The organism is Paenibacillus plantarum, assembly GCF_013141695.1.
In the GTDB taxonomy this organism is placed as follows: domain Bacteria; phylum Bacillota; class Bacilli; order Paenibacillales; family NBRC-103111; genus Paenibacillus_E; species Paenibacillus_E plantarum.
Genome location: NZ_WHNY01000004.1, coordinates 57672 through 115342, shown reverse-complemented (window position 1 = coordinate 115342; position 57671 = coordinate 57672). Strand labels below are relative to the sequence as shown.

At 44.4% G+C, this 57671-nt stretch carries 42 protein-coding genes (2 of these 42 cut by a window edge); 38 read left to right on the top strand and 4 right to left on the bottom strand.

Features of this window, described 5'->3' with window-relative positions; all coding sequences use genetic code 11:
* From GC096_RS00405 to GC096_RS00365, 9 genes are all read left to right on the top strand, one after another.
* On the top strand, positions 1-1540 hold the 3' portion of the coding sequence (locus GC096_RS00405; RefSeq protein WP_171628326.1) for an ABC transporter substrate-binding protein. It extends 14 nt beyond the left edge of the window; the window shows 1540 of its 1554 coding nt (coding positions 15-1554); its start codon lies off the left edge, out of view; it ends in the stop codon at positions 1538-1540.
* Positions 1541-1616: 76 nt separating this feature from the next.
* On the top strand, positions 1617-3995 hold the full coding sequence (galA, locus tag GC096_RS00400; RefSeq protein ID WP_171628325.1) for a beta-galactosidase GalA: 2379 nt from the start codon (positions 1617-1619) through the stop codon (positions 3993-3995).
* A gap of 172 nt (positions 3996-4167) precedes the next feature.
* On the top strand, positions 4168-5481 hold the full coding sequence (locus GC096_RS00395; protein WP_171628324.1) for a response regulator: 1314 nt from the start codon (positions 4168-4170) through the stop codon (positions 5479-5481).
* Between the two features lie 146 nt (positions 5482-5627).
* Entirely contained in the window at positions 5628-6953 is a 1326-nt protein-coding gene (locus tag GC096_RS00390; protein ID WP_171628323.1) for an ABC transporter substrate-binding protein, read from the top strand.
* A 7-nt stretch (positions 6954-6960) separates the two neighbouring features.
* Positions 6961-7851 (top strand): carbohydrate ABC transporter permease, encoded by an 891-nt coding sequence (locus GC096_RS00385; protein WP_171628322.1) that lies wholly within the window; start codon positions 6961-6963, stop codon positions 7849-7851.
* 19 nt (positions 7852-7870) lie between these two features.
* Positions 7871-8701 (top strand): carbohydrate ABC transporter permease, encoded by an 831-nt coding sequence (locus GC096_RS00380; RefSeq protein ID WP_171628321.1) that lies wholly within the window; start codon positions 7871-7873, stop codon positions 8699-8701.
* Between the two features lie 9 nt (positions 8702-8710).
* Complete coding sequence (locus GC096_RS00375) at positions 8711-10243, top strand: sulfatase family protein (protein ID WP_171628320.1); 1533 nt, start codon at positions 8711-8713, stop codon at positions 10241-10243.
* A 101-nt stretch (positions 10244-10344) separates the two neighbouring features.
* Positions 10345-11730: an extracellular solute-binding protein gene (locus tag GC096_RS00370; protein WP_171628319.1), complete on the top strand. Its 1386-nt coding sequence runs from the start codon at positions 10345-10347 to the stop codon at positions 11728-11730.
* Positions 11731-11759: 29 nt separating this feature from the next.
* Positions 11760-14396 carry a sensor histidine kinase gene (locus GC096_RS00365; RefSeq protein ID WP_171628318.1) on the top strand — a complete coding sequence of 879 codons (2637 nt, stop codon included), beginning with the start codon at positions 11760-11762 and terminating at the stop codon, positions 14394-14396.
* Between the two features lie 44 nt (positions 14397-14440).
* Here GC096_RS00365 and GC096_RS00360 read toward each other — a convergent pair whose 3' ends face one another.
* A complete protein-coding gene (locus GC096_RS00360; protein WP_171628317.1) occupies positions 14441-15157 on the bottom strand; it encodes a FadR/GntR family transcriptional regulator in 717 nt (238 codons plus the stop codon).
* A gap of 277 nt (positions 15158-15434) precedes the next feature.
* On the opposite strand from GC096_RS00360, the gene GC096_RS00355 reads away from it, so the two are divergent.
* From GC096_RS00355 to GC096_RS00340, 4 genes are all read left to right on the top strand, one after another.
* A complete protein-coding gene (locus tag GC096_RS00355; RefSeq protein ID WP_171628316.1) occupies positions 15435-16595 on the top strand; it encodes a mandelate racemase/muconate lactonizing enzyme family protein in 1161 nt (386 codons plus the stop codon).
* Between the two features lie 42 nt (positions 16596-16637).
* Entirely contained in the window at positions 16638-17282 is a 645-nt protein-coding gene (locus tag GC096_RS00350) for a bifunctional 4-hydroxy-2-oxoglutarate aldolase/2-dehydro-3-deoxy-phosphogluconate aldolase (protein WP_171628315.1), read from the top strand.
* Complete coding sequence (locus tag GC096_RS00345) at positions 17279-18202, top strand: dihydrodipicolinate synthase family protein (RefSeq protein WP_171628314.1); 924 nt, start codon at positions 17279-17281, stop codon at positions 18200-18202. Before GC096_RS00350 ends, GC096_RS00345 begins: the two co-directional genes overlap by 4 nt.
* A 194-nt stretch (positions 18203-18396) precedes the next feature.
* Complete coding sequence (locus GC096_RS00340) at positions 18397-19179, top strand: SDR family NAD(P)-dependent oxidoreductase (protein WP_171628313.1); 783 nt, start codon at positions 18397-18399, stop codon at positions 19177-19179.
* Positions 19180-19295: 116 nt separating this feature from the next.
* Here the strand turns inward: GC096_RS00340 and GC096_RS00335 are convergent, their stop codons facing one another.
* Together GC096_RS00335 and GC096_RS00330 are read right to left on the bottom strand one after the other, a co-directional pair.
* The gene (locus GC096_RS00335) at positions 19296-20084 is read right to left on the bottom strand and encodes a response regulator (RefSeq protein ID WP_171628312.1); all 789 of its coding nucleotides are present in this window, start codon (positions 20082-20084) and stop codon (positions 19296-19298) included.
* Entirely contained in the window at positions 20081-21928 is a 1848-nt protein-coding gene (locus GC096_RS00330) for a cache domain-containing sensor histidine kinase (RefSeq protein WP_171628311.1), read from the bottom strand. The genes GC096_RS00335 and GC096_RS00330 overlap by 4 nt, the downstream gene beginning before the upstream one ends.
* A gap of 205 nt (positions 21929-22133) precedes the next feature.
* Here GC096_RS00330 and GC096_RS00325 point away from each other — a divergent pair, with 205 nt between their 5' ends.
* From GC096_RS00325 to GC096_RS00270, 12 genes are all read left to right on the top strand, one after another.
* Positions 22134-23435: an ABC transporter substrate-binding protein gene (locus GC096_RS00325; RefSeq protein WP_171628310.1), complete on the top strand. Its 1302-nt coding sequence runs from the start codon at positions 22134-22136 to the stop codon at positions 23433-23435.
* A 73-nt stretch (positions 23436-23508) separates the two neighbouring features.
* Positions 23509-24390: a carbohydrate ABC transporter permease gene (locus tag GC096_RS00320; protein ID WP_171628309.1), complete on the top strand. Its 882-nt coding sequence runs from the start codon at positions 23509-23511 to the stop codon at positions 24388-24390.
* 8 nt (positions 24391-24398) lie between these two features.
* Positions 24399-25214, top strand: a complete 816-nt coding sequence (locus GC096_RS00315) for a carbohydrate ABC transporter permease (protein ID WP_171628308.1) — start codon at positions 24399-24401, stop codon at positions 25212-25214.
* Between the two features lie 126 nt (positions 25215-25340).
* Positions 25341-28991: a glycoside hydrolase family 2 TIM barrel-domain containing protein gene (locus GC096_RS00310; RefSeq protein ID WP_171628307.1), complete on the top strand. Its 3651-nt coding sequence runs from the start codon at positions 25341-25343 to the stop codon at positions 28989-28991.
* Between the two features lie 413 nt (positions 28992-29404).
* On the top strand, positions 29405-32035 hold the full coding sequence (locus GC096_RS00305; protein ID WP_171628306.1) for a sensor histidine kinase: 2631 nt from the start codon (positions 29405-29407) through the stop codon (positions 32033-32035).
* A 17-nt stretch (positions 32036-32052) separates the two neighbouring features.
* Positions 32053-33585: a response regulator gene (locus tag GC096_RS00300; protein ID WP_171628305.1), complete on the top strand. Its 1533-nt coding sequence runs from the start codon at positions 32053-32055 to the stop codon at positions 33583-33585.
* Positions 33586-33685: 100 nt separating this feature from the next.
* Positions 33686-34603, top strand: a complete 918-nt coding sequence (locus tag GC096_RS00295; protein ID WP_246302490.1) for an ABC transporter permease — start codon at positions 33686-33688, stop codon at positions 34601-34603.
* Positions 34603-35481: a carbohydrate ABC transporter permease gene (locus GC096_RS00290; protein ID WP_171628304.1), complete on the top strand. Its 879-nt coding sequence runs from the start codon at positions 34603-34605 to the stop codon at positions 35479-35481. The genes GC096_RS00295 and GC096_RS00290 overlap by 1 nt, the downstream gene beginning before the upstream one ends.
* Before the next feature lie 37 nt (positions 35482-35518).
* Positions 35519-37045: an extracellular solute-binding protein gene (locus tag GC096_RS00285; protein ID WP_171628303.1), complete on the top strand. Its 1527-nt coding sequence runs from the start codon at positions 35519-35521 to the stop codon at positions 37043-37045.
* Positions 37046-37050: 5 nt separating this feature from the next.
* Positions 37051-38499: a sulfatase family protein gene (locus GC096_RS00280; protein ID WP_171628302.1), complete on the top strand. Its 1449-nt coding sequence runs from the start codon at positions 37051-37053 to the stop codon at positions 38497-38499.
* Positions 38496-39941 carry a sulfatase family protein gene (locus tag GC096_RS00275; RefSeq protein WP_171628301.1) on the top strand — a complete coding sequence of 482 codons (1446 nt, stop codon included), beginning with the start codon at positions 38496-38498 and terminating at the stop codon, positions 39939-39941. Before GC096_RS00280 ends, GC096_RS00275 begins: the two co-directional genes overlap by 4 nt.
* 52 nt (positions 39942-39993) lie before the next feature.
* Positions 39994-41190 carry a GNAT family N-acetyltransferase gene (locus GC096_RS00270; protein WP_171628300.1) on the top strand — a complete coding sequence of 399 codons (1197 nt, stop codon included), beginning with the start codon at positions 39994-39996 and terminating at the stop codon, positions 41188-41190.
* 108 nt (positions 41191-41298) lie between these two features.
* On the opposite strand, the gene GC096_RS00265 is transcribed toward GC096_RS00270, so the two are convergent.
* The gene (locus tag GC096_RS00265; RefSeq protein WP_171628299.1) at positions 41299-42504 is read right to left on the bottom strand and encodes an ROK family transcriptional regulator; all 1206 of its coding nucleotides are present in this window, start codon (positions 42502-42504) and stop codon (positions 41299-41301) included.
* Between the two features lie 229 nt (positions 42505-42733).
* On the opposite strand from GC096_RS00265, the gene GC096_RS00260 reads away from it, so the two are divergent.
* The 13 genes from GC096_RS00260 to GC096_RS00200 form a co-directional block, all read left to right on the top strand.
* Positions 42734-43672: a sugar phosphate isomerase/epimerase family protein gene (locus GC096_RS00260; RefSeq protein ID WP_171628298.1), complete on the top strand. Its 939-nt coding sequence runs from the start codon at positions 42734-42736 to the stop codon at positions 43670-43672.
* 28 nt (positions 43673-43700) lie between these two features.
* Positions 43701-44501, top strand: coding sequence for a sugar phosphate isomerase/epimerase family protein (locus GC096_RS00255; RefSeq protein ID WP_171628297.1), 801 nt, complete (start codon positions 43701-43703; stop codon positions 44499-44501).
* 115 nt (positions 44502-44616) lie between these two features.
* Entirely contained in the window at positions 44617-45510 is an 894-nt protein-coding gene (locus tag GC096_RS00250) for an ABC transporter permease (RefSeq protein WP_376769464.1), read from the top strand.
* Between the two features lie 24 nt (positions 45511-45534).
* Positions 45535-46416 carry a carbohydrate ABC transporter permease gene (locus GC096_RS00245; RefSeq protein WP_171628296.1) on the top strand — a complete coding sequence of 294 codons (882 nt, stop codon included), beginning with the start codon at positions 45535-45537 and terminating at the stop codon, positions 46414-46416.
* A gap of 30 nt (positions 46417-46446) precedes the next feature.
* Positions 46447-47973: an extracellular solute-binding protein gene (locus tag GC096_RS00240; RefSeq protein WP_171628295.1), complete on the top strand. Its 1527-nt coding sequence runs from the start codon at positions 46447-46449 to the stop codon at positions 47971-47973.
* Positions 47974-47997: 24 nt separating this feature from the next.
* Complete coding sequence (locus tag GC096_RS00235; RefSeq protein WP_171628294.1) at positions 47998-49032, top strand: Gfo/Idh/MocA family protein; 1035 nt, start codon at positions 47998-48000, stop codon at positions 49030-49032.
* 20 nt (positions 49033-49052) lie between these two features.
* Positions 49053-50045, top strand: coding sequence for a hydroxyacid dehydrogenase (locus tag GC096_RS00230; RefSeq protein WP_171628293.1), 993 nt, complete (start codon positions 49053-49055; stop codon positions 50043-50045).
* Between the two features lie 30 nt (positions 50046-50075).
* Complete coding sequence (locus GC096_RS00225; protein WP_171628292.1) at positions 50076-51107, top strand: zinc-dependent alcohol dehydrogenase; 1032 nt, start codon at positions 50076-50078, stop codon at positions 51105-51107.
* 46 nt (positions 51108-51153) lie between these two features.
* Positions 51154-52479 carry a Gfo/Idh/MocA family protein gene (locus GC096_RS00220; protein ID WP_246302489.1) on the top strand — a complete coding sequence of 442 codons (1326 nt, stop codon included), beginning with the start codon at positions 51154-51156 and terminating at the stop codon, positions 52477-52479.
* 208 nt (positions 52480-52687) lie between these two features.
* Positions 52688-54064 carry a hypothetical protein gene (locus GC096_RS00215; protein WP_171628291.1) on the top strand — a complete coding sequence of 459 codons (1377 nt, stop codon included), beginning with the start codon at positions 52688-52690 and terminating at the stop codon, positions 54062-54064.
* The gene (locus tag GC096_RS00210) at positions 54024-54659 is read left to right on the top strand and encodes a helix-turn-helix transcriptional regulator (protein ID WP_171628290.1); all 636 of its coding nucleotides are present in this window, start codon (positions 54024-54026) and stop codon (positions 54657-54659) included. Before GC096_RS00215 ends, GC096_RS00210 begins: the two co-directional genes overlap by 41 nt.
* 393 nt (positions 54660-55052) lie before the next feature.
* Complete coding sequence (locus GC096_RS00205) at positions 55053-56681, top strand: type 2 periplasmic-binding domain-containing protein (protein ID WP_171628289.1); 1629 nt, start codon at positions 55053-55055, stop codon at positions 56679-56681.
* A gap of 129 nt (positions 56682-56810) precedes the next feature.
* Positions 56811-57671: the 5' portion of an ABC transporter permease gene (locus GC096_RS00200; RefSeq protein ID WP_171628288.1), read on the top strand. Its footprint extends 93 nt past the window's final position; only the first 861 of its 954 coding nucleotides appear in the window; the start codon lies at positions 56811-56813; its stop codon lies beyond the right edge, outside the window.

Below are 57671 nucleotides of genomic sequence, written 5' to 3'. Positions count from 1 at the left end.
TGTATTCACAGTCGTAACTCTATCTTCATTGATCGTCATGACGGCGCTCACAGGATGCAGCAAATCTACGGAAGAAGCTAGCAGTAAACCGGTAGCAACTGGTGAGGCTAAGCCCTCAGATAGTGGTAAAAGTGGTGAGAAAGCATTAGAGCCTGTCGAACTAACTTGGTATTATCCAGGAACGGTACAGAAGGATGCTGCCCTCATTCAGGAGGAAATCAATAAAATTACAAAAGCAAAAATTAATGCGACTGTGAAGTTGAGTGTGATCGATTGGGGTGCCTACGATCAGAAAATGAATGTCATCAATGCCACCAATGAGCCGTATGATCTTGCTTTCACGTCGAGCTGGACGAACAATTATTATCAAAATGTAGCCAAAGGCAGCTTTGCTCCGCTGGATGAACTGCTAACCAAATATGCACCTAAGCTGAAATCGAGCATGCCCGCACAGTTCTGGGATGCAACTAAGGTTGATAACAAAATTTACGGTATCATTAACCAACAAATTTTTGCCAAAGCCTATGGGGTATTTATTCGTAAGGATTTAGCTGACAAATATGGTTTGGATATTAAGACAGTTAAGAAGAGCGAGGATTTGGAACCATTCTTTGACCAAGTATTGAAAGGTGAAAAAGGCATCACGCCATTAGCATTAAATAATGAAGTCAACGTCACACTTCCTTATAAGAGTCAATTCGATACGATCGGCGACCAATTCTCACCTGGTGTCGTGATGATCGGGGATAAAGGTCTGAAAGTTGTCAATCAATATGAAACGCCGGAAATGAAAGCACACTTCGAGGATGCGAAGAAGTGGTTCGATAAAGGGTACATTAAGAAAGATGTCACATCGACCAAGAGAGATCAAGCAGATGGTGATATGAAAGCTGGCAAATATGCTGCTTTGATTAACGTGGTGAAGCCTGGAGGCGAGCAGGAGCTTAAGAGTAAGTACGGCTTCGAATTTGTCAGCGCGTATCTAGAGAAGCCGATTGTATCGACAGAAGGCATCATCTCGACATTAAATGCGATCAGTAAGTCGTCCAAAAATCCAGAGCGCGCCATGATGTTCATGGAACTGATGAATACAGACAAGCAATTATACAATTTGATCTCGCACGGGATAGAAAATAAGCACTATGTGAAAGTGGCAGATAACGTCATTGGCATGCCAAGTGGCGTAACTGCGGAGACGAACAGCTATAATCCGAACTCGGATTGGATGTTCGGTAACCAATTTAATGGCTATTATACCGATAAATCGCAAGTGGGCGCTTGGGAAGCAACGCAAAAGCTGAATAATGAAGCTGCCTATTCGGATTTGTTAGGTTTCAGCTTTAATCCGGAGCCTGTAAACAGCAAAATTGCCCAGGTTACGACAGTGCTGAATCAGTATTTGAACGCGCTTCAAACCGGTACATCCGATCCGAACACACTGTTACCTCAGCTAATTCAGAAATTGAAGGCTGCAGGCGGGGATGACATTGTGAAAGAGAAGCAAGCTCAAATCGACAAGTGGAAAGCATCGAAGAAATAACTATATAGTACAAAAAAAGAAAGGGGACTCTTTAAGTAGGTCTCCTTTCTCTATGAACAAAAGGGGATAACAACTTATGGATCTACAAACGGTTCGAACGAAGAACAGCTTTGACGCAGATTGGCTTTTTCATAAAGGGGATATTCCTATTCGTTATGCGGTTAAGGCCGGCATGACCGGAGGCATCACAGACTGTGAAAAGATGGAGGAGGGGGATTGGCTCGACATTGCATTCGTGGACAAAAGCGTCGATGCAGATACTGTTCCGAAAGACTGGGTATCTGTGCATCTACCCCACGACTGGTGCATAGAAGGCGATTACATCAACGATCCGAATTTAGGCAGCAGGCCGGCGAGCAGCGGGTATTTGCCAACAGGTATCGGTATGTATGTGAAAGTTTTCGATATAGCTAGAGATGATCTAGGCAAGAAAATTAATCTTGAATTTGATGGTGTTATGCGGAATTCAACCGTCTGGGTCAATGGCCATCTCATGGGCAGACATACAAGCGGCTACACCAGCTTTATCTATGATCTAAGCGATGTGTTGCGCTATGGGGATGAGGGAAAGAACGTTGTATGTGTCAAAGTGGACGCTACGGAAAGCGAAGGATGGTGGTACGAGGGATGCGGCATCTATCGGCACGTTTGGCTTACGAAGACGGAACGCGTGCATGTGGCGCATTGGGGAACGTATGTGACGACACCGGTTGTAACCGAATCGCATAGCGATGTTCGTATTCAAACAAGCGTAGAGAACACCAATGCAACATCCGCTGCAATTTCGGTTACATCAACGATCATAGATGGACAAACGGGGGAGACAGTTGGGTCTGTTTCATCCGAAGGCTCGATTGAACCTATTACTAACCTGATGTTCGAGCAGACGGTACGTGTTGCTCAGCCGAAACTTTGGTCACCGGATACGCCTCATTTATATCAAGTATTAACGGAAATACGCAATGTAGAAGGAGCAATCGTTGATACTTATGAAACGACATTTGGTATTCGGACGATTGAATTTACGCCAGACCGAGGTTTTTTTCTAAATGGAAAGCCGTTGATTATTAAAGGAACGTGTAATCATCAGGATTTCGCGGGAGTAGGCGTGGCGCTTCCTGACCGAATTATTGCATATAAAATCGAATTACTTAAAGAAATGGGTTCTAATACGTACCGCAGCGCCCATCATCCGGCTACACCAGAGCTGCTTGATGCATGCGACCGCTTGGGTATGATGGTCATTGAAGAGAATCGTAAACTCGACAGCTCGCCGGAAGGTATCGATAATTTGAAGCGCATGCTGTACCGGGGACGCAACCACCCAAGCATCATCATGTGGAGTATGGAAAATGAAGAGATTTTGGAAGGAACGGTTATGGGTGCTCGCATCCTGCAGACGTTATCCGATGTGACCCATACGATTGATCCTACGCGTCCGACGACTGCTGCATTGAATCACGGCTGGAACGGCGGGGGCTATGCGGAAGCCGTAGATATCGTGGGCTACAATTACGGTCAACGTGAAGATCAAGATGTGAATGATCATATCACGTATCCGGATCGGATCATGATCGGCAGCGAGAGCGCCAGTTGCACGACGACACGCGGCATTTATGAGACGGACGAAATACGCGGGTATGTTCCCGCATACGGAACCGTGTATCCTTCCTGGGGATGTACACCGGAGAAAGCTTGGACCGACGTTGTTCAGAATCCTTTTCTGACGGGCATTGTCGTCTGGACTGGATTCGATTATCGCGGCGAACCGACGCCTTATGAATGGCCATGCATCAATTCGCATTTTGGCATCATGGATACGTGTGGGTTTCCCAAAGACAGCTACTATTATTACAAATCTGTTTGGACGAATGAACCGGTGCTTCATATCATGCCGCACTGGAATTGGGAGGGCCGAGAAGGCGAATCCATTCATGTTCAGATTTACAGTAACTGCGATGCGGTAGAACTGCGTTTAAACGACATAAGCCTAGGAAGAAAGATGATGATTCCGAATTCCCATCTAGCATGGGATGTCCCCTATGAGCCTGGTGAACTGACGGCAACAGGATATAAGGACGATGTAGCCATTCTCGTGAAACGTGTTGCGACTGCTGATGCTCCGAATCAAATCAAGCTGATGCCTGATCGTACGACGATTCAAAGGGATGGTACGGATGTCGTTGTCGTAAGAGTTGCAGTGGCGGATGCATGGGGACGTATCGTTCCAACGGCAGATAATGAAATCCTGTTTACAGTAGAGGGCTCGGGTACTATAATCGGCGTCGGTAACGGGAATCCAAGCAGTCATGAATCAGATAAATCGAACCGCCGTAAAGTTTTTAACGGTTATTGCCTTGTACTGGTTCAGTCCAATGGAGCAGCGGGAACGATCAGACTACGGGCTAGTTCAGTAGGCTTAGTGACGGAAGCGATCACGATAGAAACAGTGTAATGGAGAGTATACAACGCCATGACAGATTGCCCAATCATCTCTTGGAGATTCAGTCTGCTTTTGTTCGCCTTGGTAGCCGTAGGAGTAAATAGGGATGGCAATTGTTTATTATTTCGAGTAAAATAATGGCCACTAAGTTGAATTTGCAAGTACGAAAAGGGTGGAGTCAACCTTGCTGAAATTGATGATTGTAGACGATGAAATTGAAATTCGTGAAGGCTTGCTTGCAATGGAATGGGCAGAACTAGGGCTAACCGTTGTCAAAGTATGTGAGAATGGTCTGGAAGCTTATATGTGGATTAGGGATAATCCCGTAGATATTGTACTAACGGACATTCGCATGCCGCATATGGATGGCATGGAGCTGGCTGCGAAGCTTCACGAGCAATTTAGCTACACAAAGGTCGTTGTCCTCTCGGGCTATGACGACTTCCTATATGCTAGAAACTGTATCCGATATGGTGTAGAGGACTACCTCCTGAAGCCGGTTCGTTTAGACCAGTTAAAGGATACGATGCTCAGATGTGTCAACGGCCTCAATCAGGATAAGCAGCAGCAGATGCGAGCGATTATGCTGGAGCGGCGCTCTATGCTGTTAACTAACGTGCTGAGGAAGAAATTCATTCAGCAATGTACGTCCGTACCCGTTAGTCAGGAAGAGTGGGAGGAAGGGTGCTCAGTTGGGGAAATGCTGTTGGACAGTCCACCTTATACAGTCTGTCTGCTTAAATTTGATATCGACCTATCCGCTCCGTGGGAGGTGGACAAGCACCTACTCGCTTTCGCTCTTCACAACATATTGATAGATTTATGGGACGACAAATATGGCTATCATAGTGTGAATGATTCAACCGTGGAAGTGCTTTTTCTTGCACAAGGAGAAGAGGATTGGATGGTCATCATGACAGAGCTCAGAAAACAGCTCTATGGCATTCGGGGACTATTTCCTTCTACCTTCTCGATCAGCATAGGCCAGACGGTTAACTCCATACAAGATCTGCCTCTGTCCAGACTAAGTGCGGATAAAGCCCTCTCTTCAGGGGACGTGGATTGCATTCAAGTGTATGATCATAAGCAATTCGATCCCTCAACCAGGCAGACCGCTGAGCCAGACACCATATTGCTTCAGCAACTCCAGCATGTGGGACCGCTTAATCAGACAGGCATGGATGTGGTTAATCAAGGGAAGGCATATATTCGAGCAAACTATAATCGCTCAATAACGTTATCTGAGGTGGCAGATCATGTTCATGTGAATGCCAGTTATTTAAGCTTTTTGTTCAAAGAAATGTCTGGTGAAAATTATATCGCTTATTTAACTTCATGTCGGATCGAAGCAGCCAAAGAACTGCTCGCTGAGACTCAATACAAAGTATATGAAATTGGAGAAATGGTGGGGTATGAGAACTCGCGATATTTCTCGCAAATTTTTCGCAAAATAACCGAACAGACGCCAAATGATTATCGTATTTCCGTGAGGAATTGATTGCCTTTAGCTCTTATGACACTTCCAGATCCCAAAAAAATCGAACATCCATCCAAAAGTAGCGGCATTGAGACAATGCCGCTATTTCTTTACTATGAAAAGTGTAAAGCAAATAACAGATTTGGATGACGAGGGGATTGATTGAAATGAATTGGAAGCGCTATGCGTTTGGTATGATGTCAACAGTAATGGCAGTCTCGCTTACAGCTTGTACGACTACGAAGGAGGCTGCACCCTCTGCATCAGCTGAGTCGAAAAGCACAACCCCTGCTAAGCCGCAGGAGATGACATTCGTCAGCTGGTCGAGTGAAGAAACGACAGGTAAATCAATTATTCAAGATGGTATGGTAGGCTCTTGGAACAAGAAAGAGACCGCATTCCCGATCAAAACAGTGGGTTATCCATGGGATAAGTCCCTGGAGCAAATTATTCTCAAATCACAGGCCAAACAGGATATGGATATTGCACAAGTCGATATTACTTGGTTTAATACGCTGAATAAAATGGGCGTCATGGTGGATTTAAATACGTTATTAGATCCACAATGGATCAAAGATAACTTCGACGAGGCAGCATTGAAGGCAGGTCAAGTTGATGGCAAACAGTATGCGCTTCCGTGGACAGTTGCTGCTATTTCCATGTTGTACAATCCGGTTATTACTGAAAAAGCTGGTATTACAGGCGTGCCTGCGACACTGCAACAATTCGAAGAAGCGCTAGCCAAGGTGAAAGCGAGCAACCCAGATGTGATTCCTTATGCGGCTATGACGAAGAATGGAGCTAACATTTCCCAGGATTTCCAGACGTGGTTGTGGACCAATGGAGGCAGTGTTTTCGATGCTAGCGGAAATGTAACCATTAACAATGATAAAGGGGTTCAAACCCTGACTTGGTTCAAAGGACTTTTCGATAAAGGTTATATCAAAATGGACATCGACCGCGTCGAAGCGAGAAATCTATTCTCGCAAAATAAGGTAGCTTTCTATGATGATTCGATTGTTGCTCGAGGCTTCCAAGTATCCAAAGGAATCTCCGACGCTGACATGCCGAAGCATCTCGTACCGATGCCGCGCCCTGTAGCCAAAGAAGGCGATAAGCAGCAAGCCAAGCTATGGGGTCATTATTTGATGGTTTCGAAGGATTCGAAGAATCCCAAAAAGGCAGCTGAGTTCATTAAATCCATTTTGACCGATCAAGAGCTTGCGATTAAATACTTCAAATCCGCCTCAACACCACCAGTAATTAAGAAAATTGCCGACCTGCCGGAAGTGAAGAACGACGCGTACACAACGGGTTATCTGAAAATTGCAGCTAGCTCGAAGGCAGGCGAAACAGAAAAGTATGCGCAATCCAAGACAATGGATCAAGTCATTTCCGAAGAGATTCAAGCGGCACTGTTGAACGCCAAAACACCGCAAAAAGCGATGGACGATGCAGCTGCAAGATTAAAAGAAACTTTGAAAAAAGAGTGATGAGCCTATGATTGCTAATGTGAAAAAGAAGGCATCAACAGAAAACCGTATCGGTTTTCTGTTGGTCTTACCTGCTATGCTGGTCTTTACAGCGATTATATTTTATCCGTTCCTTCAGTCTTTGAGCCTTAGTTTTACCGATAAAAGTATGCTCAGTCCTAGCATGAATTTTACTGGAATTACGAATTTCATTAGCTTGTTCAAGGACCCCAATTTCTATGAGATTTTCAAGAATACACTGATCTTTGTAGCCGGGGGCACACTGCTCCCCTTCCTGCTCGCATTTGCCTGGTCCATCGTATTAAATGAAGGCTTTCGCGGTGAGAAGCTCTTGCGAACGTTGACGCTTGTTTGCTGGGTTATCCCGAGCACGTCGATTGGACTCTTATGGATCTGGATGTTTAACGGTAATTACGGGGTAATCAATGCTTTTATGCAGCATTTGGGGCTCATCTCCAAGAACATCACATTCATGGGACGGCCGGATACCGCAATGATTGCGGTTATCATCGCCAAAACTTGGCAAACCTTACCTTGGTTCATGGCGTTTCTCCTCGGAGGACTGCAATCCGCGCCGCAAGATCAGGCAGAAGCTGTTAAGATGGATGGCGGCAACAACTGGACCGTGATGCGCCATGTGATTATGCCCCATATGAAATCGCTGGTATACATCATTTTAATTCTAGGCGTGATCGGTAGTTTTCAACAATTCGATCTCGTATGGGTTATGACGCAAGGGGGACCTGCGCGATCAACGACGACGCTTGCAGTTGAAGTGTATCGGCGCGCTTTTGAGAGTTACGATATTGGAGGGGCTGCTGCTGTAGGAATGGTTTGGGTGCTTCTGCTATCAATATTCGCCGTTATGTACGTACGAAGCATGAAAGATAAATCATAACGGAGGAGGGCATTAGCTTATGTTTGAGAAAACATGGGGGTTTCGGCTCTTTTTCTGGTCGACACTCATTTTGATAGGTTTGTTTATTATGTTCCCCTTATATTGGATGTTGAATACAGCGTTGAAACCAGCGGCTGAAACACTCGTTCCGACACTGGTTCCTAGCCATCCGACGTTAAGTAATTTTTGGAAAGTTATTCAAGACCCGCAGCTTAGACAATATGTGAAAAATAGTTTGTTTACTGCAGGAGTAAGCAGTATTCTTGCGACATTCATTTCCGCTTATGCGGGATTCAGCTTCTCTAAATTTCGCTATCGCGGACGGAAGTCATTCATGAGCGCCATCATGATTTCCAAGATGTTTCCTTACGGCGTTCTTCTGTTGTCCATTTATATCCTGATGCAGAGATATGGACTGTTAGACAGTTATACGTCACTAATTTTGGCCTTTGTAACGTTTACGCTCCCTGTTGGTACATGGACTTTAAAAACATATTTTGATGAAATTCCAGATGAGGTATTGGAATCTGCCAAAATGGATGGAGCAGGTTGGATGTTGATCATCCACCGCATTATTTTTCCGTTGGCACTACCAGGTTTAGTTTCGGTTGCGATATTTGGGTTCGTCTTAAGCTGGAACGACTTACTGTATTCACTGACATTGGTTACGGATCCAGCCAAGCGAACGTTGGCTCCTGGACTTGTTATGAAGTACATCGGAGAGTCAAGTTCTGATTATGGCGGGATGATGGCAGCGTCGATCATGGTTTCTGTTCCCGTGACAATGATTTTCCTCGTGTTACAACGTTTTTTTATCAAGGGACTAACCGCAGGTGCCGTGAAAGGATAGGTGTAACATATGCCAACTACATCAAGAAAGCCAAATGTGATCTTGATCACGACCGATCAGCAGCGGAAGGACAGTTTGGGGTGCTATGGGTCGGATTTCGTCCATACGCCACATCTGGATCAACTGGCTAATGATTCAGCGCTCTTTGAGCGGGCGTATTGCACGAATCCTGTATGCACACCAAGTCGAGCTTCCATTTATAGTGGCAAGTATGTCAGTCATCATGGCGCGTGGAATGTTGGTACTGCGATTTCAGAGGACGAAGTGTTGCTTCCCCATCAATTTGCAGAGTATGGATACCGGACGCACCATATCGGCAAAGCGCATTTTCAGCCATATTTCATTACACCGGATCAGTCGATGGAATCCAAAGAAGAGGGCTGGGAGACTCATGCCGAGCAGTTTCACGGTCCCTACTATGGCTTTCAATCCGTAGAACTGGCGATCGGCCATTCTTTATATGGAATGCGAGGTCATTATGGACTTTGGGTCAAGGAACAATCCGGCAAGACGGCCTTTGATGCGGAGCGCAAAGGAACGATGGCGTTCGGTGGAGAGGCCTATGATTGGGATTTACCCGAGCACCTGCATAACAGCAGATGGACTGCGAATCGCGCTTGCGCTTTCATCCGCGATCAAGCCCAGGAAGAGAAGGAACCCTTCTTCCTGAGCATAGGTTTCCAGGATCCTCATCATCCTCATGCGCTCCCTGTAGAGCGAGCGAAGAAGATAAATACGGATAATATACCTTTGCCTAACTTTGAAAAGGGAGAACTTGACGATAAACCGCCACATTTCGCAGCCGTGCAAACGGGGGAATGGAATGAGGATCACCCTCTTCATGGGAAATATCCAATGGCTGGACAGTCTTCTGATGGGAATGACTATCGTTTGGTAAATGATGAAGACGCTCTTCTTGGCAAAGCCTATTACTATAGCATGGTCGAGATGGTGGATGAGGCGATCGGTGAAATTCTTGCGTCGTTAAGAGAAGCGGGTATCGACCAAGATACAATCATCGTGTTTACTTCAGATCATGGGGAACTGCTGGGGGATCACGGGATATGGATGAAAGGGCCATTTCATTACGAACAGCTTATTAATGTGCCACTGCTCGTTCATTGGCCTGAAGTCATTCCAGCAGCTCGACATGGCGCAATCATCAGCCTGGTGGATATAGCGCCTACGTTGATGTCCTTATGCGGGCTGCTCACTCGCGTGCGCATGGATGGCTTAGATGCAAGTGAGCTTCTCAAGGGCCAGCTGCATTATGTGCGCGAGAGCGCTTTGATCGAATGCATTGATGACCAAGAGAAGCTGCGTCTCAAAACGTTAGTGACCAAGCAGCATAAGTTGACGATTTATTATGGTGCATACGGCATAGATTATGGAGAGTTATATGATCTGGTCATAGACCCGCACGAGCGACGCAATCTTTGGAATCTCGCTGATTATAGGGGCATCCAGTCTGAGCTGCTGCTTAAGTTACTGCATGAGCTAGAGACGATAGAAACAAGACGCGATCGCATTGCGTACGCATAGTAGAAATCCGCCTGTGGTATATCGCATGGGCGGTTTTCCTACTTTTTCCCGTTGTATTCGTTATAATGTAAGAAATATGTCTTACCTACTTGGAGGCTGCGATGATACGGCGTTGGACCGCTTGGACGGCCATACTTGTTATTTTACTAGGATTGATCATCATGTTCGTGCATCAGAAGCGTATTACTTCATCAGAAGAAGTAGATTACTCAGAAGCAAGCGAACCTGAGCGTGTCACCATTACATTTGCGGCACGAGACATTGAGCTAACCCCTTCGATGATCGCTGACTTTGAGAAAGCGCATCCCAAGGTAGCGATCAAACGAATCGATATGGATACGGGGAAGATGGCCCTGCTTAGTAACAGTGCAACTTCTCCCGATATTTTGTTAATTCGCGGTGCTAAAGAATTGCCGTACTACGCTTTACATGGTTTTGCGATGAATGTGGAAAGTCGAATCAGAAACAGTACGATGTTTCCAAGTGATGATTTATTTCCTGTGACGAATATTTATCGTTTTGACGGCAATAACCAAGGGGCTGGTCCTTACTATGGTTTTATGAAAGACTGGTCGCCTGATTATACGATTATGTACAATAAGACCCTCTTCGATCAAGCGGGCGTCCCGTATCCTGACTCGAAGACGCCGATGACGTGGCAGCAATTGATGGATACAGCCCAAAAGCTAACTGTTAATCAGCAGGAGAATTCTACTCAGCCAATAAGGCAGTATGGCTTAGGGATTAATAACCATTTCACAGCACTGAATCAAGATGTGCTATTGCTGCAGCTTGCCCAATTAGATAAATCACCTTGGTATGATCATTATCGAAAGGCTGACTTTACATCTCCCGAGATGAGTCGTATTCACAATCTCTGGAATGAAGCGGTAGATCACGCCGTAGGACCGACTCCAATAAATGCAGAACTGAAAACACCCTCCTCGTTGTTTCTCGATGGCAAGATGGGGATGTTCATGGTCGGTTATTGGTTCTTGAACTCCATCGAGCAGATGGGCATGGGCGGGAAGTCCTTTCCTGTCGGCTTCGCTCCGGCTCCTGTATTTGAGGATGGTAAGCGGCTCTCTCCTGTGCAAGCAGGCGTAGGTGGCATTATCTCGGCCAAAACAGCACATAAAGAAGAGGCATGGGAAGTGTTCGAGTGGTTCTTCGCAGGTCCTCCAGCGGATGAACGGGCCAAGCAAGGCTGGGGTGTACCAGCTTTTCGTTCGAAATTCAAACTCCTGCCCAAAGATACGGAACTGCAGCGCGCAGCTTTCGCGTTCGTTCAAGCTGAGCTGGCATATTGTGATACGTTGCTGGATAACAACCCCTACTTACTGGAAAATTCGCTAACGCAAGCGTTGGATAAAAATATCGTTCCTGTCTATTTTCATCGTAAATCCATGGATCAAGCGTTCTATCAACTAACAGAAGAGATGAACTATAGTATTACGGATAGTATCCTGAACACCCAGATTAAATAAGATCATCTGACGAGGAAGGCGGATTGGGGATGCACCGTAAGGTTGTAAGAAGAGCTGTTGCGCTCATGCTAATATTCCAACTGCTGCTCTACGGCTTGGTCTTTGGCAACTATTTCAAGTTTATTGCGAATAATCAAAGCTCAACGGCGGAGCGCATGCTGCAATATCAAAATGAGAGCATCGTACACTATTTTGGAGAACTAGAAGCTATGCTAGCACTGATCAGCTCGGATGATTGGATCAATTACGCCAAGCTGTATTTGAATATGAAAGATTCACGCGAACAACGGGAATATGGGGAAAAGCTAAGTCAAATGGCAGGCGAGTTGAACTTAGCCGATTCTCTTGTGGAGGATATCTTCATCATTGGTCAGAACGAGAATCAAGCGAATTTTCGGAAAACGATAGGCCAACAAAGCTGGAGTAGTGACAATCTTCCGTCGCTGGACGCTTTGGAGCGAATCGGGATGCTGTGGCGCATTGTTCGCAACAGCGGGAAACCGGATATTTTGAGGAAGGAAGAGTTTCTTAAATTAGCAGAGAATCAGGGGCTGGCCGGATGGACCCCTTCACAAATAAAGAATGCTACCTCTTTCATTGATCTGACGGATCGAAAAATGGTTATCTCCACCTATCGCTCCAATGTGCTAGTGCTTCTAACTCTGCAACCTGACTTCATGCAACATTTTGTCTATTCAGAAGGTGCTCAGGGAAGGTTTATTCTGCGTAACGAAGCTGGGGGGATCATCTGGACTAGCCATGCAGCACAAGAGAGAGGTGAATTGTCCGGTCAGCGTTCCTATAGTACGAAGTTAATTCCATATGAGTACGAGTTACAGTGGATACCGGATCCTGCTTCATTATGGTCATTTAAGTCTTTGCTATTGCTAGGTATTGCCCTGACGGGTGTGATATTGATGTATACGAAGAAAATGTCAGAATCCATTAGTGCGAGTATTTTCGTTCCATTTCGTCGGTTAGCAAGTGTGATACAACGTGAGTCCAATGAATGGCCGAAATCGCCAATTTCTGTTCGTACTTGGAGCAATACGTTAATGAAGTTGCCTTTAAGATGGAAATTATTGTATTTATATAGTGTGTCCGTTATCTTGCCTATACTTCTGTTGGGAATTTTTTACTCCTCGTTTTTTTATTATATGTCCAAATCTGATTTGACGAATGCAACCAAGGTTACAGCTGAACAATTACGTTTATATATTTCAAGGCAATTTCAGAGCTATGAACAGTTAGCAGATTATTTATTCATTTCCGAGAATTTACGGGGACCTCAACGAGCATGGCTGCATCCGAGTATGTCTAATGTCAACTATGCGGTAAGATACAATGCACTGGGCGTCATTGAGCCATTTTATGTACAGATGGTCGGATCCCAGGCAGCGGCTGAACCTCAGATTCTATCAACGCCATTTAATCGGGTACTTTGGGTTCCCGAAACCGCAGATGAATTCGGCCGCTTCGTTCCATCTCTAGCCAGGAAAATTGTGTCCGAAGAAACAACGACAGGGTATCTCGTGCTGCGTTTAAAACAAGGAGCGCTGGAACCATCCATCGCCAAACAGGTACCGGACATTTTGATTACCAAAAAGAATCAAATTATATATCGAAGCGGAGCGCAGTCTGACTTGAAAAAAGCGGACAGATCAGCAGTCAAGGTCGATTTGAAGCTGAATGACATGAAATTGACGATTACTCAAAGTACTGAAATTGTTGTAGCGTTGAATCGTCAGTTATTGCAGCGCTATGCCATTGTCGTGGCCATTCTAATAGCAATTGCGTTCGGTTCCGTGTACTGGCTTTCATCGCGTATTGTCCGCAGGCTTGAACATTTCGACGAAGCGATGGCACGTGCGGGAAGCGGAGAATGGAGTACCGTTATGTTGGAGGGCAATGATGAAGTCAGCGAGCTTTCACGCAGCTACAACAGGATGATCGAACAGATTCAGCAGCTTTTGGAAGCCAAAATCGACAGTGAAGTACGTGAAGAGAGGCTTACTGCCCTGAAATCCAAGGTGGAAATCCAAATGCTTCAGCAGCAGATAAATCCACATTTTCTCTACAATACGCTGCAAGCTATTAGTATGCGAGCCATGAATGGTGACAAATTAGGGGTGAATACGATGGTAGGAGCGCTTGCGGATATGATTAGGTTCGCAGTCGGCAAAGGTCCAATGGAAGTGTCCGTTTCCGAGGAAATCGAGCATGTAACGAATTACGGTATCATCTTGCAGGCGAGGTATCGTGATAAATTAGTTGTAGAGTGGGATATCGCTCCTGAGACTAAGGATGTTCCTGTGCTTAAATTTATCATGCAACCTATTATCGAGAATGCGATTCAGCATGGTATTGCCAAGCTTTCGCGTGTAGGAAAAGTTCATATTAGTGTTTACTTGGAGACTGGGGATCTTCTGCTTGTCGTGGAGGACAATGGTGTGGGGATGGACGAGGAGCAGTTAAGACTGCTGAGTAGTTCACTTTTGCAATCGGAATCCTCTTCAGGCATTGGTTTATCCAATGTGGCACGCAGGCTGGATATTTATTATCAGGGGAAAGCACGGGTCACTATAGAGAGTGCGCTGATGAAGGGGACGAAGGTGTCGCTCCGTATCCCCGTCACTCCTGCGGTTTCTATGGGAAGCCATGAGTAAAAAAGTATTGGGATCATGCGAGTGGTAAACATGGCTGTCCCTTCTTACTGGATAAACATGCGCAACATTTCTCTAATATGCGCTTCCATTAACAACTTGGCTTGTTCGGCATGTCGTTCTTCGATGGCAATAGCAATTAATATGTGATAATTCGATGCTTTTGTGCGCATATTTGGGATGGTATTGGTTTGTTTTCTTGCTTCAACGGAAATGGGGGCAATCATAGACATCATTCTGATCAGGACTGGATTATTGGATCCTTCTGCTATGAGTTGATGAAAAGCCATATCGGTTTCGAAGAAATCCCCTCCTTTTTGCATTTGTACGACCATTTGGTCCGCTAGGTAACGCAACTGTTGAATTTGTGAATCCGTAGCATGCTTAGCACATAGCGATGCGAGTTCTGGCTCAATGAGCAGTCTTGCCTCAAGTAGCGAGACTAATGAAATATTGCCAAGCTGCTCCAGCGTTGTTGTGGGGTCTTCAAGTAATAAAGGATCATTGCGCAAATACATGCCTCGGCCGTGTTCAATGCTGACAATGCGTTGATTTTCTAGAATACGCAAGGCTTCCCGAACCGTAGAAATACCGAGAGAAAGTTCTACTGCTAATTGTTGTACTGTTGGCAGTCGATCTCCAGCCTTCCATTCGCCAGTCTTTATTTTCTCCTTGATTGCTTGTATTGCGGTTTCATAGGCCATTGTTTTCATGAGTTTGAGGACCTTTCTTTGTTCAATTGGCTCAAGATTTCCTTCTAGCATAGCTCAGATCACCTTGAAAAAAAAGAGACATACATAGGATCTTCCCTAAACCGTATCGTTAATAACGATAAGTGCGAAGACTTTAGCAAATCCGGGTGTATAGATATGATGAATTTATCATTCATTATACTCTAAATACATAGAATGTAATCAATTCCAAGTGTTTCATAGGGTTTTTTCCTCAAATAATCAGATCAAAGGATTGACATCTGTCCAAATAGATCATATCATTATTTTATTAAGATATGATCTATTTCATTCTAACGGAGGTTATCCTATGAAAATTACAGACGTGAAAGTATGGCTGGTTGAGGGGATTAAGTACAATTGGACAATGATCAAAATTTATACTGACGAAGGTTATACAGGGGTCGGAGAAGCGACGAATTGGCCAGGAAGTCCTATCGTGGAAGCAGCGGCTAAGCATGTGGGTGAACGGATTATTGGACTCGATCCGATGAGAACCGATTTTATTTGGACGAAATTATATCGGGATTTGAACTGGGTTGGACCTTATGGAGCAAGCATGTGCGCGATCAGCGGGATTGATATGGCCTTGCTTGATTTGAAAGGGAAAGTGTTAGGCGTTCCCTGTTATGAGTTGCTTGGCGGAGCGTTCCGCACGGAAATCCCACTCTATGCCAACTACTGGTTTACTGGCGGTGGTCATAATGCCTTGGATTATGCGGAGCAAGCCCGTAAAGTGAAAGAAGCAGGTTTTGGGGGACTGAAATTCGATCCGTTTGCACATACCAACTATTTGTATGGCGAAGATTTGAACAGCAATTTGTCTCTCACACCTGAATTTCAACAAAGAGCTTACGATGTAACGAAGGCCGTTCGTGATGCGATTGGTTCTGAAATGGATATGATGATTGAAACACATGCGATGCTGAACTTTAAGACAGCGATTACGATGGCGGACAAATTAGCGGAATTAGATATTACTTGGTATGAGGAACCAGTCGGTCCTGAAAGTGCGGATACCTTAAAAGCGGTTCGTGATCGACTGAATCCAAGAGTATCCATTTGTGTGGGAGAGCGTCATTATACCCGATATGGGATTCGTCAGATTCTTGAGAAACAACTGGTCGATATTATTATGCCAGACATCACACGCTGCGGCGGACCGTCTGAAATGAAGCGGATGGCTACAATGGCGGAAGCGTACAATGTACTATTAGCACCGCATAACCCAAATGGACCTCTTTCCACATTGGCAAGTGCTCATGTGTGTGCTTCGGTGCCTAACTTCTTCAGACAAGAATTTATGTTCAACGATGTTCCATGGAGAGATGAAGTGATTGATCATCCAATTGAAGTGAAACAAGGACATCTTGTGTTATCGAAACGTCCGGGGTTAGGTGTCGATTTGGTTGAGGAAGTCATGGAAGCGCACCCGGGAATTCGCGAAGCGAGACCAGGATTCTACGTATAACCGATGTTTGAATGTATCCAGGTAGGAGGCTGCGAAGCGTCAATGAATAAATTGGCTAATGTACAGAAACTCAAAGAGTCAGGAATCGTTGCTGTGATTCGCCGTCCCCGGTCGCAAGATATTCAGCATATCGCGCATGCGTTAGTTGAAGGCGGCGTAGGCGCGTTGGAGATTACTGTAGACACGCCAGGCGTTTTCGACATGATTGCTAGTTTGAAGAGTAGTTTTGGCGGGCGTACGTTGGTAGGAGCTGGCACAGTTTTAGATGCCGAGACGGCGAAAATCGCGATTCAGGCAGGGGCAGATTTTATTTTCGCTCCCATCTTGGAACTAGAAACGATCCGAGTGACGAACGCTTATGGGAAAATATCCATACCTGGTGTCATGACACCAACTGAAATTGTTACCGCTTACCGTGCAGGCGCCGATTTAATCAAAATTTTCCCTGGTAATGCTTTGGGAACTGATTATATGAAGGAGCTTCAAGGACCTTTAGGACATATTCCTATGATGCCAACTGGCGGAGTGACCTTGGATAATGCAGCTCAGTTTATTCGAAATGGGGCTGTTGCTATCGGGATCGGCGGTTCTTTGGTGAAGAAGGATGCCATAGAGGCTGGACGATATGAGGAATTGACACATACCGCAAAGCAGTTCGCGAATCTCATTCAGGGGGCCAGGAAATGAACAATAGCAAGGAGCAGGATCAAGTGGACATCAATGGTGTATATCCAATCATGGCTCCGCCATTCCAGATGGATGGGGAAATCGATTGGGCGGATTTCCGCGCTTTAATTGGGCATCTGTCGAAATCCAGTATTCAGGGTTTGACCATGTTCGGGATTGCGAGTGAGTTCTATAAGATCACAGATTTCGAACGGAAAGAATTGGCTGCTGTATTTGTACAAGAGTTGAATGGCACGGGTGTGCGTAGTGTTCTCTCGGTTACCGATCATAGCACCGAAGTAGCCGTTAAACGTGCGAAGGAATATCAAGCGCTTGGGGCCGGCGCGTTAATGCTGCTACCTCCTTTCTTCCTGCGTCCTAGCATGGAGGCAATCAAAGAACATATTCGAGCCGTGTTAGGCGCTGTGACCATTCCTGTTCTAGTACAATATGCGCCGACAGAGACAAATGTGGAGATTGCCATCGATGAGTTGATTGAGATCTACGACGCGTATCCGAACGTTGTTTTTAAAATTGAGTCTAATCCGCCGATGGAAACCATAAACGGGATTCTGCAAGAGCGGCAACAAGCGGTTATCATGAACGGTTATGCTGGATTATATATGCTGGATGTTATGATAGCGGGCGGGAGCGGCGTCATGCCAGGCTGTTCTTTTGCTGAAATCTACGTGGAGATTTATCGCTTGTCTCAAGAAGGTTTGGAGAGTGAAGCGAGACAACTTCATCAAAGGCTGCTCACTTATATTTCACGCTGGATGAAAGATTGCGAGTATATCATTCAAGTGGAGAAGAACATTCTACAACAAAGAGGTCTTATCAAAACCGACTATTGTCGGAAACCTTCTTATCCGTTAAATCAAGAAGACAGGGAACTGATTCATCAGTTCTTAGCAGAGTTCGGTTCACTATTGAATAGTTAAATGGGAAGAAACATCCAAAAGACGGCATTCATTTCAATAGTGAATGGAATGCCGTCTTTTTGTGAATTCAAGGATTTTTTCAAACAATTTCGTCACTTGTAGGCGCAGGTCATCCATAATACGATGTGTACAGACGTGGTATTTGGTTTGGAGAGAGCAAGTGGCTACCATTCTGGCAAACGGGGAGACTTACAATGGCACTAAACATTGATCTGAGCGGCCAAGTTGCGATTGTAACTGGTGCATCAGGGGGAATTGGCCTAGGAGTAGCTCGCATGATGGCACAAGCGGGTGCTCATGTTGCTGCATGTGCACGAGAAAGCAGCCCGGCGTGGGAACAATTTCAATTGGAGCAAATGACAGCAGGTAAGATGATCTTCTTTACCGCAATGGACATCACGGATGACGAATCGGTTCATCGTTTTGTGCAGATGACCGTTCAGCATTTCGGAGGTATTGATATTCTGGTTTCAAATGCGGGAGCCAATGCATTTCATGGTGCTGCTGACTGTGATACTGACTCGTGGCAGCGCAACATGGATCTCAATCTGAAATCCCACTGGATGATGAGCCAATGCTGCAAGCCTTATCTGGAACGAAGCGCCAATGGCGTCATTGTCATTATGACGTCGAATCACGCAATCGCAACCATTCCAGGGTGCTTCCCTTATAATGTGGCTAAGAGTGCATTGACAGGACTCGTTCGCAGCCTTGCTATCGAATGGGGACCTGCCATTCGAACGGTGGGCATCGCCCCAGGATTTATTGATACGCCAGGCAATGATGCCTGGTTTCAATCGTTCCCGGATCCGCAAGCGGAACGAGCGCAGACCGTGCAACGGCATCCCGTCGGGCGCTTGGGTACTCCCGAAGAGATCGGGGCCTTTTGCGCGTTCGTAGCCAGTTCGTATGCGTCCTTTGCATCTGGTTCCACCTATGTGGTGGATGGTGGGCGCACAGCGCTGCTGCAAGATTGAGAAAACCTCTATCGATGCCATTCAATGATGAGCGACCGCGGTTAGATGTAGGTTTTATCGCCAATAAGAAAGGCCCTCCCTGTCATGTTAGAGACAAGGAGGGCACACAATGAGAATCATGAAGTAGCGACTCGAGTTCCGAGGGTGCGGCGGTACTCCGATGGCGTCTGTCCAACGATCATTTTAAATATCTCATTAAAGTGACGAAATGTTTTATAACCTACAAGTTCAGCCACTTCATAGCTTTTGTATTGCAAATCGGAAAGCAAGTGCTTGCTTCGTTCAATGCGCACCAAATGGATAAAATGAACTAGACTATGACCCGTTTCTTCCTTGAATACTGTGCTGAAATAGGAAGAGCTCAAATGAACTCGACTTGCGATGTCGGGAACGGAGAGCTCTTTTTCGTAGTTGGCCTCAATGAACTGCACGGCCGTTAGAATCCAAGGATTGGTCGATTGAATGCTGTAGGTGGCACTCCAAGAGCTCTCGCCTGCACCGACTTCAGCATTAACCGAAGCTGCTGCTAATCCAGCAGCCTTGGCAGCACGCTCCAACGTTTCAATAATAATCTTCGGATCACATGGCTTCAGAATGTAATCCAGTACGCCAGCCTTAATCGCTGAATAGGCATAATTGAACTCCGCATGTCCTGTAAGTAGGATGACTTTGATCTGCGGCCATTTGTTGGTTATGGTACTGCACACTTCTATACCGTCTATGCCCGGCATACGGATGTCGGAGAGGACGATGTCCGTGGTGTTCCTTTCCAACCATTCAAGTGCTTCCCCGCCGTCAGGGAAATCAGCTATGACTTGGAAAGATGGCGATCGATCGATGATGCGACGCAAACCTTCACGGATGTTGATTTCATCATCGATAAGGACAATTCTTGATGGGTTCATCCTGTGGCTTCATCTCCTTTACGTAGTAAGCTAGGGAACTTTATCGTAATTTGTGTACCTACACCGACTTCACTTTGAATTTGCACGCCAAATGTGTCTCCGTAGTGAAGCGCAAGCCTTTCATGTACATTGAGTATGCCAAGACCTTTATCACTCTGTTGCTCATCCGTTGCTCGTCTTTTTTTGAGGAGAACTTTCAGCTTTTCCTCCGGAATGCCGGCGCCATCGTCAGAAATAATGAGTGTAACGATTCCATGACTCTCGGAGGCTTCAATACGAAGCTCTTTGGCCGTTTTTTTCGGCTCAATGCCGTAAGAGATTGCGTTCTCGACAATGGGCTGGATGAGCAAACGAGGTATTTGGCAACCTAGCAGCTCTTCCGGAACATGGATATGGGTCTGAAAGCGACCAGGGTATCTATATTGGATAATCGAGATATAACGTTTGATATGCCACAGTTCTTCTTCCAACGTTGTCATCGTGGAGTTGGGATTCAGCGCGTACCGCAGCATTTGCGATAGATCGAGAATGACTTGAGAAGTTTTGGACCCACCTTCAGATTCCAATCCCCAGAAAATATTGTCGAGTGTATTATAGAGAAAGTGAGGATTAACTTGCGCTTGCAGTGCTCGCAGCGTGGCTTTGCGCTCAAGATCCTGCTTCTCATACACTTCTTGCACTAAGTAACGGAAGTTTTCCACCATGTAGGTAAAATGCAGGGCCAGCTGTTCACTTTCTTGATTGAAATAGCGCTGCGGTGCCACCTTCACTTTGAAATTTCCGAAAGCGACCAATTTCATCTTACCGATGACTTCACGTATGGGCTTCGTTAGGAACGATGCAAACAGTGTCGAGAATATGACCGTTGCAAGGATGAGTCCGAAGCCGACCCATAGGCTCGTAATATAAATCTCGTTTAAGCCTCGCGTAAGTTCAAGTTGCGGGGTAATCGCCACGAGCAGCCAGTGGGTGTAAACATCTTCGTACGATGTGAATATGTAGCCTTGATCGTTATAACTATGACGGTTGCGTAGCTGCTCGTACATTGATGGTTGACTGCCGAACAGTGCTTTCATATGAGCATGATCTTCTTCGCTCAAATGATTCATGATCGGCTCGCCGCTCTCACTCATCAGCATCATCACAGTTGCTGAAGAATCTTTATCCCGCTGGAGAATATCGGTAAGGAAGTTTAGATTGATCGTGTAAGTCAGATAACCGAGAATTTCATTAGGATTGAGCAAGTTGACCACGGCACGCGTCCCGGTCAATGTGTAGGGGGTGCTGATTTGGCAAAGCTGAGCTTCCGTGATTGACCAATACGTCCCGCCGTCTAACGTTTCAGAGCCATGCCTCATCGCGTCCGTCATGATTTGTTGAAAGCAAATGCCTGAAGAAATGGTTTCGTCATGTAAGGAATGGAGCTCCATATAGGAAATAACGTTCGTATCAACGAATGCAGTACTAAGGGAGTCACGAAGGGAGCTGAATGTAAGTGGATCCATCGCATCGTTACGCTTCGCTTCGATCAATGTTTTCTGCAGAAACTTATTATTGATTGCCTTGTTTGTCGTATCATGCGCTACCTGGAGGATGCGTTGCAGGTTCTGATCCGTCTGATCAAGCGCAAGATTGATGTAATGGTAGGAGTTGCGTTCAATCACGTTGGTGGATTGCCGAATGGTTGCGTACGTGATGATGACCATTGAAATGAGTACGAGCACAATCCCTCCGAGCGAGAGTTGATGTCGCAATTGCTTCCATGGCAGATAGGAAGAGAACAATTTAGCTATGAGAATCACCTGCTCTGCATGAAATATTTGGAAACGCTCTAATTGTACCATTATCTACAAATAGGTATCAATATCCATAGGCAAGTGCGTGAATTTAAGGATTTTTTCCAAGAATTACGTTACTTGTGAGAGTCAGTCATTCATACTACGATAAATACAGGCTCAGCAAACGGCTTGAATGACAGCAATCCTACATCGTTTTTCAAGCTTCTTGCCATGCCATCCATATAATCATACAAGGGGAGTGAATGTTTTCATGAGAACTAAAAATTGGTCGAAAACAAGTATTGCCGCGATTCTAGGCTTGATGATCGTAACAAGCGGATGTAGCGACAGCACAAGTTCAACGTCGGAATCAAGTAAACCAGCTGAAAGCAGTTCAGGCAATCCAGTCGTTGTGAAAGCTTGGTATCATCAATATGGCGAGAAAGAAGCGGTTGAGTTCCTCAATAACTGGACAGCAGATTTCAATAAAAGCCAGAGCAAGATTAAGTTGGAGACAACAATCGTTGCTGGCGGTGTTGCGGATTACTATTCCAAGCTGAGTACTGCATTTGCAAGCGGAGCGGGACCAGACTTTTTCGAAATGGATGCCTCAGACTTCTCTAAGTATGTAAGCTCTGGTATCGCTGCTCCATTGGATGATCTAATTACTGGGGATATTCGCAAGGATTTCAACGAAAAAGCACTGGCTGGAAATACATACAATGGCAAATTGTATGGCATGCCGTTCATTATTGATGCAATTGGCTTGTACTATGACAAGGATGTTCTCAAGGCAGCGAATATTCAGCCTCCGAAGACTTGGGATGAGCTGCGCGATGCGGCTAAGAAGCTGACGACGCCTGAACGGAAAGGCTTTACACTTAGTCCAATTCGCGGAGGTTATCAAAATTATGAGTTCTGGCCGTTCCTATGGGCTGCAGGCGGTAATGTGCTTGACGACAGCGGCAAAAAATCAACTTTCGACAGTGATGCTACGCGGAAAGCTTTGCAATTGTATCGTGATTTAGCGAAGGACGGCTCCATCTATACGACACTGCAGACAGACAGCTGGGATATTAACTACTTGCTCAGCGGCAAAACGGCGATGCAGCTCTCCGGTATCTGGGCTACGCCAACGATTGAAAAGTCAGGAAAAAATATCGGCTTAGTTCCCTATCCAGCAGTAGACGCACAAGGCAAACAGACATCAACACTTGGCGGCTGGAACATGATTGTGAGTTCCAAAGGTCACCAAGCAGAAGCAAAGGAAGTTATCCGCTGGTTCTGGCTTGAGGGAACGGATCGGATGGGGCAGTTCAACACCATTGGCGGCTTCCACCTTGCACCTCGCAAATCCGTCTTAGAGGCGAAGAAGGACATTTACAGCAAACCGATTTACAAGGATTGGGTGGATACTGTCGTTCCATTAGGACGTAAAGATCTATCATTACCTCCAGAAATCGTGACGGCTACGAACGACGCTGTACAGGAAGCTCTGTTCTCTATGGATCGTAATATCGATACGATTGTGAAGGATGCAGATAAGAAAGTGAAAGAAACGCTGGCCAAATAAATCATCTTCAAATGCGTAAGCAGGTGCGGTATTAACGCCGTACCTTGCTTACGAAATAGAATAGAGGGATAGCATGAACAAATTGGGTAGGGAGCAATGGGTTGCTTATTTATTTATCTCACCAGCCGTACTGCTGCTGCTTGCATTCGTCTTTTTTCCGTCCATTTATGCATTCTTTGTCAGCTTACATGATTGGAACTTGCTTGGAGGAAGAAAGTTTATTGGGTTCGGTAACTATACGAAGCTTATCAACGATACCTATTTCTGGAGATCGCTAGGGCGCTCCGTCCTCTATGCGTCTATCGTAGTGCCACTCGTATTTATTTTCTCGTTTGGACTCGCATTGTTAGTGCGTCATATTGGCAAGTCGAGCAACTTTTTCCGGACAGTTTTCTTCTTCCCGAATCTCGTATCTACGGTTATCAGCGTACTTATTTTCCGGTTTATTCTTGATTCAGCACCATCGGGATTGATGAACTATCTCATCGGCTTTTTCGGATTTGATCCTGTCTCATGGTTGGGAACGACCGGTGGTTCATGGTTCGGACTCATCAACGTGTTTTTCTGGACCTCGATTGGCTTCTACATGCTCATCATGCTGTCGGGTTTACTCGACATCCCGGTTGATTTTTATGAGGCTGCTCATATCGACGGTGCTAATCGTTGGCATTCCTTCTGGCATATTACGGTGCCGCAGATGAAGAACTCGATGACATTTGTGTTTATCGTTAACATCATTAATGCCTTCCAATACTTTGACCTGTTCCTTATTATGACGAAAGGCGGGCCAGCGAGGTCAACTGAAATAACCGTGCTTTATATTTACAATCTGGGCTTTGGCGAGTTGAGACTGGGCTATGCTTCAGCCATATCATTCTTGCTGTTCCTGCTAGTCTTCGTACTGACGCTTATACAGGTGAAGTTATTCCGTGTCAACAAATCAGTGAATCAATAGGAGAAGCTATGAGACAAAAACGACCATTCTTGCATGTGATGGCCATCTTTTACACGATTGTTTCGCTGGTGCCAACGTTGTGGATGGTGTCAGGCTCACTTAAGTCACTAAACGACTTCAATCAGTACCCGCCAAGTTTTATTCCGCAACAGCTGCACTTTGACAATTTCACAAAATTGTTCAACTCTTTCCATTTCGATGTGTACATGAAGAATACCATTTTCGTTACGGTCGCCATCGTAGTACTTTCCCTACTCGTTAATTCTATGGCTGCTTATGCCTTAGCAAGACTGACATTTCCGGGCCGCAATATCATATTCTTGTTCGTGCTTGGATCTATGATGATTCCGTTCGCCACGTATATGATTCCGCTGTTCATGGTTATTCGGCAGCTCGGGTTAATCAATAATCTTTGGGGCATCGTTGTGATCGCCATTGCCCACCCCTTCTCCATATTCTTGCTAAGACAATTCTATATGAATTTTCCGAAAGAGTTGGAAGAGGCAGGCCGAATCGATGGGCTTGGGCTAATAGGTACTTTCTTTCGACTCATTGTGCCAACCTCGAAGCCGATCTTCACCACGGTAGGACTTCTCGTTTTCATTTGGAACTGGAACAACTATGTGTGGCCGCTCATCGTGACAAATGATAAATCACTCTGGGTGCTGCAGCTTGGTATTACCAGCTTTATGAGCGAACACTCGGCAGAATTCCAAATGGTGATGGCAGGTTCCGTCGTAGCCATTTTGCCAATTGTCGTGTTGTTCTTTTCTTTACAGCGTTTTCTTATTGAGGGGATTCTATCTTCGGGTATCAAAGGATAAGAGTCAGGTAGAGACATTGTAATTGCATGGAAAGGAGGTGAAAGTTGTCATTAAGGTCTACACATGGCAGGTAAAATAAAGAGTTTGTCATGTAGAGAGTTGTTTCCAATAAGAGGAGGATGATTCATGAGGAATAAAAAAACGTTGAGTATGTATCTTATTGTCATGATGCTTGTTACATGTATCGTGCAATTTGCTCCTCAATCGGCTGAAGCCAATGCAGTTTGGCCAAGGCCCCAGATCGTTCCTATACCAGCTTCGGTATCTGGTGTTGCGAATCCTGTAATTAGCCTAGGCGGAACTTGGAAATTTAACATGTCTACGCCGGCAAATTTTTGGCAGAACACGACAGATCCTTCATCATGGAGCGATATACAAGTGCCTGGTGAAGCTTATATGCAAAATTTTAATATCATACAGAATTATGAATACCCTTACAAAAAGCTAGTTAGTATTCCTTCCGATTATAATGGCAAACGAGTTATCTTAAGATTTGAAGGGGTATACAGTTATGCAAGGGTGTGGGTAAACGGAAATTATATCAGAGATCATAACGGTGGTTTCTCCGGATGGGACGCTGATATTACCAACTATGTCACACCAGGGCAGTCCGCTTGGATTACGGTAGGAGTTACCGACAAGTCGAATGATATATCCAACGAGGATCAATATGCAAAGCATAATATTGGGGGTATATTGAGGGACGTCAAACTTGTAGCCTTGCCTCAAAACTATGCAACCAGGCTTCATGCCTCGACGGATTTTGATGCAACCTATACAAACGCGACTTTGAATGTATCGGGGGCAGTTTATTTTAACGGTGCAAGCCATGCAACACTTAACTTCAGCTTGAAAGATCCACAGGGAAATCAAGTGGCGATCAGTCCGAGTTCAATGAGCCTCTCAGCATCGGCTGCTGAAAGTACTGTAAGCATTCCAGTACCGAACCCGCAGAAATGGGATGCGGAACATCCGAATTTGTATACGCTAACAGCAAATTTAGATGTTGGAGGTTCTACCGTACAAACGATAAGCAAAAAAATAGGTTTCAGGAAAATCGTTAAGACTGGTAACCAAGTATTCGTCAATGGAAAGGAAATCAAGCTAAGAGGCGTCAATGTGCACGATATTGATCCCTTATTAGGGCGCGCTACGAATGATGCTCTGGATGATGCAACTGTAGCGAAATTTGTGGATGGCAACAATAATTTCATTAGAACCTCACATTATCCGCGTTCGGATGCTTTTCTTGATGCCGCTGACAAGTATGGTATCTATGTTGAAGAAGAAAGCGCTGTAGTCTGGCAAGGCGCTGAATTTGGAACGAATCCGAATACGATTAGCGATACGAACTTTACGGCAAGTTATATGAATCAGTTCTCTGAGATGTTGGAAAAAGATTTAAGTCATCCATCCATTATTATGTGGTCATTGGGAAATGAAACGGCGTGGGGCTCCAATTTCCAGAAAGAGCTTGATTATGCCAAAGCGGAAGATCCGACTAGACTCACCATTGTAAGCTGGGGCAATACTGCAACAGACATTAACAGCTCGCACTACCCGAACTATAACGGCAATATGGCACCTTCCGCGACACAGCCTACGCTGCATGATGAATACGTTCATGTTAACGCTTACAATACGGCTACGCAACAGCGAGATCCGAATACCAGAAATTTCTGGGGAGAAAGCATCAAGAAATTCTGGGAAAACATCTTCCCTACTACCGGGGCGCTAGGAGGCGCGATCTGGGCTTCTACCGATGAGGTATTTGATTCGCCGAACGGGAGTAAGGGTTATGGAGAATGGGGAATCATCGATGGTTGGAGAAGAGATAAGCCGGAATTCTGGTTGACCAAAAAGGCCTATTCTCCTATTCGTATAACGGATGCTCCTGTCGCGAATCCAGGCAGTGGCAATAGTCTTCAAATCCCTATCAAGAACTGGTTTGACCATACCAATTTCAATGAAGTTTCCTTTAAATGGAGCGTAGGTTCTGATTCAGGCAGCATAACGAACCTGAACATTGTTCCGCATGGGAATGGCACACTCGTCATACCTGCACGAAACTGGCAGAACGGCGATATTGTTAATATTCAAGCGATGAAGTCTTCGAAACTGATTGATGAATACAATCTGACGATAGGGACGCCAGTGAAGACGTTCCCAGCAGTTCAGGGACCTGCTCCAAGCGTAACTGAGAACGCTTCCAGCTTTACTGTGGCTGGCTCGAATTTCAGCGTTGTATTCAGTAAGACTTCGGGACAGGTAACAAGTGGAACATACAACGGAAGCACTATTATAGTTGGCGGACCGAGAATTAATATGGCACCTGTGGATCTTCCAGCATGGTCGCTGTCCAGCATCAGCCATTCGGTGCAAGGCAATCAAGCCGTTATTAGCATTTCCGGAACATACGGCACTGTGGGTGCAAGCTTCACGGTCAGTGTAGATGGCGCAGGGCTCGTTACGACTGGGTACAGTATTACCAATCCAATAGCAGGGGCCAAAGAGACCGGTGTAATCTATGATGTATCGGGTTCAGTTGATCGATTGAGCTGGGATCGAAAGGGCCTGTGGTCCGCATATCCATCCGACCATATCGGTAGGAATACCGGAGTGGCTAACAAAGTCAGCGGAAACAACGATACGTATAGAGTTAAACCTACTTGGCCATGGTCGCAGGACATGAAAGATTTCTTCCTCTATGGCAGCAACGATGTCGGAGGACGTGCAACGAATGATTTCAGAAGCCAGAAGGAATATATTACTTATGCCTCGGCCATCATGGCTGGCTCCAATAACCGATTAAGGGTGGAATCGGATAGTACGGCGGCGGTTAGAATGGAAATCAATAAAAATTGGGTCGATGATAGGGATTCCTCCATTACGTACATTGGAACATGGACAGCGTATAGTGATGCAGGTGATTATAAAGGTACAGAGAAATACAGTAATACAGTAGGAGCCTATGCGCAGTATACGTTTACAGGTACGGGCATAAGCTTTATTGGACCTAAGAACTATAATTTAGGCACTGCTGATATCTACATTGATGGAACTCTTGCACAAGCAAATGTGAACCTAAATGCAGCAAGTAAGAATTTCCAACAAGTGTTGTATAGTGCTGCTGGACTGTCCAATGGCACGCATACGATCAAAGTTGTTGTAAAAAGCGGGTACGTTGTCGTCGATGCCTTTGTACCATCAGGCGGTTCATCCCCTAGTATTGCTATGGCTATTAATAACCAATGGGGCTATGACGATTTGGATTGGGGGAATTATGAAACGGCAATTACAGTTCCATCGGGATACAACAACACGGTTAAGATGAGATTCACCGATAACGATATATACAGCGTCGCATACAACCCAGTTACCGTAACAACGAATGATAACACAACAGGAGCAGGGAGCAACCAATTTAATTATGTGGGTAGCTGGTCCTACTATGGAAGTCAAAGCGGAGCCTATCAGAATGATAACCACTACTCGAATACCGCAAACAATTACTTTCAGGTTGCATTTAACGGCACAAAGATACAGTGGTTTGGTGCCAAAGCTTCAAATGTAGGCATAGCGGCAGTTTCTATCGATGGGGGAGCAGAGATTAACGTTGATCAGTATGCAGCTACTAGGTCTGACAATGTGCTTTTATTTACCAGTCCGACTCTATCCAGTGGGTCGCATACGCTTAAAGTAAGGGTTACTGGCACGAAGAATGCGAATTCATCTGGTACATTCATAACAGCCGATAGGGTTGATGTAACGAATTAAGGTAATTAACCAATTAATAATTTCAAGTTGAAAAAAGATTGAGCCGTCAGGGAGTATCACTGGCGGTTTTTTTAATACAGAAATTTGGAGATATTGGACGACCGCGAGAGATTGCGAAACTCATATTTGTCGGAGGCGTATTCCTTTCCAGTTAGCATTCATTCAATATAAGAAAAAATTCAATAATCGCAATATATACCCCAATAATCGCAAACAAATTGCTTTGAATTCAAAGTAAACTGATATAGTAAGTGCGAGGAAGGATACTCTTGGACGTTGGGACAGACTTGGGCTTTATATGGCTTCCTGTTAAGCTAATGTGGTAGGATGATAGACAAAGGAGATCAATCCTGAGGATTGGTCTCCACTCCATCGATAGGTGTAATAGAGGAATACGTTAAAGGAGCGATTCAATGTCATTCAGAATGAAGTTGAATGGGTTGTTTTTAGGATTAATGCTTGCTTTCATGGTGATTTCCTCCTTAATTAGTTACCTTGTTTCCAAAAACTTAATTATCAGCAACATGATGCTCTCGAATGAAAGCGAGCTGTCTATTAACCTTGAAACGATGGACAATGCCATTTATAAAAGCAAGGAAAAATTCCAATTGTTTATGGATGACTTCCATTTTTATTATGATAACGTTGTCAAAGACGATAATACCATATTAAAGAAAGCTTTTGACTTCAATTCCGAGCTGAGGACGTTTCTGTATTCGAATAAAGAGTTCAAAGGGATCTTTTTGTACCAGAATCAAGTATTAATCGGGACTTCCTTGGCGGATGAAGTTATTTCATATACAGACAACATGGATGAAAGAGCGGATTCTCAATCGATTAATGAGTACATATGGACGCAATTGAAGGAAGATCAGAGGTACGGGCAGAACGATTTTCATGAAGAAAACTTACTCATTGCACCGATACAAAATGGAGCCTATATCATTGCCATTTTAGATTTTCAGAAGCTGCTCGAACAAAGCGATCTAGCATTAATCAAGCTTAACGAGAAAGATCAAGTGATTTACGGAGATCAAGCGAAGTTAAAGGAGTTTCATAAAAATATAGTAAAGAAGCCCACGGATTCGGGGGCTATTGATACATCCCGTTATGAAAATCATATTGTCTCTATAAAGAATAAACAGGGGGACAGATATATTTTATTGAGGGATATTAGTCAAGTCGACCGCAACATCAATCAAATCGTTTGGAACCTAGTCGGTTATGGTTTGATTATTTTCATCCTATTTGCCGTAATAGCCCATATTCATTCGGGATTGATCTTGAATCCAGTGTATGATTTCATAAAAAAAATCAAGCAAGTCAAGGGATTTGAAGAACGTGAATCGATTCATCACTATATTACAACCTACAAAGAGCATTCTAGTGCATATAAAAAGCTGTTCCTGTTTTTCTCCATGATGATTATTCCTACCCTTAGTACGACTCTTATTTCATATCATAATTTTGAACAAATTATCGAAGCGAACTCACGACAGGATAACATTCAAATTTTCAAACAGACAGCCAAAAACATCGAAAATGACTTGCAATCGTATCATTCGTATATGAGGTATTTGATTCTGAACGGAGAGATACAGGAATTAATGATGAAGGTAAACGCAGAACCGTTGGTAAGGACCAGGGAGTTTGCAGACATCTTAATTAGGAAAGGAGTTATCGATAAGAGCTTAAGTTATCTCTCTATCTATGATGCCAATAACCAACTTGTGTTCTCCAATACGAAAAATAAACCGTCGGTTGCTCCTTCGCAGCCTTTAGTAGTGATGAAAAAGGAAATTAAATACTTAGGCAATACGGTCGATAAATCGAACCTGTTTAAGTATATGGGATATATTGAATTCGGAATCAACAGTGTGCTGGATAACCAGCAACATACAAGCGGAATATCGGCCGTCATTCTCATGAATCGTAAAACAGGCAGTGAAAATCCCCAAGTGATTAGTTCACCCCTGGATCATCCCTATACGGACTATATTCGTAATCACACCAAGGATATGATAAGCGATCCGATTGATTATAAATATATAACCGTGAAAGGTCAAAAAACGTTGTTCTCCACGCTCCCTATTGTTGACCAGGAATGGAATTTAGGGTTGTTTGTTCCGGTATCTTGGGAAAAGCAGCATTATATTTTTATCCTATTGTACTCCTTTGAAATTTTCTGTGTGTTAGGCATCATTATTATCACCTCTATGATATTGGGAAAGCGTATGACCGCAACTATTCGCAGGGCAATCCATCTGATGGAAGCGTATCCGCAAGATCAATCAATCCGGCTGCGTGAAACAGAGCATGATTTTGAATTCGTCGTTCTGGCTAGCAATTTCAACAATATGTTAAGCAGGCTGGAAGTTTTGTCCACTGAATTAGTAACGAAAGAAAACGAAAACTTAGAAATGGAGAAAAGGATCAACAAGCTCTTATTTAAGGCTTTGCAGTCGCAAATAAACCCACACTTTCTTCAAAATATTTTCACATCCATCATGCTGCTGCTCAAAACTGGGAAGTCAGAGGAGGCGAGCAAGGTGCTTGTCGCAACCGCCAAATTCTTGAAAACCGGCTTATCCGGGTCAAGGGATTTAGTAACCCTTGAGGAGGAGCTCGAGCATGTCCACAATTATGTGCAAATCCAAAACATTCGGTTTGATCGGCAGTTGCTTTTTAATGCTGAAGTTGACAAAGCTTACTATAAAGTACTTATTCCTAAGTTTATTTTTCAGCCGATTGTCGAAAACGCGATTCATCATGCGATGGAAAAGAACCGGTTATTAACGATCAAGATCTCCAGCGAAATGGAGAGTGGAAATCTAATCGTCATGATTGAAGATGACGGGAAAGGAATGAATTCGGAGCAGCTAGTAAACACAATCAACACGATGCACAACAACAAGCAATCCATTCATTGTGGGTTATCCAATGTCCACGAAAGGTTGAACCTTGAATTTGGTGAGGCATACGGGTTAGAAATTAAAAGCGTCTACGGGACAGGCACACAAATTAAGATGAAAATCAATTTGTGAATGGAGAGGTTGGAGCGATGGACAAGTTTACTCTTATGATTGTAGATGATGAGAAAATAATTAGAGACGGATTGCAAAACTCCATAAAGTGGGAGGCACTGGGATACAGGCTGGTAGCGGTTGCTTCTGACGGGGAAGAGGCATTAGAGCTTTTTCGAGAGCATAAACCTCAAGCGGTTATTATGGATATCCATATGCCTATCATGAGCGGACTAGAAGTATTGGAGAAATTTAAGAGTGAACATCCAGATACGGAGGTTATCCTTCTTAGTGGCTTCGACGAGTTCGCTTATGCCAAAAAAGGGATTCAGGAAGGCGCATTCGACTACATTATTAAACTTAATATGTTTCCGGAGTTGGAAGATTCATTAAAGAAGCTGCATCAAGCTTTGTCCCATAGATTAGAGGAGATCAGGCAATACAATCAGCTTCTGCTGCTTAAAAATGAGTATATGTTTCAGCAATTTATAGAGGGAAATGCACCGACAGAGCTCAGTCAAGCTGCGAAAGAATCTTATTATTGTGTAGCCAGTGTCTGGCTTCCTACGCCCCAATCCTTATCCCCGGTATATTTCAGCCGAATCGCTCTTCCTCTAAAGCTTTTGATCAAACAGGGGAATGATTATGTTCACTTTATTTTCTATTTGGAGGGAGAAGAAAGATCGTTCTTTCATCAGAAATTAGTGGAATCGATCCGCATGGTTGAGGCTCAATTGAACGATAACGCGGTGACTTCCTACAAAATCGGGATTAGCAGTTTAAAGCCTCGCGTGTCGGAAATTCCTCATATCTACAAAGAAGCGATGAAAACAATCGATTATCTAAGATATGGAGATCCAGAAAATGCGGAAGGGTCCCTATTGTTTTACGAAGATTGGCAGGGGCAGGATATAAGCATCCATTTTAGTAGGGTTTCTGATATGCACTGGGTCAATTGGGTCTATTCCGGAGACGATGTAAATCTGATCAACTGGATCAAGACAGTATTTGCCGAAGCCTGCGTAAACAAACAGATAAGTCTAGCGGATATGAAGTACTTATGTGTTCAACTTGCCGCACAATTCGAAAAAATGACGAAAGGACATGAAATTGCGTTCATTTCTTTGAAAGAATTCGATTCGCTAATGGAGTTGGAAGTTCACATGATACTATTTATAAAAGAGAGATGCGTTACTGCTCATCGTAGAATACAGCTGCAGAAGAGCGAAAGCATAACAGCTGTAAAAGAGTATGTGGATGAGATGTATACGACCAACTTGAATCTGGAGGATGTCGCTCGGCAGTTTTATTTCAGTCCTGGCTATTTATCCTCCAAGTTCAAGGAGTACACCGGCATGACATTCTCTAAATATATGATGATAAAACGAATCGAGACAGCTTGTAACTTATTGGTTGGAACGGAAATGAAAATTTATGAGATTGCCAATGAAGTCGGTTATTCGGATGAGAAGCATTTCAGCAAGTTGTTCTCACAAATAAAAGATACGGGGCCAAGGGAATACCGCAAGCAGAACAAAATCAATGGGGGAGAGATTGGGATTGTAAAATAACACACCTTTTATCTGTTTTTCACCTTCTGTTTTCCATTGGAATGTAAAAGTATACTTAGATTATAAAATGTATGCGGTTACAAGCTGAGGGAGGGATAAGATGAGGCTAAGCAGGTTTTATAAAATTCGAATGCTTTACTCTAAGTATCAAATTTTTCTTTTTATAATCCCGGCTATTCTTTACTACATTATTTTCAGGTACAAACCGTTGTACTTTATCCAGATTGCATTCAGGGACTATAGAATTACACGCCCTTTGGAGCAAAGCCCTTGGGTTGGCTTTGACCACTTTGTCACGTTGTTCAATTCAACCGAATTTCAACAAGCGCTAGTTAACACTTTGATTATCAGTTTTTATAAGATTTTGTTTGGTTTTCCTGCGCCTATCATTTTAGCATTGATGCTCAATGGACTGAGAAACGCAATTTTCAAAAGAGTCAGCCAGTCTATCTTGTATCTTCCTCACTTTATTTCTTGGTCGGTTCTAGGAGGAATCATATACAGTTTATTATCTGTACACGACGGGTTAGTCAATGAGGTAGTGAAAGGGTTCGGTTACGAGGCGATCTACTTTATGGGAACCAAGGAATATTTCCGTGGGATTCTGGTCGCATCGGAAGTATGGAAGACCATGGGTTGGGGAACCATCTTGTATTTGGCCGCTTTGACCCGAATCGATGTGTCTCTGTATGAAGCAGCCCGTGTTGACGGCGCATCTCGCTCGCAGCAGCTGTGGCATATTACGCTTCCAGGCATCTCAACAACTATCGTGGTGCTATTCATCATTAATATCGGTCATTTGCTAGATGTAGGCTTCGAGCAAATTCTGGTGATGAGTAATCCCATGGTCACTAGCGTGGCAGACATTATCGATACCTATGTATTTCGGGTTGGACTTCAAGAAGGCAAGCACAGCTTAGCCACTGCGGCCGGGCTCTTCAAAACACTGGTGGCAGCTATCCTCGTTTATTCAGCAGATCGGTTAGCCAAAGTCATTGGGCAGAGGGGGATTATCTGATGGCTAATACGCGCAAGCTTCGTAAACATCCAATCGGTGATTCATTGAACATCATCGTCATGTTATTGTTGTGCGCCATCATGCTATATCCGTTTTGGCAGACGGTCGTCGCTTCCTTCATGTCGGAATCCGAATATTTAACTTCTCGCTTCAAATTGATTGTGACAGCACCCACTTTCGCGTCATATAAGCAAATTTTTCAAGACGGTACAATCTTTATCCATCTCAGGGTTACATTCTTGATTACAGTAATAGGTACTGCAGTCGCTTTATTTATGACCGCTTATTCGGCTTATGGATTATCCAAAACTTTCAAAGGCTCAAAAATTGTGATGTTTCTGATCGTTATGACGATGTTCATGAATGCCGGCTTAATTCCTGATTATATGAACTATAAGGAGCTCGGGCTGATTAATAATTTTGCCGTATATATCATTCCTTATATGATCAATACCTTTTATTTAATTATTATGAGATCGACTTTTATGGAGTTCCCTAAAGAATTAGAGGAAGCGGCCCGTATCGACGGCTGTAATGATTTTCGTATCTTCTTCACTATCGTTCTGCCGTTGTCCAAACCGATACTGGCGGCAATCGGATTGTTTTTCATGGTGTCCTTCTGGAACACCTATATGCAATCGGTATTCTTTGTTACTGACAAGGAGTTAAAAACAGTTCAAGAATATTTGCAAAAAATGATTAGCAGCACACAGGATCTGGAATCCATCATGCTGGTTGAATCGGGTGAAGAGGGCTTTAGTTCAGAGACGATACGTCTAGCGAATATCGTTATGGTTTTATTGCCAATCATCGCGGTATATCCTTTTTTGCAAAAATTTTTCGTGAATGGCATCATGATGGGTTCTTTGAAAGGCTAGTTCTCCAAAACTTAGAGTCAAGAGAGGGTGTTCATGTATGATGTTTAGAAAAATGACTGCTTTAACCCTAATCCCCGTACTAGCTATTTCCATTTTCGGATGCTCGAATAATTCCGGAAACAGTTCGGAACCAATCAGTACCAAGAGTCAAGATTCCGCTGCAGGACCCGGTAAAATAAGTTTGGCTAAGAAGTATGACATTAAGTGGTTTCAATGGGGGCCCCGCGATATTCATCCCGATGACGCTATTATCAAATATTTGAACGAAAAATTTAATGTAAATATTAAAGTGGAACGGATCTTAGCCAAAGAGTATCAAAAAAACCTGGAGTTAAAGATTGCGGCAGGTGATATGCCGGATGTGTTCCGTTATTCGCTTGGTTCTGGAGCGCATATTTACAACCAGCTGAAGGAAGACGGTTTCTTAATGAATTTCGCCGAGTATGCCGAGAAGTATGATTTAAAAGGTTTACAAACCTATATAAACCGACCAGGGACCGAGGAGTTCCGTGAGGAGAATGGGGTGTTTCAGCTACCGTCTCGCAAAGCGGTTGTAGTTCCTAATGTAATGGTTGTTCGTCAAGATTGGTTAGATCAACTCGGATTGAAGAAACCGACGACTATGGATGAATTCAAATCCATGCTAAAAGCTTTCAAAGACAATAAAATGGGCGGTGCCAATACAGTGCCTGTTACATTTGCACTCGGGTCGGGAGCATTCCTGGGTTTATCTACGGGCTTTACCGGAGCCAACATCTGGGGGAAAGTAGATGGCAAATGGAACTATGAATCAACGATGCCGCAATATAAATCGTTCCTGCAATTTGCCCGTGAATTATATGGGGAAGGTTTAATTGATCGGGAAGTGTTTACATCGAATGAGGCTCAAGCTAAATCCAAGTTTATCAGCGGAAATTCCGGGGTAATCGTGGCTCCTACGGAAAGATATGTGGCAATCGAAAAGGATTTAGCTGAAACTAACAAAAATGCCAAACTGTCGCTGATCATTCCGATGCCTAAAGGGCCAGCAGGAGATACGGGTAGAGTAGATTCGAGTAATACGGAGCCTGTTGTTGTGGTTAAGAAAGACAGGGATGAAGATTTTCTAGCAAGAGTTGCTGCTATCATTGACTATACGCATACTGAAGAAGGGATCAAGATGCTCAACTACGGCATAGAAGGGGTCCATTATAAAATGGAAAACGGCAAGATGGTTAAAACAGCTCTCTACGAACGGGACATCATTCCGTCATTAGGACACTTAACCGCCATGACGACAGATTATTCATTAGCAGCACAGGACGTAGAAGGCGCATTGAAGGATAACGTTGAATACTCCTTGAAATCCGGTATTGCACCGCCGTTTACAGCATTGACTTACGGATCCACGAAAGATGTGATACCGTCTATTGATAAAAAATACACGGAATGGATGATCAATTTTGTGACCGGTGCCAAGGATATTAACGCAAACTGGAATCAATATGTGAAAGAGATGAACGATGTTGGGTTAAGCAAACTTACTGCAGCAGTCGAACAAAATACGAAGAAATGGGGCAAGTAGATCCTATGACGAATCAAAATCAAAATCAAAAGCCTAACGTGATTATCATTATGGCTGATCAGTTGAGATATGATGCGATAGGACAATTTACTCCTCATTTAAATGAATTAAAGAAGGAATCCGTTGTTTTCAACAGAGCCTATTGCGCTTCACCGATATGTGTCCCCGCTCGAGGGGCTTTCTTCACGGGGAGATACCCCAATGAAACCGGGTGCTTGATCAATCCTTGGGCGGAGCAGGATCGGATGAATGGCATGGTTAAGGAAGGGATTCCTCATTTGTATCAGCTGATGGAACAGCAGTGGGACAGCTGGCATACGGGGAAACAGCATTTATTTTATAACTTCAAGCCCGAGCAGCAATCGGAATCGCAAACCCATTGGAATACCGAAGCCGACTATATGGACTACCTGAAGGAACACGGAAAACAAGCTCCAGGAGGTCCGAGGTTCACGGGGCTCGTCCCTGAAATGGTAACGGGTCGGCATACCACGGTCAAAAGTTACTCCATTCCTTTCATGGACCGCTATACAGAAGGTTTGGACTATTTTTTTGACGGATATATTACAAATCGTTCACTAGACGCTTTAGCTTCTAGAAACAAGGAGAAGCCTTTGTTTCTAAGCACGATGTTTCTGGCTCCTCACCCGCCATATCACCTTCCAGAGCCTTGGTATTCCATGATCGGGGAAGAAGAATTCGAGCTGCCCGACAATGTCGGTGTCTGGTATCCAGATCAATCGCCTTTGCAAATGTATAATTTGACAGGCGTGTTAGGGACCCGTTATTCCCGTGAAGAATGGCGGTCCATTTGGGCCAAATATCTTGGTTTGGTCAACTTGCTGGATGATGGCGTCGGCCGCATCATCGAAGAGTTGAAAAAGAGGAACCTCTACGATAATTCCCTCATCATCTTCACCAGCGATCATGGGGAAATGTTGGGATCGCATCGTTTGTGGCAAAAATTTTGTATGTATGAGGAATCGGTACGAACACCGTTGTGGATTAAATTTCCAGATGGATTCGTTCCTTCGGTTAATGAAGTCAACGAGACGGTAAGCTCATTGGATGTTTTACCGACATTATGTGAATTCCTCGGATTGGATAAGCCTGAGTCTTTGTCGGGCAAGTCTTTAATGCCGTTGATTCGTGGAGTGAAGCAAGACAAGGAAGCTATCTATATTCAATATGACGGAAACGGCTCTTTGGGAAATTTCCAGAGGTGTATCGTCAAAGGTAGATACAAACTTATCGTGGACCTGTTCAAGGACGAGACCTATTTGGAGTTGTACGATGTAGTAGCCGATCCGCAGGAAACGATAAATTTGGCAGTTTTGGGCTCTCATGATGATGAATTGAACCAGCTTATGGCTTTGCTGAAGAAGCATATGGAACTGACAGGTGATCATATTGAAATGAATGAAGAACTGCTTCGACGGAGGTTACGGAGATGAGAAATAAGAAACCGAATGTCATCCTTATTATGGCGGATCAGTTGCGGCTGGACGCCATCGGCGCCCATACTCCAAACATCAATCGGTTAAAGGAGAACAGCGTCGTATTCGAAAGAGCGTATTGCGCTTCTCCCATTTGTGTCCCTGCCCGCGGAGCGTTCTTTACCGGCATGTACCCTAACGAAACAGGTTGTTTAATTAATCGCGGTGAGGACATGCATGCCCTCGTAAGGCCGGACATCGACCATCTATACGGGCTTATGGATCAAACGTGGGACAGCTGGCATACAGGGAAACAACATCTTCGGATGAATCCTAGTGTGGATGAATCCCCTGGCAGCCGAACGAACTGGAGAAAACTCGAGGGCCGTTATGAAGCCTTTTTGAAGGAGAATCATAAACGCGTGCCGGGTGGACCGAATTATCGGGGGATTGTGCCGGAAATGTCTCATGGCAAGATAACGCGTCCAAAATCGTATTCAATACCTGCTGTTGGCCTTTACGAAGAAGGTCAAGAGTTCTTCATTGACGAGTTTATAACCAGAGATTCTGTGCAAGCGATTCGGGAGCGAGATCGCAGCAAACCATTTCTGCTCAATGCGATGTTCCACGCTCCCCACCCGCCCCTTGAAATTCCCGCCCCTTGGTTTGATTTTGTCGAGGCGGTTGATTTACCTGTGAATGTCGGGGAGTGGTGCCGGGGGCAGTCGCCGCTTCAGTTATATAATTTGACAGGAGCCATAGGAACAAGGTACAAGAGGGAAGATTGGAGACATATATGGAAGGTCTATCTGGGACTGGTCTCGTTACTTGATCAATGCGTCGGCCGTATTATCGAAGAATTAAAGAGAGAAGATCTGTACGATAATAGTCTGATTATATTTACGAGTGATCACGGTGAAATGCTCGGTTCTCACGGATTATGGCAAAAAATGTGTATGTATGAAGAATCCGTTCATACACCGTTATTTATGAAATTTCCAGCTAATTTCAAACCGGCTGTAACTTCTTGCTGCTCGTTAGTCAGCAGTATCGATGTGCTGCCGACGATATGCGATTTTACACAGATCCAGACGAGGTCTCCTATGTCCGGCCGGTCACTTATGCCATTAATTACTGATAGTGCAAGTGGACGCGAGAGAATCTTTATTCAATACGATGGCAATGGAGGAAGAGGCAACTTTGGGCGTTGTATCGTCGAGGGCGATTACAAGCTGATCGTCGATATTTTTAAGGATGAGACGTATATAGAGCTGTACAACGTCACCGAAGACCCTCAGGAGAGAGAGAATCTTGCCTTTCAACAGTTGATTTATCGCGCGCGAATTGAACAGATGCTGCAGCATTTGCGTGAGCATATGCAAGCTACGAAAGATCTGCTGGAGTTACCAGATCAAATCTACGACCGGTTTCTACAGGATTACACGGAGTTTATGTCTTAAACGAGTTAAATCTGTGTAATCAGCTAATCGAAGCCTTAGGAGGTACTGGAAGATGGAAACGATCCAAATTCGACCTGTCAATTCACGAAAGGAATTGGAACAAATCTACGAAATATGGGATACTGTCTTTCCACGAGGAAGAAGCTTCTTTCAAGAACGATTGGATTATGATAACGCCTATTCCACGGATACAACGTGGATTGCGGTTGTAGATGGCGTAATAGCTGCGGCAATCCAGTTGTTCACATTTCGCATAAGATTCGGATCATTGGAATTAAAGCTTGGCGGTATAGGCAGCGTGGCTACATTGCCTGACTACAGAAAACGAGGTCTGGCACAGCGCATTTTACGCAGGCAATCTGAGTTCATGAAACAAAATGGCTACGATTTATCACTTCTGAATACAAATATTCAATCATTTTACGAGCAGGTGGGGTGGTTTTCTTATCCCAAAAAAGTATGGAGCGCCGATGCTGAAAACATGATGCAGCTTGATAATTCGACGTTATACGCTATAAGAAGGTATGAGGATACCGATCTAGAAACGATCATGGCGTTGTATGAAGAGACGAACAGGGATTTGTACGGAAGTGTTATCCGCTCACAATCGTATTGGCTGGGGCAGCAACAATGGAAAACAGTTCTGCCACATCAGTTTCTAGTGGCTGAAAGCGCGGGAACTATTGTGGCCTATTTGCGATATAAGAGCAATGGAAATCAGATGCAGTTAGCTGATTGCTGCTGCTTGCCCGGACATGAAGAGGCGGCGCGTTCTTTGCTATTTAGAGCTGTGTCAGACCAACCGAAAGATTCGAGCATAAAAGCCTATTTGCCTGATCGTCACGCTCTTGAGGCGTGTTTCCACCAACACGGCAACCTCCATATAGAAACAAATGGCATGTGGAAAATTGTTGACTTTGGCCGTTTACTTAGCAAACTCGCTCCTGAGTTCTCACGACGAATGCTTCAATGCCAGACAACAGATAACTTGGTTTTTCCTGCAACTCTTCTGGTTGGACTTGGTGATCAGGAAATGGTTATCCGCATTCGGAAGGAAGAGGTGGAAGTCGTAAGAGGTTCGGCATCTACCGTTTATAATATTTCGTTGCAGCTCAATGAGGCTCAATGGATCATGCTGCTATTGAACGGCTACCGCACATTAGAAGACCAGTCAGCAGAGGGCATACCCTATTTAAGAGTACTTTTCCCGGAGATTTCTTCGGTATTTTGGAACGCGGACAATTTCTGATTGCTAATAACCGAGGTGGCGACATCATAATGAAGACCCTTCAGCCCAAGCTATTGGGGGCGGAAGGGTCATTGTCGTAATTTTACCTCTTAGAATTGTAAAGGAACTTTATTGAATCATGGTGTAAGAAAAATGTTTGTCTAACGCAAAGTTGATCGCTCCCAGAGCGCCTCCGATTTCACCCAGTACCGCCGTATGCACGGATATTCCGGAGGAAAGGGCGGGCATGGAGCGTTGGTTCATTACTTTTGTAGCTGTTTTTACATAAGTGCTGCACATGCCTGGAATGAAACCGCCGAGGATAATGGCTTCCGGATTCAGTAAATTGACGAGATTAGCCAGAGCGATGCCGAGGTATGTGGCGGCCTGGTTGATGACTTGCACGGCTAATTCGTCCCCTTCATCTGCCGCTTTACAAACATCATGGGCTTGAAGTAGCTGGAGATCATTGCCAGGAAATTTCTGATTTAACAAGCTACTTGCCATTCCTGACCTGAGCAAACGACGTGCTTCCTGCTCGATGGCAGGAGCTGTAGCATACAGATGAAGGCAGCCGTTATTACCGCATGGACAAACAGGGCCATCCGGCTCCATCGTAATATGCCCCAGCTCGCCAGCCCCTCCGAATGAGCCGGAGACGAGCTGGCGATCGTTGAAGATCCCAGCCGCAATGCCAGAGCCGACACCGACGTAAATCATATGCTCATAGTCTCTGCCAGAGCCAAACCTGCACTCTGCGAGTCCTCTTGCGCGGTGACGGTTCATGGCTACCACAGGCCAGCCAAATGCTGTTTTTACCATATCCTCTATATCCACATTCGCCCAGCCCAAATCGGCTGCGCTTTTGATCGTACCTTTCCTTGTGTCCACCAAACCAGGCACACTTAAGCCGATCATTTGAATAAGCTCTTTTTCTGCTCCTTTGGCAGTGTCGGAGATATGCTCTATCAACGCTTGAATTGCGGATTCGGGACGAGGTGAGCTTACTGGAATTTTAGTCATATGCAAGACATTCCCTAGTAAGTCAAACTCGCAGAGGGTCCAAATCTGATTATCCAGGTCGGCGCCTATAATCGCGTGTGATCCAGGTACGAGCTCCAAAGCAATCGCGGGACGGCCGCCTGTTGACGGTGCTTTCTCTGTTTCCTTGACAAGGTTGCATTCAATCAGTTCTGAGATTGTAGATGAAATTGTCGCGCGGCTTAATTCGGTAATCTTAGTCAATTCAATACGAGGCATGGAACCGTGCTTGCGCAGTGCTTGGATAATGCTCGTTTTACTGCCTTTTTGATCGCTTTTATTTGTAATTATCATAAGCTTCACCATCACTGTCTCATTTTGTACCACCTATTGGATATGCAACAAATATATACTCTTAATTTAGTTGAAAATCGAACAAAGTTCAAGTGAATATTAGAATTATTCCTATTTTTAGAAGTTATATTTAGATAATATTCAAAACTTAATTTAAATCTTGACAAAAGTATTGGAATTCTATTATGATTGCCCTGTGAAATGAAAGCGTTATTATGGAGGCGACGTTATGAAAGCAACGATTGTACTTGGTGGGAATATGTACGATGATTCCACCATCGAGCACTTCTTGAAGGATGCTGCTGCTATTGGTTATCAGGGAGTCGAAATCCGTGGGGTTGGAGAACTGAAGGATGGTCATATCCCAGAAGAAAGGGCGCAGCAAATTAAGGCGATGCTGGAGAGCTACAAGCTCGTTCCAACAAATCTTTCTTTATTTGCAGGCGGATTTGCATGTAACTCTGACGATGAGAATGAAGAAGAGGTTTTAAAGTGGGCACGCTATCTAGACTTTGCCTCTACGATTGGCTGCGGCATGATGAGGCTGAACCCAGGATTTATTCATTCGGAGGAAGTGTCTGCAGACGACTATGCCAAAGCAGTTCGCATGTTCCAGCGGTGCGCCGATATGGCAAGCGAACGCAATATTCGTACTGTCATCGAGATGCACCACGGCACACTTTGCGATACGGCAGATGCATCGATTGCGTTCATTGAAAGCGTAGAGCGCAGCAATGTCGGGCTTATTCTCGATCCTGTCAACTTATATCAAGTACCGACCGAATACGGTATTTCAACGATAGAACGTTTGAAGCCTTATCTGTTCAATATCCATATTAAAGATATTATTCAACTGAAAGGCAAGCAATATCCATGGGCATTCGGTTACAACGATTATGTACCGCATATTGGCAAGTATCATCGGGTAGTTCCCAAGACGAGTATGGAGGAAGAGCGCTATTATTGCCATCGTCTGATCAACCAGGGGGGAATTGACTGGTACGAGGTGTTTAGAGGTTTGGAACAGATCGAATACAGTGGTTATCTCACTATTGAAAGCGTCAGTAAGCCGGGTTCGGATCTGCCTGTTCATACATCCCTTGCCGGGCAATGCTACACGGATTTGCAAGGTTTGCTTCAATCCTTGAAAGTAAATGTCAATGTATAAAGCAAATGCTAAAGGAGATTACAGTGAAATGATACATGCGGATAACCCCATTTCATTCTCATTATTCGTTAAGCATTGGAAGGACCTTTCGGTGTCGGAACTGGGGGGATTTGTAAAGCGTGTCGGCTTCGATGGCATTGAACTTCCGATTCGCGCCGGCTTTCATGTCGAACCAGCTACCGCACTCCAAACGCTCCCAGCCTTAGCGGCACAACTCGCCGAGCAGGACGTCCGCATTTTCAGTGTTGCGGCTCCAGCCGATGAATCGATATTCGCCGCATGTCAAGAAGCTGGAGTTTCCCTCATCCGAATCATGGTTGATATCGATCCGGATGGCTATAAAGCGACGGAGGAGAGGATGAAGCGAAAGCTGGAAAAGCTCGCTCCACTTTGTGAACAGTATGGTGTAAAAATCGGTGTCCAGCAGCATAATGGCAAGTATATCAACGATTCCAACGGAATTATGCGTTTAATGGAGAATATCAGCTGCGAGTACGTCGGCGTCGTCTGGGATGCCGCGCACGATGCCCTTGCCGGGCAGCAGCCGGAATATGGACTTGAGATCGTCAAGACTCATCTCGCGATGGTGAATTTGAAGAATGGTTTTTTCATCCGCAATAACGGTCCCGAAGCAGAAACGGCGGAATGGAGATGCCACTATACGACAGCCCGGCACGGAATGGCGCATTGGCCCCGAATTGTCCGCTCTTTGAGAGACCTAAGCTATAAGGGGGTTGTATGCTTAACGGCAGAATATACGGATCTGGGAAACAAGGATCGTTACATTGCCGAAGACCTTGCTTATGCGAAGTCTCTATGGAGCGAATAGCTAAACTTGAACGTTGATCAGATTAGCGAAGGAGGTGCAAATGATGGCAGCTCAAAATGACATGCAAGTAACCAATTTACCTCGATCTGCACCTAAGAGCAGATACAAGCATGTGATGTACAATCTCAGAAGAGATAAATTTCTGTATGCATTAATCGCACCCGGCGTATTGTTTTTCCTTATTTTTAAATACGTACCGATGTGGGGCATCGTTATCGCCTTTCAAAACTATTCGCCTTTTCAGGGGGTCATGGGAAGTGAGTGGGTCGGCCTCGAGCATTTTATCCGCTTCTTCTCCAATCCGGATTTTTACTTGCTGTTCCGTAATACGCTGGCCATCAGCGTGTTGAATCTCATTTTCTTTTTCCCGGTTCCGATCGTGTTGTCTTTGCTGTTGAACGAGTTGCGAAACGCAGCTTACAAAAAGTGGATTCAATCCATTGTTTACATGCCGCATTTTTTATCATGGGTGATAATTGCAGGAATTACGTTCTTGTTACTATCGCAGTCGTCGGGTATTTTTAACAAAATGCTAGTGAGTATGGGATTTGCCAAGTATGACTTTTTAACCAACGAGAATAACTTTTGGGCGCTGCTGACGATACAAAATATTTGGAAAGAAATGGGATGGGGGACAATCATCTTCCTTGCGGCTATTGCAGGCGTAGATACCCAACTTTACGAAGCAGCCAAAATGGACGGGGCGAACCGCCTTCGTCAAGCGTGGCACATTACGCTTCCTTCTATTCGAAGTGTTATCGTCGTGTTGTTCATCTTAAGGCTCGGTCACATCATGGATGTAGGATTCGAGCAAGTGTTCCTTATGATGAATGGCGCCGTGTCGAACGTCGCAGATGTATTTGAAACCTATGTTTATCGTCTTGGTATTCAGCAAGGTCAGTTCAGTTTTAGCACAGCAGCCGGCTTATTCAAGTCAGTCATTGGGTTGATTCTAGTTATTGTAGCCAACAAGCTGTCAAAACGGTTAGGTGAAGAAGGGGTTTACTAATCTCTAGGTAATGAGGTGAGTTAAATGAAGAGAAGTTTAGGTGCCCGCCTATTCGATACAGCAAATGTGATTCTTCTGGCTATTATAGGTATCATTACACTTTTTCCATTGTACTATGTATTCGTTGTCTCATTTACGGATCCAGTCGAATACATCCAGAAGCAGGGCTTCATTTTATTTCCGTCACATTGGAGTTTCGATTCTTATAAGTATTTGCTATCCACTTCGGCTTTTAAGAACGCAACTTTGGTGAGCGGCTTTCTGGCTACGGGTGGAACTGCATTAAGTCTCGTAGTGACGGCAGCACTTGCCTATGGGTTATCACGCAAACGCTTAATGGGCCGTAGAATTTTGATGCTCATGATTTTGATTACGCTCTTATTCAGCCCAGGCATAATCCCTCCTTACTTACTTGTTCGTGATCTGGGCTTGATCAATAGTATTTGGTCGCTCATCATACCGGTATTGACCAGCGGGTGGTATGTCATTTTGATGAAAAGCTTCTTCGACAGTATTCCTGTAGAGCTAGAGGAATCAGCAGTGATTGACGGATCGACCGATATCGGCGTATTCTTCCGAATCGTCCTGCCTTTGTCGCTGCCTGCGCTTGCCGCTTTCGGATTGTTTTACGCTGTCGCTTATTGGAACACCTTTTTTAGCGCGGTATTGTACATCAATGATCAGCTCAAATGGCCACTGCAGCTCGTACTTCGCAACATGCTGATTGACTCATCCACACAAGCGGGGGGATCGGCGGCTGCCGGAATGATGGCGGAACAAGATATCCCTGCCGAAACTTTAAAAATGGCTGCGGTCGTTATCGCAACGGTCCCAATCTTATGTGTTTATCCGTTTCTGCAAAAGCATTTTGCCAAAGGTGTCATGCTCGGTTCCGTGAAAGGATAATCATTTTGCCAGAATATGAGGAGGGTTTATATGAGGGATAAGAAAAGTATGGCAAAACGCAGTTTGGTACCATCGTCAGTGACGATCATGTTACTCACATCGATGCTTACGGCCTGTTCTGGGGCAGATAGTTCCCAAGGAGCAAATGGTGCCGCGAAAGATGAAAAGCCCACGGAAATCAGCATTTTCACGGAATTCAGTACGTCGGAACCTCCTGCGGCGGATAACCCGGTGACGAAGGAGTTCGAGAAACGCACAAACACGAAACTGAATATCATGTGGACCTCGTCGAATGGTTTGGCAGAAAAGCAAAACGTGCTGCTGGCTTCCGGAGACATGCCAGATCTAATGCGGATCATAGATATGAAGCAGGTACAGGCGATCAATATGATCAAACAAGGGGCCTTCTGGGATTTGGGGCCGTATTTGAAGGATTACAAAAACTTGTCGGCTTATCCGAAAGAAATCATGGATCGATCGAAAGTAAATGGTAAACAGTATATGCTGCCATCCGTTCGCCCATTGCATGGTGGAACCTTCTTCAATATTCGAACGGATTGGTTGAATAACGTCGGCCTGCCGATGCCGCAAACGCTGGATGACTTCTATAACGCAACTAAGGCTTTCGTGGATAAAGACCCAGATCGAAACGGTAAAAACGACACCTACGGCTATAACGGAAAAAATTGGAGCTATCTTATCGATATTTTCAACAAGAGCAACGGGAAATGGAAAGAAGTGAACGGCAAGCTGGTGGATACCGACCTAGAACCGGGGACACGAGACGGACTTATTTATTTGAACAAGATGTTCAAGGATAAAATAATACCAGAAGACTTCTCGATCATGAAAACAACCGACTATGAGAACATGGCGAAAGCAGGTAAAGTTGGTGTACAAAGCGACACAACGGAAGGTGTATTCCGGTCAACAGAAGGCGCGCAAAAGCTGGATCCGAAAGCTGATTTCGTCGCCATGACGTATTTGGAAGGTCCGCAAGGTAAAATGGTTCCTACTGGCATCGGTTTTACTGGTTTATATGTAATTCCTAAAACAGTTTCGGAAGCCAAAATGAAAAAGATTCTTGCATTATTGGATTACGGAGCGTCTGAAGAAGGATTTGAGCTCGCTTGCTTTGGTATCAAGGATGTTCATTTCAAAGTGGTAGACGGTTTCAAAACGACGACGGAACAGGCAGTCAAAGACAGCGTATCGCAAAGCTCGTTCGGTAAAATTTTTGAAAAATACGATCCCTATTTGTGGGCGTACCGTGTAGGCATGCCAAAAGAGGTGTTCGAACGTAATAAAAAGATCGTCGATGATCGTGCAAATTATGGTGTGACGGATGTTTCCGTCGGTTTGTTATCCGATATCGATCTAAAAATGGGACCCGATTTCAAGAAGAAAATGGATGACATGAAAATTAAGGTAATCATGGGGAAAGAGCCGATTGAGTCATGGGATGCTCTGGTGAAAACGTTTAAAGCAGATGCGAACTATATGAAAATGATCGATGAGTTCAACCAAGCATACCAAGATAGAAAAAACAGTAAATAAGCTTAGAAGGGGAGGGAGAATACCATGTTACCTAAACTAAGATTAGCGGTTGTCGGCTTGGGACGCGTCTCGAAGTCCCATCTCCCGGCAGTGCGAGAGCTCTCAGACAAAATTGAGCTAACTGCGTTAGTTTCCCGCGACGCTAGCAAAGCCGAACAGGAAGCATCGCAGTGGAAGGGAGTCAAGACTTACACTTCATACGAGGAAGCGCTTCAAGACCCGAATATTGACGCTTTCCTGCTGCTGCTGCCTCATGATCTTCACGCAGAGTATTCGATAAAAGCGCTTCGAGTTGGCAAACATGTCCTAGTCGAGAAGCCGATGGCTATGAATGTGAATGAGGCCGAGCAGATGGTTGCTGCTGCCGAAGAAAGCAAATCTGTGCTGATGATTGGACAAAGCCGCCGATTTTTTAGACCTGTTGTAGAGTCCATACATCGTATAAGAGCTAATGAAATTGGTAAGTTGATTAATATTAATGCGCTGCTGCTTGCTCATATGGATAAGCCCGCCACGGATTGGTGGAAGGATGACTCGAAGATTGGCGGTTTTATTATCCCTTTATGGGGAAGTCATATTATTGATTATGTCATATGGGCGTATGATAAAATGCCGATCTCGGTGTATGCGCAGGGTCATTCCAACAATCCGAATTGGAGTGGCGAGGATGAGGTGGTCATCTCACTGAACTTCGGGGAAGGTCAAATGGCCAATCTACTCATGTCGTTCAATGCTGGTGCTCGAGCGACAGATGAGGAAGGTTTGACTGGTAAACGGATCTGGTCGACGCAGAACAGTATTTATGACCGGTATTTAATTGGTTCCAATGGCATGATGCATCTGAAAGATGAGTACGAACTAACGTTAAACGGTGAAAAACAGGCGGAGTGCGAACGTACGAACGCGAATTTTACGTGGCAGCTTGAGGAGTTTGCAGATGCGATCCGCGAAAATAGGGAACCACTTGCTTCTGGCCGGGAAATCATCCGTGTGATGAAAGTTATGGATGCTTGTTTCGAATCGATGCGCACACATCAGGTGACTCCGATCCAATCCTAACCATGAAAGGGACGATAAACATGAAAAAGAAAGCGTTAGTTCTATCTCCTGAGTCGCGATTGAAGGAAGTATGCTCTGTGAAATGCCGAGCATTGTTAGATGAGCATTTCGATGTTACCTGGAATGAGACAGGAATAGATTATACCAAGGAAGAGCTGGCTTCCTTAGTTGGCGATGCAGAGGTCATTCTCACAAGTTGGGGATCGCCAAGCTTGGATGAAGATTTGCTAAACCGCGCAGTCAAGCTACACGCTGTAGGACATGCAGCTGGAACCGTAAAACATCTTGTTCCGAAGCAAATTTTTGGCCGTGGTGTGCGCGTATTCTCTGCAGGTCCCCGTATTGCGTTGAGCGTTGGCGAATACTGCCTGGCTGCGCTGCTTACTTCCTTGCGACATTTGCCAGCTTTGGATGCTGCTGTGCGAAACGGCGGGTGGAGAGAGGATGTGCAGAAGGGCAGGGAACTGACCGGAAGCACGATTGGTATCATCTCAGCAAGCTCCACAGCTCGTACATTTATTAAATTGTTAGCACCATTCCATGTGAATGTGCTCGTCTATGACCCGTACTTGACGGAAGAGGCGGCTGCTGATCTTCATGTAACGAGGGCTACGCTTGAAGAGGTCATGAGCTGTCCCATCATTTCGGTACATGCGCCGAAAGTTCCAGCAACAGATCGGATGCTGACTCGCGAGCTGCTTGCCCGCATCCCGGATGGTGGCATATTCATGAATTCGTCGCGCGCAGCAGTCACCCACGAGCAGGCTTTCATGGAGGAGTTGGCAAGCGGTCGTTTCAATGCCATCCTGGACGTGTTCGAGAAGGAACCGTTGTCGGCAGACAGTCCGTATCGATCCTTACCCAACGTGCTACTGACTCCACATGTCGCCGGAGCTTCCGTGGAAGGTCATCTAAGTTTGATGGAAGTCGTTGTGCAAGATGTGATTCGCGCTTTTAATGACGAAAAAACCACATATGAAGTAAGTGAGCGAATGTGGGAGATCATGGCATAAATTTTGTGATTTCGGAAGGAGATTAACAATATGGTTAGAAAAATGTCCGTTCCTCCAATGGAATTGGTAGATTACGAGGGTCCTGGCACTCAAATGTGTGCTGTTATGGATGCAATCGGTGAAATTAGCGTTAGACGTGCTTTAATCCCGGAGCCGAAGGAAGGCGAAGTTCGAGTTAAAATAAAATGGGTTGGCATTTGCGGTAGTGACGTCGAAGTATTCCGTGGCGCCCGCGAACCGGAGTTTATCTCTTATCCTACAAGGTTGGGTCACGAAGTAGCGGGAGTGATCGATAAGGTCGGACCGAATGTGATCGGTGTCAAGGAAGGCGACCCTGTCGCGTTGCGCTATGTTTGGGGTGCATTTGCTGAATATGTGTGCTGCACACCTTTCTCCCTAAAGGTACTCCCGAAGGATCTTCCGCTGATTGAAGGCTCCTTGATCGAAGTGCTTCCGGGCATCATTCACGCTGCCGAACTGGGAGACATCTCTCCTAATAAGAACGTACTAATTACAGGTCAAGGCGTGAGTGGGCTCGTCATGACGCAAGTGGTGAGCATGTTCAGTCCGAAAAATTTGGTCGTTACCGATTTATTCGATGAGAAATTAGCACTCGCCCGAAAATACGGGGCAACTCATACGTATAAGATGCCTGATGAGCATGCGAATACAATGGATATTGTCGGTGCTGACTTCCCTGATGGTTTCGACGTTGTGATCCCTTGCTTACTAGAAGGCGACGGGATGGTTGATGCCATCAATGCCGCAGCACAGAATGGGCGTATTGTCATGTATGGTTGTATCGGCACTTGTCATACACCCGTCGATTTCTTTAAAGTTCATAAAAAGCGCCTTGACATATTTTCTACAGAGCCTAAGCGGGATATCGACAACCGGCGGTATTTTGAGGAAGGATTACGCCTCGTATTGGACGGTTTAGTGAACACGGAAGAAATGATCACACACGTCGTTCCACTAGCGGAAGTCGCACGAGCGTTCCAACTTAGAAATGAACATAAAGGGGATACGATTCACGTCATGATTGACTGTGAAGTAAAATAAAAAGATGTACTTTACAGTGGGATTCAAGGGTTAGGGGGAATTGAGAATGAGCAACCAATTATCCATGGATATTGATGATAAGAATAAATATGATCACGAGAGACCTGTCACTGTCGTAATCGTAGGTGCCGGTCACCGCAGTCTGATTTATGCCTCATTCGCCGAGATGCATCCTGAACAGATGAAAATTGTCGGGGTTGTCGATCCAGATGTTGAACGTAGAGCTCTGACCAAGGAGAGATTTGATCTATCAGATGAAGGTTGTTTTTCTGATATTGATGAGCTTATAACTAAACCTAAGATGGCGGATGCCGTGATTAACGGAACGATGGACCATTTGCATGTATCCACTTCGATACCTTTGTTAAGGGCTGGATATGACATTATGTTAGAGAAACCCATTGGTATCAGCGAAGACGAAGTCTTGAGTCTATATGAAGAAGCCAAACGCCTTGGCAGAAAAGTCATGATTTGTCACGTGCTGCGCTATGCGCCATTCTATGCATCTATTCGTCAACAAATAGCTGATGGCGTAATTGGCGATATTGTCAGTTTGACGACAAGCGAGAACGTCACTTACCACCATATGGCCATGGCGTATGTCAGAGGAAAATGGGGGCGTGTGGATAAAGGAGGTTCCTCCATGCTCATGGCGAAAAGCTGCCACGACTTGGACGTATTAGCTTGGATGAAAGGAGACGTTCAACCGGTGAAAGTAAGCAGTTTCGGAGGTCTCCAACAATTCAGGCCTGAGAAAGCGCCTTCTGGGGCGGGCACGCGCTGTCTGGTCGACTGTTCCATTGAGGAAAACTGCCCTTATTCTGCGCGGAAACATTACATTGAGCAGCGATTGTGGAGTGCATATGTAACCTATAATACACATTTGGGCGTTACGATAAGTGATGAGGAATTGGCTGAATCACTTCGAACGGATAGTCCATACGGTCGTTGTGTCTGGCACTGTGATAATGATGTGGTCGATCATCAAACGGTAATTATGGAGTTCGCAGACGGCAGTTCTGGAACGCATGTGATGACTGGAGGCACTTCGAAACCAGGTCGTTCCATTCATATCGTGGGGACGAAAGGTGAAATTCAGGGGGAAATGGAGGAAGGATCTTATGTCATCCGGCACCCCGATGCTCGCAAAGGCCACATTTATTCCGAGCAACAGTTTGAGGTTGGCGTATCTGGAGATCTGCATGGCGGAGGAGACTTGCTTCTTACTGCTGATTTCGTAAAAGTACTGAGGGGTGCGGTGCCATCGATTTCCTCCACATCTCTGGAGCAGTCACTTCACGGGCACTTGATCGGATTCGCAGCGGATCAATCTCGCCAAGAACAAAGAACCGTTGAGATCAAGCGAGTGTAAAAGATTGAAACAAGGTTAGATTGTCTCATTCAAGGGCGAGTCGGGATCAGAAATAGCAGGCTAAGTTTTTAGGTCGCGAACCTAAAGGCTTAGTCTATTTTTACCTTACAAAGAGGCTTTGAAAGCGCGATGAAGTATTGAGTAAATTGGGTATTTTGTTCTATAATTGAAAAATCTTCAGGTACCTTAGAAAGAGGAATGCCATTCTATGAGAAAACTCAAACCGCTTCGAAAAACCATTGTGTACAAATGGACAATTTCATACATGGCAGTTTTGGTGTTTATTATTGCAATTATGAGTATGTGTTACATAAAGCTCGATGGTGTGATCAAGAGTGTAATTGAAGATTTCAACCGTTATACCATTGTGCAAATTGCTGAACAGATCAACACGATGCTGTACGATATGAATCGGATCAGTTCACAAGTTGCGCTAGATATAAATCTGCAGCAGGTACTGAATGAAAGGGCAACAGATTCTGAACGTCAATACGCCATGTATTTGTTGCAAAAAGATTTGTTTAATTATCAATATGGGAACAAGAACATTTCTCAGAGTTTTATTTATATACAAGATATGGATACCATTGTATATAAGAATGGTATTTCAAGCAGCCTTTCGTATTATCAATCGTATTTCCAGGAATTTGATATGACTTATGAGGAATGGATTGTTCAAATAAAAAAGGATACACGAACAGTATTTGATACCCAAAAAAACAAAGACGGGGGATTAACGCTCCTTCTAAGAGCTTCCTTGCCTATGGGGGGAGTCAGCAAGAAAAGCGCATCTTTATTTGTTGTATCAGATTCTCTTTCACTCAGGAATACAATTCACCAGATACATGGAGATATCAATTATTTCCTTGTAAACAATCAGGGAGGGGCATTGTTTGGTACAGATACTCAATTAACGAAAGGCATTGAGGCTCTTGAAGTGAATGCGAATCAGAACAACCAGGTTGTAAATCTTTTCGATAAAGAATATATCCTTACCTATAAAGAGTCTATTATACAGGGGATCAATCTGTGCCTCATCACACCGTATGCGAAATACTGGGAGACATTGAAGTTTGCACGCGGCATCGTATATGTAGGTATTTTTGTCATACTTGTTGGGGGCATGGCCATGATTTGGTGGTTTATACGACGGAACTACAAGCCGATTCACAAGCTTTTAGAAATTATTGAAAGTACCTCAGTTCAGGCATGGGATCAGAAACAAACGGAAGATGAATACAAGTATATTTCAAATACCATTCAAACCCTAGTACAGGAAAATAAGAAAATTCTAAGAAATGATTTTATCATGCGCATGCTTAACGGTAAGGTCGATAGCAGTAGTACCATTGAGAGATTGTTTGATCAGTTTGGAATTAAACTTTATTCAGATCGGTTTAGGGTAGCAATTGCTGTTCCGTGTTTTAGTGACGAATTAGATGTCCAGGAACCAGATACTGGCGACAACTACCATAACATCGAAGGCATTTTCGAAAATGCTTTTAATGAAATTGTCAGCAAGAAGTTCAAAAGTGGGCAGGGCTATGTCGTCAGTAGGGGGAAGAGAAATAGCATGCATTTTTAATTATAGCGAGGAGGAAGGGAGTGCGGTCGAAGCAACGATCACTGAGCTTATCCATGAGACCATTGCGTTTTTACGAAAACATGGGTTTGTTTGTTTTGAAACGGTGTTGAGCTCAGCACATTCCGGCGTGAAAGGCATCAATCAAGCCTATCTGGAGGCTGTGAGTATGTTGAATCAGCTCAAAGTGAAGGATAATGTCAGTCACAAACTGGAAGATCAAATAAGGCTTTCAGATGCTCTTCAGGAATTCAAAGCGTCTAACATTTCAAACCTTGTAAACAGAGTGACAGAGTATATTGAGCTTAATTATCTTGATGTTAATCTTAATATGACGGCCATTGGAGATTACTTTAAAATGGACGGCAGACAGCTTTCGAAGATTTATAAAGATCATACCGGTGAAAGAATTATCGACTATTTGAACAAAATAAGAATTGCTACGTTCAAGGGGTTGGCGGCAACAGATAAAATGACGCTTGCGGATGCTGCGGCACAGTCCGGCTTTGCAAGCTATAGAACCTTCATGCGATTATATAAGAAATATGAAGGAACTACTCCGGGGCAGTTTATAGACGAAGAACATGATGAATCGTAACGCTCAAATACTTAGGTGAAATCCAAATAGTCAGTTTGATCCAATTGTGGGCAGAATGTCTATTGCAATCTGTACATTACAAATAACATTGTTAAGTCTGGAAGATATAAGCCCGTAAATCTCTGATAAATAGAGACTTTACGGGCTTTTGATCTGTTTGGCAACAGGAAGAACAATTGAAATCCAGACTGCTAGAGGACCATTCGAAATGGACAATTGGGTATCGTTTATGACAAAATGTCCATCCGGAACTGGAAACGAACGTCTCCGGATGGACAAAATTGCTGAAACAATGAATTGTACAATTGTGTCTATTGTTTAGTTGTTTATGAGACTTTACCATGAAAGCAGGCCTAAAACCTGATATGCAAATTAGAAAGGGGAGCAATACAAATGTACTTAAAATCAAAATCAGTGAAATTTGCAGCTATGACATTGACTGCATCTATGGCACTGGGACTTACCGGTTGCAGTAATAATGAGGAAACGCCAAGTCCTTCAAGTTCTGCGAATAGCACTCCAAAATCAGACACGAGTTCCTACCCGATTAAAACGGATGTGACACTTACATACTGGATGCCTTTGAGCTCTAATGTGTCTGCAAGCTCTGCAAATATGGGCGAAACAGAATTTGCGAAGGAGCTCCAGAAGCAAACGGGCATTAAGGTAAAGTTTATTCACCCGGCAGCAGCCAGCGTTGATGAACAATTTGGCATTATGCTCGCATCAGGAGATCTGCCTGATATTATTGAATGGGGCTGGTATGGCTTTACCGGTGGACCGCAAAACGCCATTGAACAGAAGTATATTATTCCTTTAAATGAAGTGATTGATAAATATGCACCGAACCTTAAAAGCTATCTCACTAAAGATCAGGAGCTTGACAAATCAGTCAAGACCTCAAGCGGACAGTATTATGCCTTTCCGGGTATTCGTTCAGATGATGCACTGAAGGTCACATCAGGCCCAATGGTAAGGAAGGACTGGCTGGATGAATTGAACCTTCCTATACCTGAGACTATGGCAGATTGGGAAGCCATGCTGACCGCATTTAAGGAGAAGAAAGGGGTCTCGGCACCATATTCGGCGGATCCAAACCAATGGCTTGGCGGAAGTATGTTCATGGGGGCTTTTGGCGTAACTGAAGGTTTTTATGTTGAAAACGGAAAAGTACATTACGGTCCCCTTGAAAACGGGTATAAAGAATATCTGTCTACCATGGCTCGATGGTACTCCAAGAAACTTCTGGATCAGAATTTTGCAACCTTTGATGTCAAGACCTTTCAAGCCAATATGATCAATGGCAAAACAGGCGCTACCATTGGCTCTGCCGGAGGAGATCTTGGCAAGTATAACCTCACCAGCCGAAAGACGAATGCTAAATATGATCTTGAAGCAGCACCTTATCCGGTTCTGAACAAAGGCGAACGCCCTAAATTTGGTAATAAACAGCGGACATATATGAATACAGGCGGAGCCGCTGCTATTTCACGCTCTAGCAAGAATGTTGAATTGGCCGCACGATTGTTGGATTATGCTTACAGTGATGCAGGAAGAAAGCTCTTTAACTATGGTAGGGAAGGCACCAGCTTTAATTTGGTGAACAATTACCCTACTTACACAGATCTTGTTACAAATAATCCAAAGGGTCTGTCCATGCAGGCTGCTATGGCCTTCTATTCTCGTGCTGGTTATAATGGCCCCTATATTCAGGAAAAGCCATATATTGAGCAGTATTACTCAGCCGAGGAGCAGAAAAATGCCGTTAAGGTATGGAGCGCTAACGATAATGAAAAATATGCGCTTCCTTTAGTGAATTTCACCAACGAAGAAAGTGCTGCTCTGGCGAGCGTCATGGGTTCAGCAAAGACTTATTTGGATGAAAGTAAAATTAAATTTATTATGGGTGGAGCTAAGATGGATACTTTTGAAGATTTCGTAGCTCAGTTGAAAAAGCTGAATATTGATAAAGCCATTGAAATCAATCAGGCAGCCTATAATCGTTATATGAACCAAAAGTAAGTTATTTCATGGAGGTACAGTGCATGAGTGCCTATGTGCACTGTACATGCTTAATTACAAAGAAAAAAATCCAGCTCTGCATGGTTTTGAAATATATCTTTGTAGAATAAAACATAAGGGGGGAACTGCGTGCAATACGAGGTTCAGCTTGAGCGTGCTGCCGTTAAAAGAAGTGGTTTGCTGAATAAAATCACCAAAGATTATAAAAAAAATTACAGACTCTACCTGTTGGTATTGCCGGTTATTTTGTTTTACCTTATTTTTTCTTATATCCCTATGTATGGAGTGCTGATGGCCTTTCAGAATTATTCGCCTGGGAAAGGTATACTCGGAAGCAAGTGGATTGGACTAGATAATTTTCAGATGTTTTTTCAAAGCGCTTACTTTGGACGAGTCCTTTGGAATACCCTAAAAATAAGCTTCTATAGTTTATTGTTTGATTTTCCTGCTCCGATCATTTTTGCACTGTTGCTTAATGAGCTAAAGTGGTTGAAAGGAAAGAATATTGTTCAGACCATCACCTATATGCCGCACTTTATCTCCATTGTTGTTGTATGCGGTATGATTAAATCTTTCACCATGGATACAGGGGTCATTAACTACATTGTTAGTTTTTTTGGGGGCACTCCGGCTACTATGCTTAGCGATCCATCTTTATTCGTCCCCATATATGTCATATCTGATATTTGGCAAAATGTTGGATGGAGTTCTATTATTTTCATTGCTGCCATATCAACAATCGATCCCTCATTTTACGAGGCGTCAGAGATGGATGGTGCCAACCGCTTTCATCAGATTATTCATATTACAATCCCGTCGCTTATACCTACGATCGTTATTTTGCTAATATTGCGTTTGGGCAGCATGCTCAACGTAGGATTTGAGAAAATTATCTTATTGTATAATCCTGGGATCTACAGTACTTCAGATGTTATCTCTACCTTTGTTTTCAGAAGAGGGCTTGTTGAACTGAATTGGGGCTTTAGTGCG

Coding starts and splice junctions, on each gene's coding strand:
- GC096_RS00380 (WP_171628321.1), top strand. CDS start 7,871: ATGTTTGAGAAAACATGGGGGTTTCGGCTCTTTTTCTGGTCGACACTC.
- GC096_RS00260 (WP_171628298.1), top strand. CDS start 42,734: ATGAAAGCAACGATTGTACTTGGTGGGAATATGTACGATGATTCCACC.
- GC096_RS00330 (WP_171628311.1), bottom strand. CDS start 21,928: ATGGTACAATTAGAGCGTTTCCAAATATTTCATGCAGAGCAGGTGATT.
- GC096_RS00210 (WP_171628290.1), top strand. CDS start 54,024: ATGTCGTCAGTAGGGGGAAGAGAAATAGCATGCATTTTTAATTATAGC.
- GC096_RS00325 (WP_171628310.1), top strand. CDS start 22,134: ATGAGAACTAAAAATTGGTCGAAAACAAGTATTGCCGCGATTCTAGGC.
- GC096_RS00205 (WP_171628289.1), top strand. CDS start 55,053: ATGTACTTAAAATCAAAATCAGTGAAATTTGCAGCTATGACATTGACT.
- GC096_RS00270 (WP_171628300.1), top strand. CDS start 39,994: ATGGAAACGATCCAAATTCGACCTGTCAATTCACGAAAGGAATTGGAA.
- GC096_RS00320 (WP_171628309.1), top strand. CDS start 23,509: ATGAACAAATTGGGTAGGGAGCAATGGGTTGCTTATTTATTTATCTCA.
- GC096_RS00230 (WP_171628293.1), top strand. CDS start 49,053: ATGAAAAAGAAAGCGTTAGTTCTATCTCCTGAGTCGCGATTGAAGGAA.
- GC096_RS00285 (WP_171628303.1), top strand. CDS start 35,519: ATGATGTTTAGAAAAATGACTGCTTTAACCCTAATCCCCGTACTAGCT.
- GC096_RS00265 (WP_171628299.1), bottom strand. CDS start 42,504: ATGATAATTACAAATAAAAGCGATCAAAAAGGCAGTAAAACGAGCATT.
- GC096_RS00240 (WP_171628295.1), top strand. CDS start 46,447: ATGAGGGATAAGAAAAGTATGGCAAAACGCAGTTTGGTACCATCGTCA.
- GC096_RS00275 (WP_171628301.1), top strand. CDS start 38,496: ATGAGAAATAAGAAACCGAATGTCATCCTTATTATGGCGGATCAGTTG.
- GC096_RS00250 (WP_376769464.1), top strand. CDS start 44,617: ATGTACAATCTCAGAAGAGATAAATTTCTGTATGCATTAATCGCACCC.
- GC096_RS00310 (WP_171628307.1), top strand. CDS start 25,341: ATGAGGAATAAAAAAACGTTGAGTATGTATCTTATTGTCATGATGCTT.
- GC096_RS00360 (WP_171628317.1), bottom strand. CDS start 15,157: ATGCTAGAAGGAAATCTTGAGCCAATTGAACAAAGAAAGGTCCTCAAA.
- GC096_RS00295 (WP_246302490.1), top strand. CDS start 33,686: ATGAGGCTAAGCAGGTTTTATAAAATTCGAATGCTTTACTCTAAGTAT.
- GC096_RS00340 (WP_171628313.1), top strand. CDS start 18,397: ATGGCACTAAACATTGATCTGAGCGGCCAAGTTGCGATTGTAACTGGT.
- GC096_RS00315 (WP_171628308.1), top strand. CDS start 24,399: ATGAGACAAAAACGACCATTCTTGCATGTGATGGCCATCTTTTACACG.
- GC096_RS00355 (WP_171628316.1), top strand. CDS start 15,435: ATGAAAATTACAGACGTGAAAGTATGGCTGGTTGAGGGGATTAAGTAC.
- GC096_RS00385 (WP_171628322.1), top strand. CDS start 6,961: ATGATTGCTAATGTGAAAAAGAAGGCATCAACAGAAAACCGTATCGGT.
- GC096_RS00335 (WP_171628312.1), bottom strand. CDS start 20,084: ATGAACCCATCAAGAATTGTCCTTATCGATGATGAAATCAACATCCGT.
- GC096_RS00305 (WP_171628306.1), top strand. CDS start 29,405: ATGTCATTCAGAATGAAGTTGAATGGGTTGTTTTTAGGATTAATGCTT.
- GC096_RS00220 (WP_246302489.1), top strand. CDS start 51,154: ATGAGCAACCAATTATCCATGGATATTGATGATAAGAATAAATATGAT.
- GC096_RS00225 (WP_171628292.1), top strand. CDS start 50,076: ATGGTTAGAAAAATGTCCGTTCCTCCAATGGAATTGGTAGATTACGAG.
- GC096_RS00345 (WP_171628314.1), top strand. CDS start 17,279: ATGAACAATAGCAAGGAGCAGGATCAAGTGGACATCAATGGTGTATAT.
- GC096_RS00215 (WP_171628291.1), top strand. CDS start 52,688: ATGAGAAAACTCAAACCGCTTCGAAAAACCATTGTGTACAAATGGACA.
- galA (WP_171628325.1), top strand. CDS start 1,617: ATGGATCTACAAACGGTTCGAACGAAGAACAGCTTTGACGCAGATTGG.
- GC096_RS00235 (WP_171628294.1), top strand. CDS start 47,998: ATGTTACCTAAACTAAGATTAGCGGTTGTCGGCTTGGGACGCGTCTCG.
- GC096_RS00300 (WP_171628305.1), top strand. CDS start 32,053: ATGGACAAGTTTACTCTTATGATTGTAGATGATGAGAAAATAATTAGA.
- GC096_RS00365 (WP_171628318.1), top strand. CDS start 11,760: ATGCACCGTAAGGTTGTAAGAAGAGCTGTTGCGCTCATGCTAATATTC.
- GC096_RS00370 (WP_171628319.1), top strand. CDS start 10,345: ATGATACGGCGTTGGACCGCTTGGACGGCCATACTTGTTATTTTACTA.
- GC096_RS00350 (WP_171628315.1), top strand. CDS start 16,638: ATGAATAAATTGGCTAATGTACAGAAACTCAAAGAGTCAGGAATCGTT.
- GC096_RS00280 (WP_171628302.1), top strand. CDS start 37,051: ATGACGAATCAAAATCAAAATCAAAAGCCTAACGTGATTATCATTATG.
- GC096_RS00390 (WP_171628323.1), top strand. CDS start 5,628: ATGAATTGGAAGCGCTATGCGTTTGGTATGATGTCAACAGTAATGGCA.
- GC096_RS00290 (WP_171628304.1), top strand. CDS start 34,603: ATGGCTAATACGCGCAAGCTTCGTAAACATCCAATCGGTGATTCATTG.
- GC096_RS00245 (WP_171628296.1), top strand. CDS start 45,535: ATGAAGAGAAGTTTAGGTGCCCGCCTATTCGATACAGCAAATGTGATT.
- GC096_RS00255 (WP_171628297.1), top strand. CDS start 43,701: ATGATACATGCGGATAACCCCATTTCATTCTCATTATTCGTTAAGCAT.
- GC096_RS00375 (WP_171628320.1), top strand. CDS start 8,711: ATGCCAACTACATCAAGAAAGCCAAATGTGATCTTGATCACGACCGAT.